Origin of the sequence: Flavobacterium enshiense, assembly GCF_022836875.1 — a bacterium.
Taxonomy (GTDB): domain Bacteria; phylum Bacteroidota; class Bacteroidia; order Flavobacteriales; family Flavobacteriaceae; genus Flavobacterium; species Flavobacterium enshiense_A.
The window spans coordinates 3,114,261-3,171,089 of sequence record NZ_CP090376.1 but is presented as its reverse complement, the minus strand read 5'-3'; the positions used below and the strand labels follow the sequence as shown (position 1 = coordinate 3,171,089).

At 37.7% G+C, this 56,829-nt stretch carries 59 protein-coding genes (2 of these 59 running past the window's edge); 30 read left to right on the top strand and 29 right to left on the bottom strand.

Features of this window, described 5'->3' with window-relative positions; all coding sequences use genetic code 11:
* Positions 1 to 83, bottom strand: the 5' portion of a protein-coding gene (locus LZF87_RS14400) for a hypothetical protein (protein ID WP_244340019.1). 208 nt of this gene lie to the left of the window's left edge; only the first 83 of its 291 coding nucleotides appear in the window; it begins with the start codon at positions 81 to 83; its stop codon lies beyond the left edge, outside the window.
* A gap of 201 nt (positions 84 to 284) precedes the next feature.
* Here LZF87_RS14400 and LZF87_RS14395 point away from each other — a divergent pair, with 201 nt between their 5' ends.
* Genes LZF87_RS14395 through LZF87_RS14385 form a run of 3 tightly spaced genes read left to right on the top strand, consistent with a single transcriptional unit; the run spans position 285 to position 5,228 of the window.
* Complete coding sequence (locus LZF87_RS14395; protein WP_244340017.1) at positions 285 to 2,006, top strand: M23 family metallopeptidase; 1,722 nt, start codon at positions 285 to 287, stop codon at positions 2,004 to 2,006.
* Complete coding sequence (locus LZF87_RS14390) at positions 1,990 to 4,458, top strand: TonB-dependent receptor (RefSeq protein WP_244340016.1); 2,469 nt, start codon at positions 1,990 to 1,992, stop codon at positions 4,456 to 4,458. Before LZF87_RS14395 ends, LZF87_RS14390 begins: the two co-directional genes overlap by 17 nt.
* A 47-nt stretch (positions 4,459 to 4,505) precedes the next feature.
* Positions 4,506 to 5,228, top strand: a complete 723-nt coding sequence (locus LZF87_RS14385) for a hypothetical protein (RefSeq protein WP_244340014.1) — start codon at positions 4,506 to 4,508, stop codon at positions 5,226 to 5,228.
* A gap of 8 nt (positions 5,229 to 5,236) precedes the next feature.
* Here LZF87_RS14385 and LZF87_RS14380 read toward each other — a convergent pair whose 3' ends face one another.
* From LZF87_RS14380 to LZF87_RS14360, 5 genes are read right to left on the bottom strand one after another with little or no spacing between them, the layout of a single operon-like run.
* On the bottom strand, positions 5,237 to 5,938 hold the full coding sequence (locus tag LZF87_RS14380; RefSeq protein WP_244340012.1) for a DUF2971 domain-containing protein: 702 nt from the start codon (positions 5,936 to 5,938) through the stop codon (positions 5,237 to 5,239).
* A gap of 52 nt (positions 5,939 to 5,990) precedes the next feature.
* Positions 5,991 to 7,820 (bottom strand): ABC transporter ATP-binding protein, encoded by a 1,830-nt coding sequence (locus tag LZF87_RS14375; RefSeq protein WP_244340010.1) that lies wholly within the window; start codon positions 7,818 to 7,820, stop codon positions 5,991 to 5,993.
* A complete protein-coding gene (locus LZF87_RS14370; protein WP_244340009.1) occupies positions 7,821 to 9,548 on the bottom strand; it encodes a phospho-sugar mutase in 1,728 nt (575 codons plus the stop codon). It abuts the gene before it with no gap.
* A 13-nt stretch (positions 9,549 to 9,561) separates the two neighbouring features.
* Entirely contained in the window at positions 9,562 to 10,518 is a 957-nt protein-coding gene (locus LZF87_RS14365; RefSeq protein ID WP_244340007.1) for a glycosyltransferase family 2 protein, read from the bottom strand.
* Between the two features lie 3 nt (positions 10,519 to 10,521).
* Positions 10,522 to 11,052: a DUF4199 domain-containing protein gene (locus LZF87_RS14360; protein WP_244340005.1), complete on the bottom strand. Its 531-nt coding sequence runs from the start codon at positions 11,050 to 11,052 to the stop codon at positions 10,522 to 10,524.
* Between the two features lie 229 nt (positions 11,053 to 11,281).
* Between LZF87_RS14360 and LZF87_RS14355 the strand changes: the two genes are divergently transcribed.
* The 3 genes from LZF87_RS14355 to aspA all read left to right on the top strand — a co-directional run bounded on the left by LZF87_RS14355 (position 11,282) and on the right by aspA (position 14,314).
* Complete coding sequence (locus LZF87_RS14355; protein WP_244340004.1) at positions 11,282 to 11,533, top strand: type B 50S ribosomal protein L31; 252 nt, start codon at positions 11,282 to 11,284, stop codon at positions 11,531 to 11,533.
* Between the two features lie 124 nt (positions 11,534 to 11,657).
* Positions 11,658 to 12,833 (top strand): GlmU family protein, encoded by a 1,176-nt coding sequence (locus LZF87_RS14350; RefSeq protein WP_244340003.1) that lies wholly within the window; start codon positions 11,658 to 11,660, stop codon positions 12,831 to 12,833.
* A gap of 86 nt (positions 12,834 to 12,919) precedes the next feature.
* Positions 12,920 to 14,314 carry an aspartate ammonia-lyase gene (aspA, locus tag LZF87_RS14345; protein WP_244340002.1) on the top strand — a complete coding sequence of 465 codons (1,395 nt, stop codon included), beginning with the start codon at positions 12,920 to 12,922 and terminating at the stop codon, positions 14,312 to 14,314.
* A gap of 107 nt (positions 14,315 to 14,421) precedes the next feature.
* Here aspA and LZF87_RS14340 read toward each other — a convergent pair whose 3' ends face one another.
* Positions 14,422 to 14,628 carry a hypothetical protein gene (locus tag LZF87_RS14340; RefSeq protein ID WP_244340001.1) on the bottom strand — a complete coding sequence of 69 codons (207 nt, stop codon included), beginning with the start codon at positions 14,626 to 14,628 and terminating at the stop codon, positions 14,422 to 14,424.
* Between the two features lie 183 nt (positions 14,629 to 14,811).
* On the opposite strand from LZF87_RS14340, the gene mtaB reads away from it, so the two are divergent.
* A complete protein-coding gene (mtaB, locus tag LZF87_RS14335; RefSeq protein ID WP_244340000.1) occupies positions 14,812 to 16,146 on the top strand; it encodes a tRNA (N(6)-L-threonylcarbamoyladenosine(37)-C(2))-methylthiotransferase MtaB in 1,335 nt (444 codons plus the stop codon).
* Between the two features lie 56 nt (positions 16,147 to 16,202).
* Here the strand turns inward: mtaB and LZF87_RS14330 are convergent, their stop codons facing one another.
* Both LZF87_RS14330 and LZF87_RS14325 read right to left on the bottom strand, forming a co-directional pair.
* Positions 16,203 to 16,544 (bottom strand): hypothetical protein, encoded by a 342-nt coding sequence (locus LZF87_RS14330; RefSeq protein WP_244339998.1) that lies wholly within the window; start codon positions 16,542 to 16,544, stop codon positions 16,203 to 16,205.
* Positions 16,545 to 16,614: 70 nt separating this feature from the next.
* The gene (locus tag LZF87_RS14325) at positions 16,615 to 16,899 is read right to left on the bottom strand and encodes a GNAT family N-acetyltransferase (RefSeq protein ID WP_023573719.1); all 285 of its coding nucleotides are present in this window, start codon (positions 16,897 to 16,899) and stop codon (positions 16,615 to 16,617) included.
* Between the two features lie 210 nt (positions 16,900 to 17,109).
* Between LZF87_RS14325 and LZF87_RS14320 the strand changes: the two genes are divergently transcribed.
* From LZF87_RS14320 to LZF87_RS14310, 3 genes are read left to right on the top strand one after another with little or no spacing between them, the layout of a single operon-like run.
* Positions 17,110 to 17,766, top strand: coding sequence for an alpha/beta hydrolase (locus LZF87_RS14320; RefSeq protein ID WP_244339996.1), 657 nt, complete (start codon positions 17,110 to 17,112; stop codon positions 17,764 to 17,766).
* Positions 17,767 to 17,775: 9 nt separating this feature from the next.
* Positions 17,776 to 18,669 carry a lytic transglycosylase domain-containing protein gene (locus LZF87_RS14315; RefSeq protein ID WP_244339994.1) on the top strand — a complete coding sequence of 298 codons (894 nt, stop codon included), beginning with the start codon at positions 17,776 to 17,778 and terminating at the stop codon, positions 18,667 to 18,669.
* Between the two features lie 11 nt (positions 18,670 to 18,680).
* On the top strand, positions 18,681 to 19,046 hold the full coding sequence (locus LZF87_RS14310) for a sulfite exporter TauE/SafE family protein (protein WP_244339992.1): 366 nt from the start codon (positions 18,681 to 18,683) through the stop codon (positions 19,044 to 19,046).
* On the opposite strand, the gene LZF87_RS14305 is transcribed toward LZF87_RS14310, so the two are convergent.
* Both LZF87_RS14305 and LZF87_RS14300 read right to left on the bottom strand, forming a co-directional pair.
* Positions 19,047 to 19,757 carry a TlpA family protein disulfide reductase gene (locus LZF87_RS14305; RefSeq protein WP_244339990.1) on the bottom strand — a complete coding sequence of 237 codons (711 nt, stop codon included), beginning with the start codon at positions 19,755 to 19,757 and terminating at the stop codon, positions 19,047 to 19,049.
* 144 nt (positions 19,758 to 19,901) lie between these two features.
* On the bottom strand, positions 19,902 to 20,417 hold the full coding sequence (locus LZF87_RS14300) for a DUF2892 domain-containing protein (protein WP_244339988.1): 516 nt from the start codon (positions 20,415 to 20,417) through the stop codon (positions 19,902 to 19,904).
* Between the two features lie 254 nt (positions 20,418 to 20,671).
* On the opposite strand from LZF87_RS14300, the gene rpmH reads away from it, so the two are divergent.
* Positions 20,672 to 20,833 (top strand): 50S ribosomal protein L34, encoded by a 162-nt coding sequence (gene rpmH, locus LZF87_RS14295; RefSeq protein WP_008464848.1) that lies wholly within the window; start codon positions 20,672 to 20,674, stop codon positions 20,831 to 20,833.
* Positions 20,834 to 20,946: 113 nt separating this feature from the next.
* Positions 20,947 to 23,799, top strand: coding sequence for a carbamoyl-phosphate synthase large subunit (gene carB / locus LZF87_RS14290; protein WP_244339987.1), 2,853 nt, complete (start codon positions 20,947 to 20,949; stop codon positions 23,797 to 23,799).
* Between the two features lie 65 nt (positions 23,800 to 23,864).
* Here the strand turns inward: carB and LZF87_RS14285 are convergent, their stop codons facing one another.
* Complete coding sequence (locus LZF87_RS14285) at positions 23,865 to 24,392, bottom strand: GyrI-like domain-containing protein (RefSeq protein ID WP_319800030.1); 528 nt, start codon at positions 24,390 to 24,392, stop codon at positions 23,865 to 23,867.
* A gap of 39 nt (positions 24,393 to 24,431) precedes the next feature.
* On the opposite strand from LZF87_RS14285, the gene LZF87_RS14280 reads away from it, so the two are divergent.
* A complete protein-coding gene (locus LZF87_RS14280) occupies positions 24,432 to 25,391 on the top strand; it encodes an ion channel (RefSeq protein ID WP_244339986.1) in 960 nt (319 codons plus the stop codon).
* A gap of 38 nt (positions 25,392 to 25,429) precedes the next feature.
* Here the strand turns inward: LZF87_RS14280 and LZF87_RS14275 are convergent, their stop codons facing one another.
* The 4 genes from LZF87_RS14275 to LZF87_RS14260 all read right to left on the bottom strand — a co-directional run bounded on the left by LZF87_RS14275 (position 25,430) and on the right by LZF87_RS14260 (position 30,513).
* Positions 25,430 to 27,577, bottom strand: coding sequence for a DUF3857 domain-containing protein (locus LZF87_RS14275; protein ID WP_244339985.1), 2,148 nt, complete (start codon positions 27,575 to 27,577; stop codon positions 25,430 to 25,432).
* 5 nt (positions 27,578 to 27,582) lie between these two features.
* The gene (locus tag LZF87_RS14270) at positions 27,583 to 29,505 is read right to left on the bottom strand and encodes a transglutaminase domain-containing protein (protein ID WP_244339983.1); all 1,923 of its coding nucleotides are present in this window, start codon (positions 29,503 to 29,505) and stop codon (positions 27,583 to 27,585) included.
* Between the two features lie 101 nt (positions 29,506 to 29,606).
* A complete protein-coding gene (locus tag LZF87_RS14265) occupies positions 29,607 to 30,149 on the bottom strand; it encodes a YceI family protein (RefSeq protein ID WP_244339982.1) in 543 nt (180 codons plus the stop codon).
* A 7-nt stretch (positions 30,150 to 30,156) separates the two neighbouring features.
* Entirely contained in the window at positions 30,157 to 30,513 is a 357-nt protein-coding gene (locus LZF87_RS14260) for a hypothetical protein (RefSeq protein ID WP_244339981.1), read from the bottom strand.
* A gap of 92 nt (positions 30,514 to 30,605) precedes the next feature.
* On the opposite strand from LZF87_RS14260, the gene LZF87_RS14255 reads away from it, so the two are divergent.
* From LZF87_RS14255 to LZF87_RS14240, 4 genes are read left to right on the top strand one after another with little or no spacing between them, the layout of a single operon-like run.
* Positions 30,606 to 31,001 carry an OB-fold putative lipoprotein gene (locus tag LZF87_RS14255; RefSeq protein ID WP_244339979.1) on the top strand — a complete coding sequence of 132 codons (396 nt, stop codon included), beginning with the start codon at positions 30,606 to 30,608 and terminating at the stop codon, positions 30,999 to 31,001.
* 1 nt (position 31,002) lies between these two features.
* The gene (locus LZF87_RS14250; protein WP_244339977.1) at positions 31,003 to 31,521 is read left to right on the top strand and encodes an ankyrin repeat domain-containing protein; all 519 of its coding nucleotides are present in this window, start codon (positions 31,003 to 31,005) and stop codon (positions 31,519 to 31,521) included.
* Between the two features lie 4 nt (positions 31,522 to 31,525).
* Complete coding sequence (locus LZF87_RS14245) at positions 31,526 to 32,296, top strand: T9SS type A sorting domain-containing protein (RefSeq protein ID WP_244339975.1); 771 nt, start codon at positions 31,526 to 31,528, stop codon at positions 32,294 to 32,296.
* Positions 32,297 to 32,299: 3 nt separating this feature from the next.
* Positions 32,300 to 33,178, top strand: coding sequence for a DUF5777 family beta-barrel protein (locus LZF87_RS14240; RefSeq protein WP_244339973.1), 879 nt, complete (start codon positions 32,300 to 32,302; stop codon positions 33,176 to 33,178).
* Between the two features lie 94 nt (positions 33,179 to 33,272).
* On the opposite strand, the gene LZF87_RS14235 is transcribed toward LZF87_RS14240, so the two are convergent.
* The 5 genes from LZF87_RS14235 to LZF87_RS14215 form a co-directional block, all read right to left on the bottom strand.
* Complete coding sequence (locus tag LZF87_RS14235; RefSeq protein WP_244339972.1) at positions 33,273 to 33,824, bottom strand: acyl-CoA thioesterase; 552 nt, start codon at positions 33,822 to 33,824, stop codon at positions 33,273 to 33,275.
* A gap of 4 nt (positions 33,825 to 33,828) precedes the next feature.
* Complete coding sequence (locus LZF87_RS14230) at positions 33,829 to 34,194, bottom strand: 6-phosphogluconate dehydrogenase (protein ID WP_244339970.1); 366 nt, start codon at positions 34,192 to 34,194, stop codon at positions 33,829 to 33,831.
* Positions 34,195 to 34,200: 6 nt separating this feature from the next.
* Positions 34,201 to 35,571 carry a DNA recombination protein RmuC gene (gene rmuC / locus LZF87_RS14225; RefSeq protein ID WP_244339968.1) on the bottom strand — a complete coding sequence of 457 codons (1,371 nt, stop codon included), beginning with the start codon at positions 35,569 to 35,571 and terminating at the stop codon, positions 34,201 to 34,203.
* A 173-nt stretch (positions 35,572 to 35,744) separates the two neighbouring features.
* The gene (locus LZF87_RS14220) at positions 35,745 to 36,233 is read right to left on the bottom strand and encodes a hypothetical protein (RefSeq protein ID WP_244339966.1); all 489 of its coding nucleotides are present in this window, start codon (positions 36,231 to 36,233) and stop codon (positions 35,745 to 35,747) included.
* Positions 36,234 to 36,253: 20 nt separating this feature from the next.
* Positions 36,254 to 37,618 carry a T9SS type A sorting domain-containing protein gene (locus LZF87_RS14215; RefSeq protein WP_244339964.1) on the bottom strand — a complete coding sequence of 455 codons (1,365 nt, stop codon included), beginning with the start codon at positions 37,616 to 37,618 and terminating at the stop codon, positions 36,254 to 36,256.
* Between the two features lie 900 nt (positions 37,619 to 38,518).
* On the opposite strand from LZF87_RS14215, the gene LZF87_RS14210 reads away from it, so the two are divergent.
* The 5 genes from LZF87_RS14210 to LZF87_RS14190 all read left to right on the top strand — a co-directional run bounded on the left by LZF87_RS14210 (position 38,519) and on the right by LZF87_RS14190 (position 44,576).
* Complete coding sequence (locus tag LZF87_RS14210) at positions 38,519 to 39,079, top strand: helix-turn-helix domain-containing protein (protein WP_244339962.1); 561 nt, start codon at positions 38,519 to 38,521, stop codon at positions 39,077 to 39,079.
* Positions 39,080 to 39,160: 81 nt separating this feature from the next.
* Complete coding sequence (locus tag LZF87_RS14205) at positions 39,161 to 41,575, top strand: cation-translocating P-type ATPase (protein ID WP_244339961.1); 2,415 nt, start codon at positions 39,161 to 39,163, stop codon at positions 41,573 to 41,575.
* 95 nt (positions 41,576 to 41,670) lie between these two features.
* Positions 41,671 to 41,898, top strand: a complete 228-nt coding sequence (locus LZF87_RS14200; RefSeq protein ID WP_244339960.1) for a heavy-metal-associated domain-containing protein — start codon at positions 41,671 to 41,673, stop codon at positions 41,896 to 41,898.
* Positions 41,899 to 41,901: 3 nt separating this feature from the next.
* The gene (locus LZF87_RS14195; RefSeq protein WP_244339958.1) at positions 41,902 to 42,375 is read left to right on the top strand and encodes a DUF3347 domain-containing protein; all 474 of its coding nucleotides are present in this window, start codon (positions 41,902 to 41,904) and stop codon (positions 42,373 to 42,375) included.
* Positions 42,376 to 42,386: 11 nt separating this feature from the next.
* Positions 42,387 to 44,576, top strand: coding sequence for a multicopper oxidase domain-containing protein (locus LZF87_RS14190; protein WP_244339956.1), 2,190 nt, complete (start codon positions 42,387 to 42,389; stop codon positions 44,574 to 44,576).
* A gap of 27 nt (positions 44,577 to 44,603) precedes the next feature.
* On the opposite strand, the gene LZF87_RS14185 is transcribed toward LZF87_RS14190, so the two are convergent.
* The 4 genes from LZF87_RS14185 to LZF87_RS14170 form a co-directional block, all read right to left on the bottom strand.
* Complete coding sequence (locus LZF87_RS14185) at positions 44,604 to 45,728, bottom strand: sensor histidine kinase (RefSeq protein ID WP_244339954.1); 1,125 nt, start codon at positions 45,726 to 45,728, stop codon at positions 44,604 to 44,606.
* Between the two features lie 149 nt (positions 45,729 to 45,877).
* A complete protein-coding gene (locus tag LZF87_RS14180; RefSeq protein WP_244339952.1) occupies positions 45,878 to 46,717 on the bottom strand; it encodes a VOC family protein in 840 nt (279 codons plus the stop codon).
* A gap of 14 nt (positions 46,718 to 46,731) precedes the next feature.
* Entirely contained in the window at positions 46,732 to 47,139 is a 408-nt protein-coding gene (locus tag LZF87_RS14175) for a VOC family protein (RefSeq protein WP_244339950.1), read from the bottom strand.
* A complete protein-coding gene (locus LZF87_RS14170; RefSeq protein ID WP_244339948.1) occupies positions 47,136 to 47,576 on the bottom strand; it encodes an SRPBCC family protein in 441 nt (146 codons plus the stop codon). Before LZF87_RS14170 ends, LZF87_RS14175 begins: the two co-directional genes overlap by 4 nt.
* Before the next feature lie 105 nt (positions 47,577 to 47,681).
* On the opposite strand from LZF87_RS14170, the gene LZF87_RS14165 reads away from it, so the two are divergent.
* From LZF87_RS14165 to LZF87_RS14150, 4 genes are read left to right on the top strand one after another with little or no spacing between them, the layout of a single operon-like run.
* A complete protein-coding gene (locus LZF87_RS14165; protein ID WP_244339946.1) occupies positions 47,682 to 48,254 on the top strand; it encodes a pseudouridine synthase in 573 nt (190 codons plus the stop codon).
* Positions 48,255 to 48,266: 12 nt separating this feature from the next.
* Complete coding sequence (locus LZF87_RS14160) at positions 48,267 to 48,722, top strand: tRNA (cytidine(34)-2'-O)-methyltransferase (RefSeq protein WP_244339944.1); 456 nt, start codon at positions 48,267 to 48,269, stop codon at positions 48,720 to 48,722.
* 4 nt (positions 48,723 to 48,726) lie between these two features.
* On the top strand, positions 48,727 to 49,695 hold the full coding sequence (locus LZF87_RS14155; RefSeq protein WP_244339942.1) for an acyltransferase family protein: 969 nt from the start codon (positions 48,727 to 48,729) through the stop codon (positions 49,693 to 49,695).
* A gap of 44 nt (positions 49,696 to 49,739) precedes the next feature.
* Complete coding sequence (locus LZF87_RS14150; protein WP_244339940.1) at positions 49,740 to 50,165, top strand: VOC family protein; 426 nt, start codon at positions 49,740 to 49,742, stop codon at positions 50,163 to 50,165.
* A 750-nt stretch (positions 50,166 to 50,915) separates the two neighbouring features.
* Here the strand turns inward: LZF87_RS14150 and LZF87_RS14145 are convergent.
* Genes LZF87_RS14145 through LZF87_RS14130 form a run of 4 tightly spaced genes read right to left on the bottom strand, consistent with a single transcriptional unit; the run spans position 50,916 to position 54,712 of the window.
* On the bottom strand, positions 50,916 to 51,689 hold the full coding sequence (locus LZF87_RS14145; RefSeq protein ID WP_244339938.1) for a dienelactone hydrolase family protein: 774 nt from the start codon (positions 51,687 to 51,689) through the stop codon (positions 50,916 to 50,918).
* Between the two features lie 52 nt (positions 51,690 to 51,741).
* Entirely contained in the window at positions 51,742 to 52,521 is a 780-nt protein-coding gene (locus tag LZF87_RS14140; protein ID WP_244339937.1) for an ABC transporter ATP-binding protein, read from the bottom strand.
* A gap of 15 nt (positions 52,522 to 52,536) precedes the next feature.
* Positions 52,537 to 53,568, bottom strand: coding sequence for an iron ABC transporter permease (locus LZF87_RS14135; RefSeq protein WP_244339936.1), 1,032 nt, complete (start codon positions 53,566 to 53,568; stop codon positions 52,537 to 52,539).
* 1 nt (position 53,569) lies between these two features.
* Positions 53,570 to 54,712 (bottom strand): ABC transporter substrate-binding protein, encoded by a 1,143-nt coding sequence (locus LZF87_RS14130; protein WP_244339934.1) that lies wholly within the window; start codon positions 54,710 to 54,712, stop codon positions 53,570 to 53,572.
* Between the two features lie 97 nt (positions 54,713 to 54,809).
* Between LZF87_RS14130 and LZF87_RS14125 the strand changes: the two genes are divergently transcribed.
* The 4 genes in view from LZF87_RS14125 to LZF87_RS14110 are tightly spaced (at most 48 nt apart) and all read left to right on the top strand, a layout consistent with a single transcriptional unit that may run on beyond the window.
* Positions 54,810 to 55,190 carry a DUF5522 domain-containing protein gene (locus LZF87_RS14125; RefSeq protein WP_244339933.1) on the top strand — a complete coding sequence of 127 codons (381 nt, stop codon included), beginning with the start codon at positions 54,810 to 54,812 and terminating at the stop codon, positions 55,188 to 55,190.
* A 48-nt stretch (positions 55,191 to 55,238) separates the two neighbouring features.
* On the top strand, positions 55,239 to 55,949 hold the full coding sequence (locus LZF87_RS14120; RefSeq protein ID WP_244339931.1) for a hypothetical protein: 711 nt from the start codon (positions 55,239 to 55,241) through the stop codon (positions 55,947 to 55,949).
* Between the two features lie 35 nt (positions 55,950 to 55,984).
* Positions 55,985 to 56,497 (top strand): bifunctional adenosylcobinamide kinase/adenosylcobinamide-phosphate guanylyltransferase, encoded by a 513-nt coding sequence (gene cobU, locus LZF87_RS14115; protein ID WP_244339930.1) that lies wholly within the window; start codon positions 55,985 to 55,987, stop codon positions 56,495 to 56,497.
* Positions 56,497 to 56,829, top strand: partial view of a diphthine--ammonia ligase gene (locus LZF87_RS14110; RefSeq protein WP_244339929.1) — the 5' portion only. The gene runs 312 nt beyond the window's last position; 333 of the gene's 645 nt are visible here — the first part of the coding sequence; its start codon is at positions 56,497 to 56,499; the stop codon falls past the right edge of the window. The genes cobU and LZF87_RS14110 overlap by 1 nt, the downstream gene beginning before the upstream one ends.

Sequence of the window (56,829 nt, the reverse complement as noted above, 5' to 3'; positions counted from 1 at the left end):
GTTTTTTCTAAATTATCCAGCTTCTGGGCTAATTTAGAGAATTTAATTTCAAGAGAATCAATGATTTCAGTTAATTCACTCATTACAGACCTGTTTCATTACACGATTTTACAAAGTTAGTATTCCATTTGATAAATAACAATACTTTTGTTTAAATTTTAAAAAATGTTTCAACTCTTTTGGTAATAATTTGTGGTGTAGTCAGTTATATAAAATTTGTTGTGCTATTCTTTTAATGACAGTTTTTTTCTATCTTAGCTACCTATTAGCCAAAATTATTGTACATGAAAGTGCCATATTTGTTACTGTTTTTATCCGCCATTTGCCTTGGTCAGACCCAAGAGTACCCCAAAGATTATTTTCGTCCCCCTTTAGATATCCCATTGTATGCTTCTGGTTCTTTCGCGGAGCTACGTGGAAATCATTTTCATTCAGGTTTGGACTTTAAAACCCTGCAAAAAGAAGGGCTTCCGGTTTATGCAGCTGCTGATGGTTTCGTTTCGCGTATAAAAGTATCCGAAAAAGGATATGGTAAAGCCATTTACATAACACATCCCAACGGTTTTACTACAGTCTATGGTCACCTGAAAAAATACGAGGAACCTCTGGCTGATTTTATTAAAAAGCGACAATATGCTCAAAAATCATATGAAATTGAGATTTTTCCGGGGGTCGGTGAATTACCCGTAAAAAAAGGACAATTGATTGCTTTTTCCGGGAATACAGGAAGTTCAGGAGGTGCCCATCTGCATTTTGAAATACGTGATACCAAAACGGAAGAAACCATTAACCCGATGTTTTTCGGTTTTGATATTCTGATGCCGGACACGAAAGCGCCTGTTATTAATGATTTGGTAGTATACGCGGTAGGCGACAGCTCTGTTGTGAATAATTCGCAAAGGCCTATTCCGGTTAGTTTATCGCTTCAACCCGACGGAAGTTATCTGGCTTCTAAAGTTTTGGCGAAAGGTGCAATCGGTTTCGGAATTAATACTTACGATTTGTCCGATAAAAATTTCAACTGGAATGGGATTTACAAAGTGGAAACTTTTTTAAACGGGAGTAAGTTGTTTGCCTATGAGTTTGACCGATTCGCTTTTGACGAAACCCGCTACATCAATAATTTTATCGATTACTACCGTTACAAAACGCTGAATCAATCGGTGCAGAAATTGTTTTACAAGAAACCATATCCTTTTTCTCTGATAAGCAGAAATACTAAAAACGGACAGGTAGTCGTACTTCCTGATATGGTTTACAATTATCGGATTGAAATTTCTGATTTTCATAAGAACAAACGAATGATCAATATTCCAATCCAATATTCCAATGCCGAACCGACCATTGCAAAAGTGGAAAAGAGGACGCCTTATTTTGTGAAATCCAAAAATGATAGCAATTATACCAAGGATAATGTTTCTGTATTTATTCCGGAAGGTTCTTTTTATGAAGATTTTTATATGGATTTCGATGTGAAAGACAATGTGCTTTTTCTTCATAACGAAACGGTTCCGGTTCACAATAACCTGACGGTTACTTTCGATGTTGCAAATATCCCTGATATAAATCGTGAAAAAATTTTTATAGCGAGAATGAACGGTGGCGGAACTGAGTATTTTACTACTTATAAAAAGGGGGATTTGTTTTCCATCCGTACCAAAGATTTGGGAAAATATAAAATAATGACCGATACAGTCGCTCCTAAAATTTACCGTCCATCCTTTTCAGAGGGAAGCAATCTTGATAAATCGGATTCGATTAGTGTTCGTATCAATGATGATTTGTCCGGTATAAAGGAATACAATGGCTACTTAAACGGAAAGTGGATTTTAATGGATTACGATTTTAAAACCAAATCCCTGACGCATTATTTTAGTGACGCAGTTTACGATGAAGGCGAGAACGAATTAAAAGTAGTAGTTTCTGATAAAATGGGAAATTCCACTATCTTTGAAACTCATTTTTTTAAAACTAAAACCCAATTGCCAGTTGAAAAAACTAATTAATCTCTTAATTTTCTTTGTTTTTATTACGGGATTTGCTTCCCAAGCACAGACCGCTCGAGTAAAAGGTGTTTTATTGGACGAATCCAATAAACCTATTGAAGACGCTACTGTGAAAGTGGGAGACATTACAACTAAATCAAATGAGAACGGTTTCTTTCAGATAAAAATCCCAGCCAATGTTAAGGTTGCAATTGAAATTTCACACGTTTCCTATAAAAAATCAACCGTTACCGTTGAATTGAAAAACAACGAGGATTATGAGTTGAATGTTGTTTTGAATCAAAAATCGGAACAATTGGGAGAAGTTGTGATTTCCAGTGGCGGAAGAAAACGAGTGGAGGGTATAACTACTATAGAACCGCAGGTTATCAGGATGATTCCAGGTGCCAACGCAGGTGTTGAAAACATTTTGAAGACCTTGCCCGGTGTTTATTCGAATAACGAATTGAGCACGCAGTATGCAGTTCGTGGCGGTAATTATGATGAGAATTTAGTATATGTAAATGAAATCGAAGTATATCGTCCATTCCTGATTCGTTCAGGACAGCAGGAAGGTCTGAGTTTTACCAATACAGAAATGGTTTCCAACGTGGATTTCTCAGCAGGAGGTTTTCAGGCAAAATACGGAGATAAATTATCATCGGTGCTGGATATCACTTACAGAAGACCTACGAAGTTTCAGGCTGCTTTGGATGCGAGTTTATTGGGAGGTAGTGCTACAGTTGATTTAGTATCGAAAAATCAGAAATGGAGCAATATTACCGGAATCCGCTACCGAAACAACAGTCTGTTGGTTAACAGTCAGGAAACGGAAACGAATTACACACCAACATTTGCCGATATTCAGACTCAGATTAATTATGATGCTTCTGCAAAGTGGGAGTGGAGTTTTTTAGGAAATATTTCGCAAAACAAATACAACTACGAACCCTTAACGCGTCAGACAAATTTTGGAACGGTTGATGAACCAATAGCCTTACAGGTTCTTTATGAAGGTCAAGAAAAAGATCAATATTTGACGTATTTTGGGGCTGTAAAGTCGACGTATCAGGCTAATGAAGATTCGAAATACAAGTTTATCGGTTCGATTTACCATACTCAGGAACAGGAGTATTTTGATATTTTAGCGCAGTATCGTTTGGGAGAAATTGATTCCAATATCGGTTCTGATTCTTTTGGTGATGTCGTTTTTTCGCGAGGTGTGGGATCTCAATTAACCCATGCAAGAAATAACTTGGATGCTTTAATTGTAAATGCTGAAGTAAAAGGTTTTCATGATATAAAAAAGAAAAGCAGTCAGGTAGAATGGGGATTCAAATATACCAGAGAAGATATTCGCGACCGATTAGTAGAATGGGAAGTAGTGGATTCAGCCGGATTTTCATTGCCACAGCCTAAAATTGTTTTACCAAACGATCAGCCGTACACTCCTTATTATGGTCCGTTGGCTCCCTATCAGAATGTAAGGGCGACTAATTTTGTTCAGATTAATCGTTTTTCCGGTTATGGGCAATGGAACTACAGAGGAACTATCGGTTCCAGTCAGATTTGGATTAACGCAGGTGCTAGAGTACATGATTGGAAGGTTCAGGGCGATAACCTGAATGGAAAGAATCAGATAGTTTTTAGTCCGAGAGCCCAATTTACCATCAAACCGGAATGGGAAACTGACATGCTTTTCCGTTTGTCCGGAGGATTATATCAGCAACCGCCTTTTTACAGGGAGCTAAGAGACTACAGTGGAAAAGTTAATCCGAATGTAAAAGCTCAAAAGTCCTATCATATTGTCGTTGGTAACGATTACAGTTTTAAATTGTCGGGCCGACCGTTTAAGCTGGTTTCGGAAGCATATTATAAAATCTTGGACGACGTCAATACTTACACAATCGATAATGTACGTATACGTTATCGGGCTAATAATGATGCCGTGGCTTATGTGTATGGTGCCGATTTTCGTTTGAATGGGGAATTTGTTCCAGGGACAGAATCCTGGTTTAGTTTCGGATATCTTAAAACGGAGGAAAATCAGAATGATCGTGGTTATATCTCACGTCCGACAGACCAACGCTTGAAATTCGGATTATTGTTTCAGGATTATATGCCGGTTCTTCCCAATATGAAATTATACTTGAATTTAGTGTATAATACCGGATTACCGGGTGGTTCACCTTCCTATGCTGATCCGTACCAATATCAATTACGTCTTAAGGATTATCGTCGTGCCGATATTGGTTTTTCTTATGTGTTTAAAGATGCAGCCATTCAGTCAACTAAAAATTGGCTGAAAAAATTCAGGGAATTTAGCTTGGGATTTGAAATTTACAACATGTTTGATAATCAGAATGCCATTACCAATACATGGGTGCGTGATGTGTATACGAAGAGCCAGTATGCTATTCCCAATTATATGACTACGCGGACTTTCAACATAAAATTAAATGCCAGATGGTAAGTAGCTGATTTAATTGTTTTATATTTGATAGACAAAATTGTTTCGAAATGAAAAACTTCTCAAAATATTCGGTATTGGTTTTGTTTGCTCTTTTGGCAAGTTGCAAAGAGGAAGCTGAAAAACCGAAAGTAATTTATGAAGAGGCAAAAAATACACCGGAAAAAACGGTCGTTAAGGATTCTTCACAAATCAAAATTGCTGATTTACCTATTTTTATGGAAGGGACTAAATATCTGATTCATGCTATTGGAGATGTTCGCGTGTCTGCAGAACCGGGAAGTTATGGATCGAGTAAAACTAATTCAATGAGTTATGCTATTTCGAATTACAATCGTTTCGAACTTACCGGATATTTCGAGAATTTGAAATTCCAACATATTGATTCTACTGAATTACGCCCGCTAACTGATAAACATGTACAGATTCAGACAGCTACGTATCTAAATACGATATTTGAAAAGTCGAAAAAACAGATTTTGGTTTATTCTTTAGTAGATTCCGATACGAACAAGGATGGCAAGTTGGATGCTAATGATATTAAGGCACTTTATATTAGTATGATGAGTGGTCAGAAGTTTACCAAATTGTCCAGTGAATTACAAGAATTATTAGATTGGAACGTGGTGGAAGTGCAAAACAGATTGTATTTTAGAACGATTGAGGATATCAATAAAAATGGTGCTTTTGATAAGAATGATAAAGTCAACTATCATTTCGTGAATCTGCTGTCGAAAGATTGGGTAGTGGAAACTTATGAACCTATAAAATAAATCTTCCGTTAAATTAAAATATCGCTTTCCAAATCCGATTTTTCTATTTCGAAGCCGAAGCCAAGTTTGGACACGAGTTCGATGACCAGTTTTTTATACCAATTTTCACTTTTGGGATGGATGTAGATTTTTTCGATCATTTTGTTGATGTCAACATCTATTTTCAATCCATCATTTATGGTTAGTTTTTGAGATGTAACATCAGAGATGATTCGGACTTCATTCTCATATTGAAAACTTTTTCGTTTAAAAAGAAATGGGAAAAAAGCATCGTCAAAAGGAATCAGCTCTTTCTTGTAATCGATGTAGTTTACTTCGCCGATATATTGTTCCGTGTACCTTTCCTTTTGTAAAGCTTCTTTTAGTCTTCCCAGAGTTGATTGTATAGCTAATCCTTCATTGTTTTTGGTGAAAATCTGCCACATGGCAAAACTTTCATATTCGTTGGTATGCCAACTGCTGATAACCACATTTTCTCTATGTGATTTGTAATAGTTTAAAAACTTCGGGTTGTTCTCAGAGATTTTTTTGATTTCTTCAAATGTGGGTTCGCTGAAGGTGCCTTCGTACTGATCCTCAAATTTGTCGGAACGCGACATAAACATTTTACCCGAAATCAACAGATCTAAAAATTTAGACATATCCATGTATTTCCAGATTATGGTATCCGGATTTTCAGGGATTTTGATATTCGGGTTGTTTACGTACATTTTAGCAGGTATTAAATTCTAAAAATCAAACAATCCAACAGTTTCCAATAATCTACTCAAACGACTGCATCATCACCAATTTGGAATAAGCGCCGTTTTGAGCTAATAATTCATCATGTCTTCCTTGTTCGACAATTTTTCCTTTTTTCATAACGACAATCATATCGGCTTTTTGAATCGTCGAAAGTCGGTGGGCAATTACTATGGAAGTTCGGTTTTGCATCATGTTTTCCAGTGCCACCTGAACTAATTTTTCACTTTCAGTATCTAATGCAGAAGTAGCTTCATCGAGAATCATGATAGGTGGATTTTTCAAAACAGCTCTTGCAATGGACAATCGTTGCTTTTGCCCTCCGGAAAGTTTATTACCGGCATCACCAATATTGGTTTCAATTCCGTCTGGCAGGTCTTTCACGAATTCATAAGCGTTCGCTATTTTTAAAGCTTCTATGATTTCTTCGTCTGTGGCGTTTTGTTTACCTAAAAGGATGTTGTTTTTTATCGTGTCATTAAATAAAATGCTGTCCTGAGTCACCAATCCGATTAAGCTTCTTAGTGAATGCATTTTCATCTCTTTGATGTCAGTATTGTCAACTTTAATGTTTCCTTCCTGAACATCATAAAAACGGGTTAATAAGTTGGCAATCGTACTTTTACCGCTTCCGGATTGTCCTACCAAAGCAACTGTCTTTCCTTTTGGTACTTCAAGTGAAAAGTCTTTCAGGACATTCTCCTTCGTGTAGCGGAAATTGATATTTTCGATAGATATCTTGTCCTCAAATGTAGTTTTTTCAACCGCATTAGTTTTGTCGGTGATTTCGTTTTCAACTTCCAATACGGCAAAAACACGCTCTGCGGCCGCAATACCATTCTTAACGGCATAAGATGCTTTGGATATTGCTTTGGCCGGAGTAAGGATGTTATAAGCTAATCCCATGTATGCCAAGAAATCTGCTCCGTCTAACGTTTTGTCAATAAGAACCAGGCTTCCACCGTACCAAAGCAATACTGCTATCGTGATGATTCCCATGAATTCACTCAAAGGAGAGGCTAAATTGTTTTTCTTGCCGATTTTATTGGACAGGTATAAAAGGCGGTTGATGGAATTGTTAAAATGTCCTTTAAAATGTCCTTCCGCATTGTAACTTTTAACGATTTTTAATCCCGATAAACTTTCTTCAACGATGGAAATTAAATGCCCGCTTTCGTTTTGAGCTTGCAATGATCTTGCTTTTAGGTTTTTTCCGATTTTAGAGATTATTAGGCCGGAAATAGGAATGAAAATAAAAACGAAAAGCGTTAGTTTAAAACTAAGGGTGAACATCATGGCTATGGAAAAAATGATGGTCATCGGTTCCTTAACGATAAGTTCCAGAATCGAGAAAAAGGAATTTTGCACTTCATTTACATCACCAAGCATTCTGGCCATCACATCACCTTTTCTTTTTTCGGAATAGTATGAGATGGGCAACTCAATTATTTTGTCGTACATGGTTTTACGTAAATCGCGCAATACTCCGTTTTTAAGGTGCATCATGTGAAAGGATGCCAAATAACTGAACAGATTCTTGAAAAGGAACGTAGAGATTACCAGGGAAACTACTAAAAAAAGAGCCTTTTGTGGACCGTCGTTTTGGGTTAGTTGTGTAATGTTGTAGTACAGTAAATCCTGTGCATATCCCATAATATGGAAAATGTCATCCCAAACTGGGGGAGTTTCCACTTTCTTGGTTTTGTCGAACAATACGTTCATCATCGGGATGAGCGTAATGAACGAAAGCGTACTGAATAAAGCATATAAAATATTATAAATCACATTCCAAACTACGTGTGATTTATAAGGTTTTACAAAAGGAAATATTTTTGATATAATTTTATTCATTTAGTTCAATTGCATTTCAGCAATAATATTTTTGATTTTAGTATTCAAATAGGCCTCCGCTTCAGGAACATCGGCTATAGTTTCAATGGCACAGTTGACACTGAAATAGAATTTTATTTTAGGTTCCGTTCCGCTCGGACGTGCACAGATTTTACTTCCGTCTTCAAGGTAGTAAATAAGTACATCGGATTTCGGAATGGAAAGCGGTTCTGTTTCATTGGTAAATAAATTTCGTACCGTCGAATTCTGATAATCTTCGATGCACACAACTCGTTCCCCGTTGATTTCATGTACCGGATTTTCACGAAGGTCTACCATCATTTTTTTAATTTCGTTAGCGCCTTCGATTCCTTTCTTGGTAATGGAAATCAAGTGTTCTTTATAAAAACCGAAATCAGTATATAACTTGAGTAGTTCCTGATAAATCGAACTACCTTTTTCCTTGGCCTGAGCCGCTATTTCGCATATTAAAAGGGTAGAAGCTACGGCATCTTTATCCCTAACTGCATCACCAACCATAAATCCGAAACTTTCTTCTCCGCCTCCGATGAATTTCTGATTAGGGAAATCCTTAATCATTTTGGCAATCCACTTAAAACCGGTCAAACCTACTTTGCATTCAACATCGTATGCTGAAGCTAACTCCTGCATCATCGGCGTTGAAACGATGGTGGAGCCAACAAATTCCATTCCAGTTAGTTTTCCTTGCTTTTTCCATTCCTGAAGCAGAAAATGTGTCATGACAACCATGGTTTGGTTGCCGTTTAACAATGTCATCTTTCCACTATCATCCCGCACAGCAACTCCTAATCTGTCTGAATCTGGGTCGGTTCCAACCACAATGTCAGCATTGGTTTGTTCTGCCAGTTCCATTGCCATTGCCAAAGCTTCTGGTTCTTCAGGGTTTGGTGATTTTACTGTTGGGAAATTTCCGTCTGGTTCAGCCTGCTCTTTTACGATTTCAACATTCGGATAGCCTGCCTTCGCTAAAACATCGGGAACTAGTTTTATGGAAGTTCCGTGAAGCGAAGTGAACACGATTTTAAGGTCTTCTTTGGCTGCAGATGAAGTATTAAATGTTGCATTTTCAATGGACGAATCGATAAAGGCTTCGTCTATTTCTGTGTCGATGTATTCTATTAGGTCGTTGTTGGCTTCAAATTTGATTTCGCTGTAATCCAAAGCTTCGATCATTTCAATGATTTCATGATCCTGAGGTGGTACCAATTGGCCTCCGTCCTGCCAATATACTTTGTATCCGTTGTATTCCGGCGGATTGTGTGAAGCAGTTAGCACGATTCCTGCATGGCATTCCAAATATTTTACTGCAAATGATAATTCGGGAGTCGGACGCAAATCGGAAAAAAGAAAAACCTTAATTCCGTTTGCCGAAAACACATCGGCTACCACTTTTGCTAACGTGTCGCTGTTGTGGCGGCAATCGTAAGCAATGGCTACTTTTAATTGTTGGTTCGGGAATGTTTTCTTCATGTAATTGGACAGTCCCTGCGTATTTTTGCCTAAGGTGTATTTGTTGATTCGGTTGGTGCCCACACCCATAATTCCGCGCATACCGCCTGTTCCGAATTCCAGGTTTTTATAAAAGCTGTCTTCCAGTTCTTTTGGTGAGGTAGTCATTATTTCACGAATCGCTTCGTGGGTATCGTTGTCAAATGTAGGTGTTAGCCAGATGTTTACTTTGTCTAAAATTGCTTTTTCAATGTGCATTTTCAATTCTGATTTACAGATTTAACTCTTTTGAAATTTTATAGCGTTCTTCATTGTTTTTGGTTCGTAGGATAATTTCACCCAAGAAACCGGCAAGAAAGAGTTGTGTGCCTATAATCATGGTAGTCAGAGCGATATAAAACCATGGGTTGTTGGTTACTAAAATTGCAGTCTCATGAGTGTATATTTTGTATAATTTCATGATACCGATGTAGCCGGCAGATAAAAATCCGATCAGGAACATTACTACTCCCAATGCGCCAAAGAGGTGCATAGGACGTTTTCCGAATTTTGAGATGAACCAAATCGTGATTAAATCCAAAAAGCCATTGATAAATCGTTCCATTCCGAATTTAGTAGAGCCGTATTTTCGTGCCTGATGAATCACTACTTTTTCACCGATCTTCCCAAATCCTGCGTTTTTGGCCAAAACAGGAATGTAACGGTGCATTTCACCGGAAACTTCAACATTTTTTACTACTATGTTTTTGTAGGCTTTAAGGCCACAGTTGAAATCGTTCAGTTTTACTCCCGATGTTTTTCGAGCCGCCCAGTTGAATAACTTTGAAGGCAGGTTTTTGGCTACTACCGAGTCATAGCGTTTCTTTTTCCAACCTGAAACCAAATCATAATTGTCGTTGGTAATCATGCCGAAAAGTCCTGGAATTTCGTCTGGACTGTCCTGTAAATCGGCGTCCATGGTGATAATTACATCACCTTGTGCTTTGGCAAAACCCGCATGAAGCGCCTGTGATTTTCCGTAATTGCGTAAAAAACGAATTCCTTTAACGTTAGGATTTTCAGCAGAAAGCTGTTCGATGGTTTTCCAGGAATTGTCAGTGCTGCCATCATCAATGAAAATAACTTCATAAGAGAAATTGTTTTCTTTCATGACTTTTACAATCCACGAATGCAATTCGGGCAACGATTCCTGCTCGTTAAGTAAAGGAATTATAATGGATATGTTCATTAATTATTCTAAGTTCGAAGTTTTGTTTCTGAAAATTAAGGCTAGAAGTGCCCCGAAAACGGATGAAAAAATCAAACTAAAAACCAGGCCTTTTAATTGGTTCATAAAAGAATAATTATCTGTTTCCTGCATTTTCTCAACAACCTCTTTTATTTTGTCGGTTGGTGCGCCTGTTTTTTTCATCATGTTTACAGTGTACTCAATTACTTCATTGTTAAGAGTTTCTTTTGCGGCAGGGTCAATAACATTAAATAATAAAATGTTGAATACAGCCGACATCGCTGCTGCTATAGCTGCTGCCAAAAAATAAACCGTAAATGCTTCTTTGAATGTAATCTGACCGTTTAATTGTTTTTTTGTCTTTGAAACCAAAATTACTCCAATGATGATATAAACCAATATCATGATTAGCCCTAGCCACATATTTGTGAATAATTTTAGGTCTATTGCGTAGAGTGAGGCCGTTAAAAGAATTGAGATAATACCAATGGTTATTCCGTAGTTAACCCCGTTTTTTTTAATTACTTCGTTCATAGTTTTCTTTTGGTTTAAATAATTTACAAATATATGAATTCTATACTATCGTAGAGTTAGTTTGATGAATTGAAAAAAAGTTACACAATAATTTGATTATTAAAAATTAGTTGTACATTTGCGCCTTGAATAAATAAAAAGATTATAAACAAAAAGTTACAGACGTTTATACCTTTTATATATAAAAGCATCAGAACGGTTTGTGACCAATTAATAAAAACGATTTACCATGAAAAAAGGAATTCACCCGGAAAATTACAGATTAGTAGCATTTAAAGATATGTCAAACGAGGATGTATTTATCACTAAATCTACAGTAGAAACTAAAGATACAATCACTGTTGATGGTGTTGAATACCCAGTATATAAAATGGAGATCTCTAGAACATCTCACCCTTTCTATACAGGTAAATCTAAACTTATCGATACTGCAGGGCGTATTGATAAATTCAAAAATAAATACGCTAAATTCAATAAATAATCGTTGTTTTTACAATATACGGAAGCCTCTCAGTTTTGAGAGGTTTTTTTGTTTTTATCTGATAGAAAACTTTGTAACTTTGGAATTCGGTTAACCAAATAACCGCATCAACAAATAAGAAAAAATGAACTACATACTATTTGACGGAACTGTTCGCAACGCGTTATTGCCTTTTACATTCACCAGGCCGGTTGCCGATATACGTATCGGGATTTTAACCATTCGTGAAAAATGGGAAAAATACCTTGGTTATACCACTACTACATTGACAGAGGAGTATTTGATGGAGAAATATCCAATGGTGGAAATGGAAGAGAATGTGATGATCAATGCTTCTTTTTTGCCAAATGAAATCCTGTCGGAAATGGTTCGTTCCCTGGAGGCTGATCAGGCTATTTTTTGCAATGATGAAGTGGTTGCTTTTTACAGCAGAGAAAATCAGGAAGAAGTTGATTTTGACACGTATGATATAATTGAGTATACCGAAGACTGCCTGAAAATAGAACATACGTGGGATATTTTTCAGAAAAACGATGCTGCATTACGCGAGGATTTTGATTTGATTACCGAAGGTCGTATTTCGCAACCGATTCCGAAAAGTGTCAATGTAATTGCTCCGGAAAATATTTTCATCGAAGAGGGAGCAAAGTTGGAGTTTGTAACACTAAACGCATCCACCGGCCCAATTTATATCGGGAAAAATGCCGAAATCATGGAAGGGTCTGTAATCCGTGGTCCTTTTGCTTTGTGTGAAGAAGCACAGGTGAAACTGGCAACGAAAGTGTATGGAGCCACCACGGTTGGACCACATAGTCGAATTGGCGGAGAGGTAAATAACTCGGTGCTTTTTGGGTATTCGAATAAAGGTCATGACGGTTTTTTAGGGAATTCTGTTTTAGGTGAATGGTGTAATATTGGAGCAGACAGTAATAATTCGAACCTAAAGAATAATTATGAAGAAGTAAAACTATGGAGTTATGAAACCGAAGGTTTTGCCAAAACAGGTCTTCAGTTCTGCGGTTTGATGATGGGTGATCACAGTAAATGTGGTATCAATACCATGTTTAATACTGGGACAGTTGTAGGGGTTAGTGCTAATATTTTTGGAAGCGGATTCCCTCGTAATTTTATACCGAGTTTCTCCTGGGGCGGTGCTTCAGGATTTACGACCTACATCACTAAAAAAGCTTTTGAAACAGCTAAAATTGTAATGTCCCGTCGTCATGTAGAATTCACGGAACAGGATGCAGCTATTTTGGAACACGTTTTTGAGGAAACTAAAAAATACAGAAAAGAATAGTCTGAATTTTTAGATAAATTATATAGCCGCGATTACGAGAGTAGTCGTGGTTTTTTTGTAAATTTATTCTCTAAACTTTGAAAGCTATGTACAGAATAGAGAACGATTTATTGGGAGATATGCAAGTTCCGGCGAATGCTTATTACGGAATTCAGACGCAAAGAGCTATTGATAATTTTCAGATATCGGGAGTGAAATTACATCAGTTTCCCGAATTTATTAAAGGACTGGCTTATGTAAAATGGGCTGCTGCCGAAACTAATTTCCAACTGGGGTTGCTTGATGAAAAACTCAAAAACGCTATTGTGGATGCGGCTAAGGAAGTCATCACCGGAAAATTCGATAAGGAATTTCCGATCGATATGATTCAGGGAGGAGCAGGAACTTCGACCAATATGAATATTAACGAAGTTCTGGCAAACCGCGCTCTGGAATTGATGGGATATCAAAAAGGGGAATATCAGTATTGTTCGCCTAATGATCATGTGAATTTATCCCAATCCACTAATGACGCTTATCCGACCTCTATACGAATTGCCGGCGTTCATTCAACGAAACTGCTTATTGAGCATTTGAAAGACCTGATTAAATCGATTCGAAATAAGGGTGAAGAGTTTAAGCATGTATTGAAAATGGGGAGAACTCAGCTGCAGGATGCTGTTCCGATGACCCTTGGGCAGGAATTTGAAGCATTTGCGGTAACACTGGAAGAAGAAATCGAAAGACTGACGCAAAATTCCAATTTGTTTCTGGAAACCAATATGGGAGCAACGGCCATTGGAACCGGACTTAACGCTGCACCGGGTTATGCAAAATTATGCGCCGAGAACCTGGCTAAAGTTACCGGACTGGCAATAGTGTCGGCTCCTAATTTAATTGAGGCGACTCCAGATACTGGTGCTTATGTAATTTATTCGTCTGCTTTGAAGCGTATGGCGATTAAAATCTCAAAAATCTGTAATGATTTGCGTTTACTTTCTTCAGGTCCGCGTTGTGGTCTAAACGAAATCAATTTACCGCCTATGCAGCCTGGCTCTTCTATCATGCCCGGAAAAGTGAATCCTGTAATCCCTGAGGTGATGAACCAAGTCTGTTTCCGTGTGATTGGTAATGATTTGACGGTAACCATGGCAGCAGAAGCCGGACAATTACAATTAAATGTTATGGAACCGGTGTTGACTTATGCAATTATGGAATCGATGCAATTGCTGTCTAACGGAATGGATACATTACGACAAAAATGTATTGAAGGTATCACGGCGAACGAAGAGCATTGCCGTGAAATGGTACTTCACAGTATCGGAATTGTGACGGCTTTGAATCCGTACATTGGATATAAAAACAGTACCAAAATTGCAAAAGAGGCATTGGAAACCGGAAAAAGTGTTTACAATCTTGTTTTGGAACACAATATTTTGTCGAAGGAACAGATTGACGATATTCTGAATCCCGAAAATATGCTTGCCCCTAAAAAAGGGTAATCTCAAAAAGCCACGAATTATCATCGTGGCTTTTTTATAAAATTTGACTCTGTTTAATATTTTGACAGTCTTATAATATTTGTCTTTTCCTTTTGAGAAGTAGGAAGCTAATCTTCATACCCGCAAAGTCCTAAACCTTTATCCAAGGCTTCAGATTTTGAAACTTTCTTTATTTCATGTTTGCAATTGGATAATCCGCGGCAGTTTTCGTTGTAATGGTATTTTTTAGCATTCGGACTAGCACAGATGTAAACTTCCGACGATGAAAATGATGTCAGGACAGCAATCGCAAGTATGTAAGCTGCTTTCTTCATTTGATTTTTCCTTTTTTTCAAAGTTACTAAATTCAACAGTTTAATTTTTAATCGCTTATGATTTTAATTCTCGTGTTTCAAATAACTGAAATATGGCTGGTTGATAATTTTTGGAAACGGATTATTGTCCGTAAATTTGCCTACTCAATTTTTTGACAACGATTTCATTAATTGAGCTTACTTATGGAAAATAAAAAGAAAGTAGCGTTCTACACGCTGGGCTGTAAACTGAATTTTTCAGAAACGTCCACCATTGCCAGAAATTTTCAAGACGAGGGTTTTGAACGCGTTGATTTTGAAGAAGTGGCCGACATTTATGTGATTAACACATGTTCTGTTACCGACAATGCGGATAAACAATTCAAGCAGATTGTGAAAAAAGCAATGAAGCTTAATAACAAAGCATTCGTTGCGGCAGTAGGCTGTTATGCACAGTTAAAACCTGAAGAACTGGCAGATGTAGATGGTGTGGATCTTGTTCTAGGCGCTACAGAAAAATTTAAAATCACTGATTACATTAACGATTTGTCCAAAAACGATATGGGCGAAGTGCATTCCTGCGAAATAGAGGAAGCTGATTTCTATGTGGGAAGTTACTCGATAGGGGACAGAACCCGTGCCTTTTTAAAAGTTCAGGATGGATGTGATTATAAATGTACCTATTGTACCATTCCGTTAGCTCGTGGTATCTCTCGAAGCGACACCATGGAAAATGTGCTGAAAAACGCCAAAGAAATTTCAGGGCAGGGGATTAAAGAAATCGTTTTAACCGGTGTAAATATTGGTGATTACGGTAAAGGTGAATTCGGAAATAAGAAACACGAACATACGTTTTACGAATTGGTCCAGAATTTGGATAAAGTCGAAGGAATCGAGCGTTTGCGAATTTCATCCATCGAACCCAACTTGTTAAAGAATGAAACCATCGATTTCGTATCACAAAGTCGAACGTTTGTACCGCATTTTCATATTCCGCTGCAATCGGGAAGCAACGAGATTCTGAAAAAAATGAAGCGTCGTTATATGCGTGAATTGTATTTGGAACGTGTTGCTAAAATCAGGGAAGTGATGCCGCATGCATGCATTGGTGTGGATGTTATTGTCGGCTTTCCGGGTGAAACCGACGAACTGTTTTTGGAAACCTATCATTTCCTGAACGAGCTGGATATTTCCTATCTGCATGTTTTTACTTATTCAGAAAGAGATAATACCGAAGCGACTGAAATGGAAGGTGTAGTTCCGTCTAATGTCCGAGCAAAACGAAGTAAGATGTTACGCGGACTTTCAGTAAAGAAAAGAAGGGCGTTTTACGAGAGTCAGATCGGAACCAACAGAACGGTTCTGTTTGAAGGAGAAAATAAAGAAGGTTACATTCACGGTTTTACGGAAAATTACGTAAAAGTAAAAACACCTTGGAATCCGGAACTTGTAAATACGTTACATGAAATCAATCTAACCAGAATAGATGAAGACGGAAGTGTACGATTGGAATTTTTGAATGCTGAAGTGGGAAAATAGTAAGTAGAGAATTGGACATAGAAAAAAGAGTATAGGTGTTGTGTCTTTTCTCTTTTCTAATACTTATAGTGAAAGCGCAGTTTAGTAATGCGAAAAACATTATTTCCCAGTTGTTCGATAAATTCGAATTTATTTCTTCCTGGTTGGGTAAAAGAAACGATGGAACCGGCGTCTATTTCATAATACATGCCTTCGCCTTCCATCATAAAACGGTCGCCGTTTTTACGATAGGCAGAACGGATTAAATCGAACTCGAACAAATTCCACGTAGATGAATCGGCGTTAAAATCACCGGCAGAAGTACAGAGGCCTTCTGTGACTTCGGTTTTGCTGCCGTAGTACTTTTGTATGTTTTCAAAAAAATGGATGATATCAGTGTAGAATTCTTCTTGTGTCATGTGCTAAATGTACATTAATTTTTCAGAAATAAAAAAGTCGTTCTGCTTTTAGAACGACTTTTATTTTTAGTTAGATTTTTATTCCAGGCGGAAGTAATTCTTTGTAAACCGGGTTCTTTCTGAAAAAAGCGGCCACCTTCGGATGAATGGGGACTACTTTCCATTTTTTTTCTTCTGCGACCAATAGGATCTGTTTTAAAAAATCAGACATGGTTTCCGACCCGTCAAATTGCTCAGGGATATTCACCTTGGATAAAAAAATCTTTTTCTCCTGAAATGAATATTCAATCGTGAGTAACTGACCATCAACAGTCGTTTCAAACTGCCTCGAAAATTCATTGTTTTTAATAACCATTTGAGGGATTTTGTTGTTGAATAATTACTCTGCAAAGTTACTCATTTGATAATCAATATCAAACTGTTTGTGGAGGTATTAGGAAAGCAAATGGGTTTTATTGTTTTAGTTAAAAATTTAAGTTTTTTTGGTATCTAAAATAATTGAGAAAAAGTGCTATTTTTATGAAAATTTCAAGTTTGTTTTTAAGCTGAATTCAAATACCAGTCAATGAGTAGAATACCTGTTTATTTTATGCCGGGTTTGGCGGCCAGTCCGAAAATTTTCGAAAGAATAAAATTGCCTGAAGATCAATTTGAAGTTCATATGCTGGAATGGTTCTTGCCTGAGAAAAGCGAGACGTTGGCAGGCTATGCAAAAAGGATGGCTGAAAAAATCAAACACGATGATGCGGTTTTGATTGGTGTTTCCTTTGGCGGGATTTTGGTTGAAGAAATCGCTAAGATTAAGCCTGTCCGTAAAACCATTATTATCTCGAGTGTAAAGAGTAGGAAAGAGTTACCCCGAAGAATGCGTTTTTTTAGAAATACTAAAATGTACAAACTCATTCCTAAAGGCCTGTTTTCTAAAGTGGAGTATTTGCTTAAATACAGTAATAGCCCAAGAATGAAAGAACGTCTGGAATTGTATAGGAACTATCTTTCGGTAAACGATGTGAAATACCTGACCTGGGCTATTGAAAACGTATTGATATGGGGCAGGGCTGAAGTCGACGAGAAAGTAGTTCATATTCATGGGGATAAGGACGATGTGTTTCCGATTAAGAATATTAAAAATTGTATAGTGGTAAAAGGAGGGACTCATGCCATGATTTTGTTTAAGTACAAATGGATGAATGAAAATCTCCCAAGAATAATAACCGAATAATAAAGGATTATGAAGATGATCAAAAGAATCGCAGCGGTAGCGGCAATAGTAATTGTAAGCGGCGTTTTTATTTATGCAGCATCAACTACGCCAGCAACAGACAGAGGGTATGAATTTACACGGATTCCTGTGGATGTTGATTTTGCCGGAGAAAAGGTTCCGTTGAATATTTCGGATGTGAGTGAGCGTTTTGATCGCGAATTGACCGTAAACGTAAATCTTCACGCAACGACCGAATTGGTCATAAAAAGAGCTAATCGTGTTTTTCCGGTTATCGAATCCATTCTGAAGAAAAACGGTGTGCCTGACGATTTCAAATATTTAGCTGTAATTGAAAGTGGTCTGGTAAATGTGGTTTCTCCATCAAAAGCAACAGGGGTATGGCAATTTATGCCTGAAACGGCTAAACAAATGGGAATGGAAGTTAACGATATAGTGGATGAACGTTATCATTTGGAAAAATCGACTGAATTAGCATGCCAGTATTTGTTGAAAGCCAAAGCTAAATTTGGAAATTGGACTATGGCGGCAGCTTCTTATAACGGAGGAATGAATGGAATGGATCGTTTCATGATTGCACAAAAAGTGACCGATTATTATGATTTGCTGGTTAATGAAGAAACATCCCGTTATGTTTTCAGGATTTTAGCGTTGAAAGAAATCATGCAGAATCAGAAGAAATACGGCTACGAATTACCTGCAGAAATTCTGTACAAACAAATTCCGACGAAAAAGATTGAAGTTTCTGAGAATATTCCTGATTTGGCAACTTTTGCCATCGAGCAGGGTATTAATTACAAGATTTTAAAGATTCATAATCCTTGGTTGCGTGATAAGTCCCTGGTGGTGCAACCTGGAAAAGTTTATATTATCGAAATTCCGTTGGAAGGATATACCAGGTAAAAATGAAATCCATGACATTAGCGACATTTTTTGCTTTGATGGCTATTGGTCTTTTGGCTGGTATGTTAAGCGGTTTAGTAGGGGTTGGAGGCGGAATTGTAATGGTTCCTCTTCTGCTGCTTTTAGGGTTTTCCCAGTATCAGGCACAAGGGACCAGTTTGGCGGTTTTGGTAGCTCCGGTGACAGCTGTTGCGGTTTATAATTATTATAAGGAAGGATATATCGATTGGCGGTTTGCGGCTGTTATTGCAGTTTTTTTTGTGGTAGGCGGTTACTTTGGAAGTAAACTGGCTGTTTCCATCGATGCAAAAATGCTTAAAAAAATTTTCGGAGTAGTCTTGCTGATTGTTGCTGGTAAAATGATTTTAGGAAAATAGTTATTTTGAAATTCCGTTTTCGTTCCTGTCTTTAATATTGGCTTCGTTCGTGAGTAAGGGGCTGATGCCATCATGAAATCTATTGTAGTTTAAGTCGAAGGACTCTTCATATGGCATTTTGATTCCTAAATTAATGCCGCCCCTGCGAATGTCAATTAGATTCATCCCTTCGTCAATTAAAAAAGTGGTTGGGATGCCTAAGGTGTGTTTTAAGGTGGAAACCAAAAAATCGTCTTTGTTGTAGGATTCATGTGCGTAACAAACTTCGATGGAGTTGTCAAACTTAGATGCTATTTTTTTTATGTCTTCTCTTCTGTTCCAAAAAACGACTACAATCTGGATGTTTTTTTTGTATTTTTTTGCCAGCTTGTTTAGTGCTTGGATTTCTCCGTTTGCGGTAAGGCACCAGGTAGAATAGGTGAGGAGGTAAACAGGTTTTTTTACTTTGTCGATAAAAAGTCTTTTTTTATTGATGCGCTGAAAGCTGAAATTGTCAAAGGTTGTTCCGATGAGGTAATTCTGAACCAACGAATCGAGAAGTGTTTTTCCAAGTTCGTTATCACCTTTTTCGAATGCTGTGTTAGCTTCTTTGATGTAAGGTTTTATGTTTTTGTGAATGTTGTAGGATAGCAATTCATGAGCGCTGTCTTGTGCGGTAACAGTATAAGACAGAAAATAAAAAGCTATAATTTTTAAGTAAAATTTCAGCATCTTTATCGTTTTGAATCGATAAAATTACGCTTAATATCGCTGAATCACTTGCTTTACCGATGAGCAACATAAATAGTCGTCAGGATACATTTTGAAATAAAAAAAAGCGCTAAAAAAGCGCTTTAAATACTGATATTCAAATAGTTATATTTTCTTCATCTGCTCTTTCATCATTTTGATCTGATCTTTAAGCATGTTTTGTTTGTCAAGTTTTTTTGCCTCATTTAATAAGTTGGTGGCTTCCACTTTTCTTCGGCGGGTCATGGCGATTCCGGCTAATTGTAATTTAGCCAAAGCCAAATCCTGATCCATGTTCAAGCCTAATTCGATAGCTTTTTTGAAATATTTTTCGGCAGCCGACAAATTGGTTTGCGATACCATGATTCCGTTAAGATAGTTAAAGTAGCCTTGTTGTTTTCTAACCAGAGCCGTTTCCGGGTTTTTAATGTAAGCAAGCCATTTACCAGCGCCTTCTAGGTCTTGTTTTCTCAATTGAAGGAATGCTAACAGGATAAATTCGTTTTTAAAATAAAGGACAATAGGGATTACTGATAATAAAATAAGAAAAATCCCAGTGCCAATATAGTCTTCGGTCATTTGCCAAATTCCTAATGCGATAATCAATCCGGCTAAAATCAATTTAATATTTCTGTGAAACATAGCGGTTTTATTTTTAAGTTTGCAAATGTAATAAATAGAAAGGGCAACTGAAAAAAAGTTTTTTTCAAAGTAATGAAAATCCTTAAATTTGCATTTCTAAATGATTAGAAAACAATAAGCTGACAGGGAATGAAAAAAAATATTTCAAACCACTTGTTAGAAATAAAAGTCTTTGTATATTTGCACTCGGTTTTGAAGCGAGGTTAATTTCAAAGCTGAACATATTTTAAAACACGATTTAAAGATAAAAAGCAATGAGTAAGAGAACGTTCCAACCTTCAAAAAGAAAAAGAAGAAACAAACACGGTTTCATGGACAGAATGGCTTCTGCTAACGGAAGAAAAGTTTTAGCACGCAGAAGAGCTAAAGGAAGACATAAGTTAACGGTTTCATCTGAGCCAAGACACAAAAAATAATGATTTTTTAATCATGACATAGAGCGTTACTTTTTATCGGTAACGCTTTTTTTGTACCTTAGAGATAATAAAGACACATTTTTTGTGTCTCAATAACTACAACAAAACACACAATGCCTAAAGACACTTCAATCAAATCGGTTTTAATTATTGGTTCAGGACCTATCGTAATCGGACAAGCCTGTGAGTTTGACTACTCAGGATCGCAATCTGCACGTTCTTTAAGAGAAGAGGGAATCGAAGTAATTTTGATTAATTCGAATCCGGCAACGATCATGACCGACCCATCCATGGCCGATCATATCTATTTAAAACCGCTTACCACAAAATCAATCATCGAAATCTTAAAAGCGCATCCGCAAATTGATGCCGTTTTGCCAACAATGGGTGGGCAGACTGCTTTAAATTTATGTTTGGAGGCTGATGAAAAAGGTATCTGGACGGATTTCGGAGTGCGATTGATCGGAGTTGATGTAAATGCCATCAATATCACGGAAGACAGAGAGCAATTCAAACAATTGTTAGAAAAAATCGAGATCCCGGTTGCGCCTGCAAAAACGGCAAATTCATTCCTTAAAGGAAAAGAAATTGCTCAGGAGTTTGGTTTTCCTCTTGTAATTCGTCCTTCGTTTACGCTAGGAGGAACAGGGGCTGCTTTCGTACACAAAAAAGAAGATTTCGACGATTTGCTGACGCGTGGTTTGGAAGCTTCTCCAATCCATGAAGTATTGATTGATAAAGCGCTTTTAGGCTGGAAGGAATACGAATTAGAGTTATTACGCGATAAGAACGATAATGTTGTAATTATCTGTACTATCGAAAATATGGATCCTATGGGAATCCACACAGGAGACAGTATTACCGTAGCACCTGCGATGACGCTTTCGGACAGAACGTTCCAGAGAATGCGTGATATGGCAATTTTGATGATGAGAAGCATCGGAAACTTTGCCGGAGGTTGTAACGTACAGTTTGCTGTTTCACCGGATGAAAAAGAAGATATCGTTGCGATTGAAATCAATCCACGTGTATCGCGTTCGTCTGCATTGGCATCAAAAGCGACAGGATATCCAATCGCTAAAATCGCTACAAAATTAGCTTTAGGTTATTCGCTTGACGAATTACAAAACCAGATTACAAAATCAACTTCAGCATTATTCGAACCAACTTTGGATTATGTTATCGTAAAAATCCCGCGTTGGAACTTCGATAAATTTGAAGGAGCCGACAGAACATTAGGTCTTCAAATGAAATCAGTTGGTGAAGTAATGGGAATCGGACGTTCATTCCAGGAAGCTTTGCATAAAGCAACCCAGTCGTTGGAAATCAAACGTAACGGTTTGGGAGCTGACGGGAAAGGTTATACGAATTTCGACCAAATCATTGACAAATTAACGCATGCCAGCTGGGATCGTGTATTTGTGATTTATGATGCGATTGCGATGGGAATTCCGTTAAGCAGAATTCACGAAATCACTAAAATCGACATGTGGTTCCTGAAACAATATGAAGAATTGTACATATTGGAGAAGGAAGTTTCAAAATACAAAATAGATACGTTACCAAAAGAATTACTTTTGGAAGCGAAACAAAAAGGGTTTGCTGACCGTCAGATTGCTCATATGATGAACTGTCTGGAAAGCCAGGTGTACAACCTGCGCGAGCAAATGGGTGTGAACCGTGTTTATAAATTGGTTGATACTTGTGCCGCTGAGTTTAAAGCACTGACACCTTATTACTACTCGACGTTTGAAGCGGAAATTGAAAAAGCCGACGGAACACGTTATGTAGACAATGAAAGTATAGTTACAGACAAGAAAAAAGTAATTGTTTTAGGTTCCGGTCCAAACCGAATCGGACAGGGAATCGAGTTTGATTACTCCTGTGTTCACGGAGTTTTGGCTGCGGCTGAATGCGGTTATGAAACGATCATGATCAACTGTAACCCTGAAACAGTTTCAACAGATTTCGATACAGCTGATAAATTGTATTTCGAACCTGTTTTCTGGGAGCACATCTACGACATCATCCGTCACGAGAAACCGGAAGGAGTGATTGTTCAGTTAGGAGGTCAGACAGCGCTTAAATTAGCTGAAAAACTTTCTAAATATGGAGTTAAGATTTTAGGAACAAGCTACGATGCGTTGGATTTAGCAGAAGACAGAGGGCGTTTCTCTGATTTGTTGACTGACCTGCACATTCCGTTCCCGAAATACGGAATCGCGGAAAGTGCTGAAGAAGCGTCAATTTTAGCAGATAAGTTAGACTTCCCGTTATTGGTTCGTCCTTCATATGTATTGGGTGGACAGGGAATGAAAATCGTAATCAACAAACAGGAACTTGAAGAACATGTAATCGATTTGTTGAAATCGATTCCAGGTAATAAATTATTGTTAGACCATTATTTGGACGGTGCAATTGAAGCTGAGGCAGATGCAATCTGTGATGGTGAAAATGTATACATCATCGGAATCATGGAGCATATCGAGCCTTGTGGGGTTCACTCTGGAGACAGTAACGCGACTTTACCACCATTCAACATTGGTGAGTTTGTGATGCAGCAGATTAAAGATCATACTAAAAAGATTGCCTTGGCACTGAAAACAGTTGGTCTGATCAATATTCAGTTTGCGATTAAAGATGATATCGTTTACATCATCGAAGCGAATCCAAGAGCATCCCGTACAGTTCCTTTCATCGCGAAAGCTTACGGTGAGCCTTATGTAAATTATGCGACTAAAGTAATGTTGGGCCACAACAAAGTGACTGACTTCAATTTTAATCCGCAATTAAAAGGATTTGCTATCAAGCAGCCGGTATTCTCTTTCAGTAAGTTCAAAAACGTGAACAAAGCTTTAGGTCCTGAAATGAAATCAACAGGAGAAAGTATCTTGTTTATTGATGACTTGAAAGACGATCAGTTCTATGAATTGTATTCCAGAAGAAAAATGTATTTGAGTAAATAAAATTCAGATTCAGATAAAAGAAAATCCCTCGAAAGAGGGATTTTTTATTTTACAGCAAAGTTAAATTATTCCTTTGCCTTGATGGGGATCCAGATTTCTTCTTCTGAATTCGGATCGGCATTTTTATATTTTTCTCCCAGAATTTCAAAATGCGGACGGTTGTCTAAAACATATTCCGAATTAGGCAACCACTTGATGAAAATATATTCGAAGATTCCGTTATCAGTACTTAAGCCCTTGTATGTAAAAACAGCGTAGTATCCACCAGATAATTCAAAAGTGTCCATTTCATCAGGAATAGTTTCAAAATCACTTACTTCTACGGTTGCCCATTTTTCAAATTCGGTATTCGGACTGAAATTTTCAAAGTAGTTTTTGGGATATACCTGAACCGAATAAAGATCGGTGCCAATTGTGTTCTCAATTTCCTTTCGTACAATCATGAAACTTCTCCATAATTCGAAAGTTGTATTGTTTGCAAACGACATGCTTTTTCGTTTTCCGATCAGTTTTTTTGCGGATAATAGTTCTATTCTTGGCTCCATTGGTTTCGGTTTATTAATCAAAAATACCAAATAAAAGATGTAAATCATCTGTTGTAAATTTAATAGCTTTACTAAAAAGATATTGTTATGGCCTTTTTGAAACGAATAAACGCAAGAGCGAAAACCGATGCCAATACCGGATTTGGAACGAATTCATCTAATTATGGAGGTCGTTTTATTACGAAAGATGGAGATGCGAACGTTAAAAAAGAAGGTATTGGATTGGTGGAAAGTATTAGCTGGTATCATACAATGCTTGTGCTTCCCCGTTGGAAATTTATGATGGTTATCTTCATTTTTTATTTATTGGTAAACCTTTTTTTTGCCTGCGTTTATTGCATTATTGGCGTTGGGCATCTCAACGGAATCACGGCGGATAATCCAGTTGATAAATTTGGTCAGGCATTTTTCTTTAGTGCACAAACGTTTACTACCGTGGGGTATGGGCATATCAGTCCGAGTGGTTTTTGGGCCAGTTTTGTAGCTTCGGTGGAAGCGCTTTTTGGATTGTTAAGCTTTGCCATTGCCACAGGTTTGTTTTACGGACGATTCAGTAAACCGAAAGCATTTATTCGTTTTTCGGATAATGCGCTCATTGCACCTTATAAAGATATTAATGCATTGATGTTGCGAATGACTCCGTTTAAAAACACGAATCTTACCGAAGCGCAAGCACAAATGACTTTAGGGATGATTTTGGAAGAAGACGGGAAAACGGTCAACAGGTTTTATTCATTGGATCTGGAACTGCAGCGAATCAATGCTTTGACATTGAGTTGGACTTTGGTGCATCCCATTACGGAAGTAAGTCCGTTTTACAATCTTACGAAAGAAGACTTTGAAAAAATCAGGGGGGAAGTAGTTGTTTATGTGAGGGTTTTTGATGATATGTTTAGTACTTCTGTGGTTAAACGTACCTCTTATACTTTTTCTGAGATTGTTCACGGTGCTAAATTTGTGCCGATGTATTCCAGAAGTGATGATGACAGCCACACTCGTCTGTTTATTGATAAATTAAATATGTTTGAGATAACGCCTTTAAATTAAAAAGCCTTCCGGATATTTTCCGAAAGGCTTCTTTGTTTTTAGTTTTTCTTCAATAATATTTTTTCTTGATTAAACTGGTAAGCGGCATCAAGGAAGTCTACCATTTTTGCCCAATTTTTGTTAGGCTCAAAATAATTAGTATAGTACTTAAAGGTCTTTATTTTTAATTTGTTGCCTTCAATTATGGCTGTACTTGTAAATCCTCCAGTTTCGTTTTCCACAGTTTTGTTCAGTTTTTCAATTCCTGTTGCTGTGTAGCCTTCCGGAATCTCAAAAATAATTTCATCATCGAAGGAACGCGGGAAAGCAAAGTAAATATTGTTGGTTCTGTTTTTCTCTTTCTTGCTCACTTCAAATTGGGATCCGATTAATTTTCCGATTTCAAAAATGTAATTGTCACCGGCTTTTTTAATCAGATTGTTCTTAATAGCAAAATTCTCTTTGTAAATAAATGGAGTTGTTTTTCCGAAACGTCCCGTGTTGATGATTTCAAGAGAATGATCCTCAATTTCTACACCATATTCTTTTCCGGTTTCTTTTGTTAATTCTTCTTTTCTTTTGTCTTTTAGCTTGTTTATAAGGGCTTCAAATTCTTTGGTGTACTTTTCTTTGTCCTTCTTGTTCTTTACACGGTCTAAAAGTGACTTGGTTTCGTATTTAGTATAATCTTCATTAACATAGTCAAAGAAATACAGTTTTTCCGATTGTTCTTCGTCTTTGTTGTGGCCGTTTAAAGCTGTTTCACGATTTAACTGAATTGCGTTAAAATCAGCATTGATTTTTACATTAGTAACTTGTTTTGATGTGTTGTCCTTGTATGTTGATGACGGAAGTTTGACATTTTCTACATCAACCACTTTTTTCAATTTTGTTACTTTTAGTGCGTATGCATCGGTGTTTTCCAATTGAGCCGAAAACTTGTCCAGATCGGAGAATGGAGAGAAATAATCAATATAAATAGGGTTTTCGGTATTTACTCTTAAAATTGCTGTTGCATTTTCCTGAATCAGTAAGTCTTTTATAGGTCCGTTATGACGGTTGGTCCCGACAATAATATCGTATTCAATTTTATTGTCCTTAAGAAACGCCATGAAGTGGTCTATGAACGCAATATCCGATCGGAAGAAAATTGGATTGGTTCCGTATAAATAAAAAGGATACATTATATTCGCCTCTTTGGCCACAAAAGCTTCTAAATACATTGTGTAGTAGTAATGTCTTGTGAAGTAATATACTGCTCTTACTTTTTCTTCGTTGGTAGCAAAGGTTTTGCCTTTCAAAAATCTTTCAATGTCTCCCAAATTACCAAACGGTTTGAATTTGTTCATGTAATAGTTCAGGACATCTTCTTTTGAAACCGTTTTTTTTACGATATCCTCTTTTTCAGGAAGGAAAGCATCGGCCATTTTCTCAAATTTACCTGAGCGTGCAAAAAACACCTGAAATTTATAACAAGGCAATTCAACCAATGGGTAGAACCATACCGGGAAATCGTTTTTTTCAATGTCGGATGCTGTTAGCTCATATTTTCTTTCCCCTCTTTTTTCCAATGGAATTTCTTTGAGTTCCGGGCCACCGTTGTAAGTGTTGAAGTTCACAAAGAAATCATTCTCGGTTTGAAAAGTTAATTTGTAGCTCATGATAGGATGTTTTCCTCCCAATGTTTTTTCTACTTCATCAAATCCGTAGTCGTAAGCTGACTGAAAAGATTCAGTACTATATTCATAAGTATCAATGATATCACCAATTTCCAGATTTGGAATAGCGATTTTTTTGTGATCATCCACAGTAACGGCTTCTTTGTCAACATTGATTTCAATTTCTTTTCCGTCCGGTTTTAAAACCTTGATACCGATCACTGTTTTAACTACGGTACCGTATCTGGGATTTGATTTTTCACTATAAGTGAATTCAGAGAATTCTGTAACCGCTGCCTGGTCCTGCAGTTTTACTCTTTCTCTGATGGCAGATCGGTAGGTAACGCTTTTTCCGAATTTGTGAAAATCATAATCTTCGTTTTTATAGATTACTACTGCTGATTCATTTTTCCATTTTTCAGGAATGTCGATGGTTTTCTTATAAGTGTCGTTATTACCCCAGAAAAAATCTTTAATTTCTGCTTTATCCTGAGCAAAAACTGTTCCTGTAAAAAGCAATAATGCAACTTTCAGAATTGTTGGTTTCATGTTGATTATGATTTTGTTAAAGTGATTTGTTCGTTGTAAATTTTGTTCATTTTCTCGATAAACAGATTCCATTCGTTAAAATCAGATGCTTTTACCATGCCGTTTTTAAATTCGAAATTCTTTTTATATCGGATTTCATTTCCAACCTGTTCATAGGTTATGCTGATGCTGTAATCCGGTTTTTGGATGGATACGGATTCCGGTAATTTAGTGACTTTGTACCCCGCCGGAATTTCAAGGGTAAGTAGTGATTCGTAATTTTCCTTATGTGAAAATTCAAAATCGTTTTTGCGCTCTTTGAAAAGCAAATGATTAAACTCTTTTTTGAAATCCAGATCGATATAAATATCGTTGTCAAAACGGGAAACTTTATTGTCAATCTTTATATCATATTCTATGGATAGCTTTTTATCTCTGTTGGTTAAATCGGAAGTTGTTACAGATGAGATAGTGAGGTTTTTGTCGTTATCCGTCAGATAATTGTTAAGCGCTTCTTCCTTGTTGTTGTTTTTGATGTTGTTGTAACTGTATAAAAAGCCCGATCTGCTTTCTCCCGAGAATGAATTTGAGGTTTTACCAGTTATGGATTCATTTTCGATGCGCAGTTTTGCGGTAAAAGTTTCAGTATTGGCGTGTGCGCTGGAAGTTGGGATTTTTTCTATGATGAAATTATCCCCGTCTTCAATTAAAGCTTCTTTGCCTTGAATGCGTTCGGCATATTCTCCAAAAGAGTTGAATTTCTCGGTGCCATCCAGGAAATATTTTTTTCCATTATGCAAAAGGGTGCAGATCATGTGATTGTCCACAGAAAGCGATGGAACCGTGTAATCATAAGCGATTCTTTTTGTTCCGATCCAGGTAAGTCGGGCATCGAAACCGGCTTGTTTCAGCATTTGTTTCGTTAAATTGGCCATTCCTTTGCAATCGCCATAACGTTTTCGGAAAACGTTTTGAGATTCGTCTGGTTTGAATCCGGCAATTCCATCTTCAAAAGCGATGTATCTGATGTTGTCCTGAACCCAATAGTAAATATTTTTTATTTTTTCCTCGTCTGTTTTTGCCTTTTCAGTCAGCTCTTTCACCTTGTCTTTCAATACTTCAGGGTCTTCTTTCATCATGTTTACCAAGGATTTGTACCATTTGTACAGATCGGCTGTAGAACTGAAAAGGGTTGTTTTTACATCTTTTTTGGTATAGGACTTCGCAATTAAAAGTATATGCGGATAAATGTAACTAGGTCCTGGAGACAATTGCTCATTGGCGCCCGGATTTACATTTTCCACAGTAAAAGTGTAAATAGTTTCCTCTGATTTTGAATCTTTTTTTATTTCTTTTTTGACTTGAAAACCAGCAAAGTTAAATTCTTTGATCTCCAGTTCAAGCCATTTTGGAACAGTAATAGTTACTTCTTTTTTCAGAATCGGGTATTCGTCATTAAAATAGATTGTAGTAAAATATTTTACGTCTTTGTATTTTTTGGTGAGTTCATAAAAATAGGAATACCCTTGAACCGGAAAGTCTATACTCATGTATTTTACGCGTGCATCATTGTAGAACAAATCATCACTTTTGTAAAATTCATCATTAACCGTGAAAAGAGCTTTTTTATCATTTCTGAATTTCATTTGGAAGCCTTCGATTTCGCTTTCACTATCATAAAACTCAAATTTCTGAATATCGGCACGGTGCGTAATATTCATTAAGTTTTCTTTGATTTTTTGTTTAACAATGACCTTTTCTTCTTTGGCATTAAGGTCAAATGTGATGTTTTCTGAACTTGATAAAATCGCTATATCCGATTTCTTGTATTTGTCACGTAAATTTTTTGCCAATGCAATATCGTCCGTCGTCGGATCTATGTTTTTTTGTGAAAATGAATACTGGAAAAGAAAAAAAGTAAGTGAAGCAAAAAGTAACTTTTTTGTCATATTAATATAATTTTAACGCGAATATAATGTAATAATTGTTATAAAAAAACGCCCTATGTTTTTCATAGAGCGTTTTTTTATAACTAACTAATTGATTGTTTTTATTTGAGAACGCAGTCGACGTCGATGTTTACTTTTTTGGAAACTTTTTTGCTTACTATGGCAGGTATTTCAATAGCGAAATCGTCCGAGTTTACTGAGAAGGCCGAAGTCAGGTAGATTGAGTCGCCCGATTTTTTGATTTTTGCCGGAGCCGATATTTTTTTTGATTTTCCGTGTAGTTCCAACGTGCCTTTAATGGTAAACTCTTTTTCCTCTTCGGATAATTTAGACATGTCGAAATTGTCGATTTTGCCTTTAAATGTCGCTTTTGGATATTTGTTGCTTTCAATGTAGTTTTCATTGAAATGTTCTTCCATTAATGCGACTTTAAACCTGAATCCCTTCATTAGGGCCAGGGCCGCGATTTCGCCGTTATCGGTGTTTAATACAACGGTTGTTGTTGTATTTTGAGCTTTTACCTCTTCGAAAGAAGGTACGGAGGCTTCAAATTTCACATCTCCGGTTTTTGTCATTTTTTTGGATTGGGAGAACCCTAAAAATGAAACTGAGAGAAGGATTGCTAAAAATAATTTCGTGTTCATGGTGTTCTTATTCAGGGAAATTTGCGTCTTTCCAGGCTATTATCTGATTAATTTGCGACTGTGGTAGTCGTTGTCCATCGCGTGGCATCCAAAATGCCGGGTCGTTACTCGATATTCGGGCAATTAATCCACGGGTTAAAACGGCATTCTTTACGTCATCATAAGTGATTAGTGACATTGGTGCATCGTTTTGAGGAGGCTGCGAATGACAATTGATACAGTTCTGTGTGATTATTGACTTTACGGTGCCGTTATATGTTACCTCGCCGGTATTATTGTCAATCAAATCGGACTCTGAGTCGTTTGTACAACTTAATGATGCTGCTGCAAAAATACCCAATACAATACTTTTTGATATATTCATTTTTATGTGTTGAATTTTATTTTTAAAGTTATGATTTTTATTGTTAAAGTAGAAAATATTTTAGTTAAATTTGTAAGAAACTGTCAGGTAATATGAAAAAAAATAGAATTATAATATTTTTGATCTTAGTCTTAGTTGCAGGTTATTTGGTTTATTCTTATGTGTATAAATCCCACCGCGATATCGCCTCTGAAAAAGGTAGCTTTACGGTTACTGCCGATGAAATTTACAACGAATTTAAAGCTGATCAGACAAAGGCAAGTGCAAAATACGACGATAAGACTATTGATGTAACCGGAACTATTTCCAGTATGGATGTCGAAGGAAACTCATTGGTTATTGATGAAAAAATGTTTGCTGTTTTTAAAGATAAATTGCCTCAAGAAATTAAACTGCAGTCTAAGGTAAAAATCAAAGGCCGTTTTATGGGGTATGACGATTTGCTCGATGAAATGAAAATGGATCAGTGTGTTTTTGTAACCGAATAGTATGGGGAAAGTTGTAGCGAACTGTATTTTTTTTCTTTTCTGTCAACTAGGTTTTTCCCAGGCAGACATTTTCGATGTTGCCCGTAAAGGAACTGTTGCAGAAATGAAAAGTCTAATTGAGAAAACCCCGGCTGATATTAACTCGGTTAACAACCACGGCTATAGTCTTTTGGTCTTGGCAACATACAGAGGTAATAATGAAGTGGCAAGGTTTCTGATTGAAAACGGGGCGGATATAAACGGTACAAGTAATTACGGATCGCCCTTAATGTCGGCAGTTGTTAAAGGGAATCTAGAAATCGTGAAAGTTCTTTTGGAACACAAAGTTGATACAAATATTGCAGATCAAAGCGGTAATACGGCACTTATCTATGCAGTAATCTTTAAAAATTATGATATAGCCGCTATGCTCGTTAAGGCAAAAGCTGATATAGCTATAAAAGACATACGTGGAAAATCGGCAATGGATTATGCTAAAATGAACAATGACGAAAAAATGATGAATCTCTTAAAAGAATAGAATTATGGGAAAAATTACATTTTCAGTTTTTGGGCTATTGTTTGCAGTTACAGGATTATGGGCTCAAACAACTTATTCTACGGGTATCGTCACATTTTTTGGAGGAGGCCCAAGTTTGGCTTATTCGGGGAAGGTGGATGTTACAAGCACAACGGTGACTGTAACGTTGATTGGTCCTTCAAACAGATGGTTAGGTATTGCTTTTAATGTCACCGGTCCTAATCAAATGAATAATTTAGGTAGTGATGTGCTTATTTTTAACGGAACAAATATGACGGACCGAAGTTTTAATGGTCAAGCAGAGCCACCTCTTGATACTCAAAACTGGACTGTAACTTCGAATACGGTGAGTTCCGGCGTTAGAACCGTGTCGGCCACCAGGAGTAGAGTAGCGGCTGAATCAACGGATTACACCTTTCCATTGGCAGCACAACCTTTAGATTTGACTTATGCACGCGGAGAGGATTTAATGATTGTATTTCATGGCTTTGGAAATTGTGGGAGTACCGTTTCAAATCTGGCTATAGATGGCTTTGATTTAGAGCGTTTTAAAGTTTATCCAAACCCTGCCCATGATTTTGTGAAAATTGAATTGCAGGATGCGGTTTTTGAAGCAGATATTTTGATTTATGACGTCCAGGGAAGAAAAGTAAAAGAGGTGAAAGTAACTTTGGAAAACAATAAAGTAGATGTTACCGGACTGAACTGCGGTTCCTATCTGATGAAAATAAAAACAGAAAAAGGGGAAGGAACAAAAACGTTGGTAATTTATTAATATATGAAAAAACTTTTACTGCTTCTTTTAGTATTTCCATTAAGTGTGTTTTCTCAGGATGATCTTCTTTCCGAGATAGATACCGCAAAAGTCGATACCCAAGTCGAATCTGCCTTTAAAGGACTCAAAATTGTCAATCTTGAATCTACAAAATTGGCTGCAAGAGGCGATTTGTATTTTATCGTCGCGCACCGATTCGATTATATGAAGAACGGTTTCGATGATTTCTTTGGATTGGATAATGCTAATACACAACTTAAATTCGTATACGGACTGGCCTCATGGATGACGATTCACGTTGCGAGGAGTGGTTTTCAGGAGACAATTGATTTAGGGGCTAAGTATAAAATAAAAGATCAGGAAAAAGATGGGTTCCCGGTTGCTTTGGCTGGATTCAACAGTATTGCAATCAATGCGGAAATGAAGGAAGAAGACTATCCGGAAATGGAATTTGCCAATCGATTGAGTTATGTTACCCAATTATTGGTTTCGCGCAAATTCAATGATCAATTGTCTTTGGAATTGGTGCCTACCTATTTTCATGAAAATACTATTCGCGATATTTTAGATGAAAACGGAGAACCTATTTTGCCTAATCCTCAGAACAACAGCCAATTTGCAATAGGTATGGGAGGGAGGTATAAATTAACCAAACGCTGGTCTGTAAACATTGATTATGCCGCTCATTTGAACCGTGCGTCCGAATCAATATACAGAAATCCGCTTGCCATAGGTGTGGATTTGGAAACCGGCGGACATGTTTTTCAAATGCATTTTACAAACTCAAGAGCGATGCATGAAACCGGTTTCTTAGGTCAGACATCGGGTGATTGGTCAAAAGGCGAAATATGCTTTGGATTTAATTTACTGCGTGTATTTTAGATGTTTTTCATGTAAGATATAAAAAAGTCCCTGTTCATTAGGGACTTTTTTATTGGTTAGTTTTTTATGTGTAAGTGTTATTTTTTAACTTGTTTTATTGTGGATTTATTTTTAATACAACATTAAAGTTCTGTAGGTTTTTTAACGCCTCTTTTGAGGAGAAATCGAAAGTTCCATCTTTAATCTGATGTTCTTTTTTACTGTTTATTCGTCTTACGGCGTCATAAAAACGCCTTACTTCTTCAAGGTTTGATAAAATCAATCCTGGCACAGGTGTTGAGTTACCGTTTTCATCTTTGGCCACCATGGTGAAATAGGATGAGTTACAATGCTTTACTTTTCCGGTCAGGATATTTTGTGAAGTTATCCGAATACCGACAACCATTGAGGTTCTTCCTACATAATTTACAGACGATTTAAGTGTAACAAGTTCGCCCACTTCAATTGGATTTAAAAAGTCTACCGTATCAACCGAAGCGGTGACACAGTATTTTTCGGAATATTTTGAAGCACATGCAAAAGCTATCTGGTCCATTAGTGATAAAATGTAGCCGCCATGTATTTTCCCGCTGAAGTTGGAGTGGGAGGGCAGCATCAGTTGGGACAGAGTAATTTTAGAATCGCTTACCTTTTTGAAGTTTTCCATTCGATTAGTTCCTGAAATGCGGAGTAGCCTCCTGTTTTACATCGGTAACAAAATATTTTGTATCACCCCACCATGGGAACGTTTTATAGCGTTCCACATAGGTTATCTTTACATATTTGCCTTGGTAGGTTTGTAAATCCTCAATTACTTTCGCGTCTTTGTCTAAAACTGAAAAAGCGAATATTTGTGCCCCGGAAATACCTTGGCTGATTTCGCCTTCCCACGTTTTCATGATGACACCTTTTCTGCTAATTTTAATAAGCTCGCCGGCTCTTACACCTTCACTGAAAGGTATGTAATAGATAAAAGCGAAATAACCCGATAAAATCACTAGGAAAGCAGCGATTGCGTACAAAATGTATTTTCTCATGACAGCTTAATTTTCGATGTTTTGTTCTTTTTCAAAAGCACGAATCAGTAGACTTTCCGGTAATGCTTTTTTGGCCTTGGCTCCCATTTTTTTGAGTTTTTCCACGCTGGTAACAAGATTGCCTTTTCCATCGACAAGTTTGTTCATTGCGTTACCGTATTCGCTCTTGGCTTCGTCCATTTTCTTTCCGATTTTAATCAAATCAGATATAAAGCCTTCAAATTTATCATATAAAGCACCTGCCTGGCGCGCAATTTCATAAGCATTCTCCTGTTGTTTCTGGTTCGTCCACATACTGTCAATAGTTCTGAGGGTAGCCAGAAGCGTCGACGGAGTTACAATTACGATATTCTTCTCAAACGCTTTGGTATAAATTGAACTGTCTTCGTTTAAGGCTAAAGCAAAAGCTGGTTCCATCGGAATGAATAGCAATACGAAATCCGGACTTTCTATCTGATATAAATCCTGATAATTCTTTCCACTTAATTGCTCTACATGGCGCTTGATGGAATTAACGTGTTCTTTCAAAAAAGATGCTTTTGTTTCTTCATCTTCCTCATTAATGTATCGTTCGTAAGCCGTTAATGATACTTTGGAATCCACGATCATTTTTTTACCGTCTGGTAGATTAATCACCACATCGGGCTGAACACGTGAACCATCTTCGGTTACAAAGCTTTGCTGTACTTCATATTCCCTGCCTTTTTCCAAACCTGACTTTTCAAGTACGCGCTCTAAAATTAATTCGCCCCAGTTACCCTGCATTTTACTGTCTCCTTTCAAAGCTTTTGTAAGATTTAGGGTTTCTTTGCTCATTTGTTCGTTCATTTCGCGCAGCCCCAAAATTTGCTGGCGTAATGCGGCATGATAGTCAATGCTTTCTTTGTGGGTGTCTTCTACTTTCTTTTCAAATAACTGAATTTTGTCCTGAAGCGGGGAAAGAATGTTTTTAAGGTTCTCCTTGTTTTGCTCGGTAAACTTATTTGTCTTTTCTTCCAATATTTTATTGGCCAGGTTTTCAAATTCTTTAGTGAATTTTTCCTGTAAGCGATTTACTTCTTCTTTCTGTTCTTTATTGCGTTCCCATAGGTTTTCGAAATCGACTTCCTTTTTGGATAGTTGAATGGCAATGGCTTCTTTTTCGCAACGGATGTTTTCTTTTTCGGTATTTAACTGCTGAAGTTGTTTTTCGAAACTGTTGCGTTCGTTCTGGAATTGGTCTTTTGCCTGTTCAATCTGGCTCATCAGGCCATTGATACGTTCCTCCAACCCTGATTTTTCCGATTGTGATTTGGCTGAAAACAAGAGTTTTCCAATGAAAATACCTATTCCTAAGGCAATACAAAATGCGGCTGTTACTAAAAGGGTTTCTGACATGGTTTTATGATTTGTTTATTACTGTAAAAGTAGAAAAAAATAGAATGTGTTTTTTTACGAAATGAGTGAGTAAATAACTTTCGGTTAAATATTTCAGAATTTTTTTGTTGAGGTTTTTAATTATAGAACTAATCGTACTTATTCTGAAAACTATATTAGACGATGTTTCGGTTTCATATTTTATTCTTTGTTTTTTTCCTGGTAAGAGCAATAAGAAGCGAAGCAAAGGCTATATATACAAAAAACAATCTTATTGAACTGAAAATTAGCCAAATATGACCTCTTTTACGCCATTCTTTTGGAGATATAGTGTTTGAAAGATGACTTTGGGAAAATTCAATTACTTCAGGATAGAAGTAGGTTGCGGTTACTACCATGGACAAAACATAAATATGAATTGTTATCAGGAAGTATTTGCGTCTTTCAGTTATTTTCCAATTCATTATAAATGCAGCTGCAGTAGATATAATTATCAACGGATGAACGATTAACCAGAATTTATCTTCTTCCAACCCGTATTTGTCGTTAATCAGAAATGTTGATTCTGGTAAATGTGAAAGATAATTAGGATAATAAACAATATGAGAGTAGGTTAGTCCGCCTAAAATTACAGCCCAACAAATGATCGCAATAAATAAAGAAATTTGTCTTGCCTGTTGCATCGGATTTTTTAAATAGGGAGTTATTTTTTTATGATTTTTTTCATTTGGTTTAGACCGTTGATCGTAATCTGAAGGAAATACATTCCGCTTTCTAATTCCTGCATGTCAATTTCCGAAATTTTTACCTCCAGTTCCCTGATTTTTTTTCCCGTTACATCAAGTAAAGACATCTTGTCAATTATGCGGTTTTCGGTATTAACAATGAATAATTTGTCTGATACCGGGTTGGGGTATAAAAAAAACGGATCAGTTTTGTCGAAATTTTCATTGTTTAAAATAAGACAATTGACATCCTTTGGAATATTTACATGCTGGTTTGTACCAATGCCTAATCGTCCGTCTGTGTTATACCCACAAGAACGCATATTGCCATTGGTGTTTATAAGGATACTGTGTTGGAATGAGAGCGCTATGTCACGCCAATTGGTTCCGCTTCCGACCTGGATAGGGAACTTGACACCGGTATTGGTACCGTTACCCAATTGTCCAAAACTATTATATCCCCAAGCCCATAGGGTTCCGTCCGTTTTTATAGCCAAGGAATGATACCCTCCGGCGTTAATGTTTGACCAGTTCGTATCTATGCCTAATTGTATGGGGGAAAATTTGTCGGTATTGGTATTATCCCCTAATTGTCCGTAGGCATTCCAGCCCCAAACCCATAGTGTGCCGTCTTGTTTGATTGCTATAGTATGTCCGAATCCGTCGCTTATTTTTGCCCAATTGGAGTCGGTGCCAATTTGAGTGGGGACTGCTCTGTTAGTGGCAGTTCCATCGCCTAGTTTGCCGTGCGAATTATCACCCCAAGCCCAAAGAGTTCCGTCTGTTTTTATTGCAAACGAATTGTTATGGCCGGCGCAGATATATAACCAATCATTATTTGTGCCGATTTGTGTCGGATATAATTTATCAGCGGTAGTTCCATCTCCCAAATTACCATAGACATTGCCTCCCCAAGCCCATAATGTTCCGTCATTTTTTAAAGCTAAATTATGGCTTCCACCTCCGGAAACCGTTTTCCAGTTAGTTTCTGAACTTATTTGTATTGGAACAGAGCTTGACGTATTGGTACCATTACCTAACTGGCCGGATTGATTCCATCCCCAAGCCCATAATGTGTTATTGCTTTTTAATGCGACCATATGATTATAGCCGGAAGAGATCATTTTCCAATCAGCTGGTCCGGATACCAAAACGGGAATGTTTTTGTTTACAGATGTTCCGTCTCCTAATTGTCCTTGGCCATTAAATCCCCATGTCCATAATGTGCCATCGTTTTTTATCCCTGCGGATTGTCCGTTTTTGGCTGATATGGAAGTCCAGCATTGGGCAATAACTGCAATAGGTGATAATAAGGATAAAACTAAAAGTAATATATTTTTCATAGGCTTAATTTATTTAGTTTAACTTCCTTGTATTCTACTCTGTAAAACGCATCTTGATAAAAAAAATAGATTTCGTAAAACTCTTAAATAGGTTTAAATGATGATTTTGCTTGTTAATTTACATACGATAGATTTAAAAAGTAAATTAGTTTGATGTTTTACTGTTATATTCGATAAAATACATTTTTTCTGTTTTTTGACCAAGTAGTCAGCTATCAGTTGTTGATAACTTTTGGTGTTAATGTTTTGTGTTACAGTGTTTTGTTTTGTGTAAAGTTGTAAATTTGATATACGGTTTTTGATTTGTTGTTCGAATTTGTTTATCCGTGAAAAGAGGGCATTTTCGGTTCGTTGATGTGAAAAACCATCCTCGGGAGTCATAGAGACTTTAATAGCTGAATGGTATTTACACTAGTGATAGTGAGAAGTCGTTGGGGCTATAGTTAATAAGGTAATAGTAAATCAAATACTGTAAGAGAGGCTTGTAAAAGGGCCTCTTTTTTTTGAAAATAATGTAAAGTTTAGATGATTTTAAATTTTTAAAAATGAATTTATGCTTTTCATTATTTGCTTTCTGATGGATACCGACAGTGATTTAAAAAAGTTAATAACTTTTATATGTTAATGTTTTGTTTTTTAGTTATTTAAATTGATAAAAGCTGTAAATTTGATATACGATATTTGATTTGTTATTCAAAGAAGTTCATCCGTGAAAAGAGGACAGATTTGCGTGATCGTTTATACTTGTATAGTTAGAGGGTAATAGTAAATCAAACATTGTAAGGAGGTCTGTAAAAGGACCTCTTTTTTTGTTTCTATTTCTGAGATAATTATTGGCAGCATTGATTCGGTTTTTATTTTTTATAAAAGAATTCGTAATTTTAACGTAATCGAATCAGTATGAAAGTCTACGTTAAAAATATGGTTTGCCACCGTTGTGTATTGGCAGTGGAAACAATTCTCAACAATCTTAATTTGAATTACAAAAGCGTCACTTTAGGCGAAATTGAATTTCAGGATTCTTTAGACAGTGGTAATAAGGATAAATTATCACAAGAACTTCAGTCGATTGGTTTTGAACTCATTGATGATAAAAAAAATCAGTTAATCGAACGGATTAAGAGCACCATCATTACACATATCCATCATGATAAAGAACTTATCAAAATAAATTTATCCGATTTTCTGGCTTCGGAATTGGGTTATGAATACAATTACCTGAGCAATTTATTTTCGGAAGTAGAAGGGACCACCATTGAGAAATATGTCATCCTTCAAAAAATAGAAAAAGTAAAGGAACTCATCGTTTATGATGAACTTTCATTAAAAGAAATAGCAAACCAATTAGGCTACAGTAGTGTGGCTTACCTCAGTAATCAGTTTAAAAAAGTAACCGGATTAACACCTTCGCATTTTAAATCCATCGGGCAGCAAAAACGGGTTCCACTTGATCATCTGTAAAAGTTACAATTCGTTATAAGAATCCTGTAATACTTTATCTTATTATCCGACGGAACTTTGTATCATCAAATAATAAGAATTATGGAAACGAATAATAAAATAACGATAATTCCACTGGAGGATGTTCATAGCGAGCATTGCGCCCTTATTGTTGATGATGCTTTGGCTAAAACCCAAGGTGTTTTGTCCCATAAAGTCGAACTCAACAATCATCAGGCAAAAATTGAAACAGATCCTAAGTTTTTTAAACTGGGACAACTCGTGCAGAACATTCGGGATTTAGGTTACAACGTTACAACGGTCAAAAAGAGTTTTCCGGTTGAAGGGATGACCTGTGCTTCGTGTGCTGTGAGTGTGGAAAGCATTCTTTCTTTTGAAGAAGGAGTTATCGCTTCATCGGTTAATTACGCCAATGCAACGGCTACGGTGGAATACGTTCCGGGAATAGCGAGATTGGAAAATTTCAAAAAAGCTATTCAAAGTATCGGTTACGATTTGATTATTGACGAATCGGAAAATCAGGAAGCAGAAATTGAAGAACGTCAAAATGAGCAATTTTTGATTTTAAAAAAACGAACCATAGCGGCAGCACTTTTTACGTTGCCGGTTTTTGTGATCGGAATGTTTTTTATGGATTGGCCTTTTGCCAATATGATAATGTGGATGTTGTCCACTCCTGTTTTGTTTTGGTTCGGAAAAAGTTTTTTCATTAATGCCTGGAAACAAGCCAAGCATCGTAAAGCCAATATGGATACATTGGTAGCGCTAAGTACGGGTATCTCTTATCTTTTCAGTGTGTTTAATACATTGAACCCCGAATTCTGGTACAGCCGTGGTTTGCATGCACACGTTTATTTTGAGGCAGCAACGGTAGTCATCACATTTATTCTTTTGGGGAAAGTATTGGAAGAAAGAGCCAAGGGGAATACCGCTTCGGCCATAAAAAAACTAATGGGACTGCAGCCAAAAACCGTTACCAGATTAACTGAAAACGGTCAGCAGGAAGAGGTAAAAATCAGCGATGTTATTCCGGGTGATTTGCTTTTGGTAAAACCGGGGGAAAAAATTGCTGTAGACGGAAAAGTACTGTCCGGAACTTCATTCGTCGACGAAAGTATGATTTCCGGAGAGCCTGTTTCGGTGGCCAAAAATGCAGGCGATACTGTTTTTGCCGGAACCATCAATCAGAAAGGAAGTTTTCAGTACACGGCAGAAAAAATAGGTTCGGAAACGCTCCTGGCGCATATTATTCAGATGGTGCAAAATGCGCAGGGAAGTAAAGCTCCTGTCCAAAAACTGGTCGATAAAATTGCGGGAATTTTTGTTCCTATTGTGCTTGTTATTTCCTTGATAGCGTTGATTTCCTGGGTTGTATTAGGTGGCGAAAACGGTTTTACACAAGGGCTTTTAGCTATGGTGACGGTACTGGTAATTGCCTGTCCGTGTGCCTTAGGATTGGCCACCCCAACGGCGATTATGGTTGGAGTAGGGAAAGGTGCCGAAAAAGGAATCCTGATTAAAGACGCGGAAAGTCTGGAACTCGCGCAAAAGATTGACACTGTCATTTTTGACAAAACCGGTACACTTACCGAAGGCAAACCGTCTGTTGTGGCTGCTTTATGGAAAGAAGAGAATCATAATTTGCAGGGCATTTTATTTTCGATCGAATCCAAATCAGAGCATCCATTGGCTGAGGCTGTCGCAAAATATTATTCAGGGATGCATTCCAAATCAGCAACTGAATTCGAGAGTATTACTGGGTTCGGAGTGAAAGCGAGAGTTGAGAGTCAAACCTATTATGTCGGAAACCAGCGTTTGGCAACGGAAAACAATATTCCGATTGATAGCAATTTTTCGGAATTTATTAAGGAACATTCCGCATTGGCTCACACGCTGTTGTATTTTTTCAATGAAGAGAAACTCTTAGCGGTCATTGCCGTTGCCGATAAAATTAAAAACACTTCTGCTACGGCAGTAAACCAACTTCAAAATCAGGGAATTGAAGTAATTATGCTTACAGGTGATAATGACAAAACAGCAGCATCTGTTGCCAAAACAATCGGTCTAAACCGATACAAAGCCAATGTTTTGCCCGAGGATAAGCTTTCGTTCATAAAAAGTTTACAGGAGGAAGGAAAAGTGGTTGCCATGGTGGGAGATGGTATCAATGACAGTGCTGCTTTGGCTCAGGCCAATGTGAGCATCGCCATGGGTAAAGGCTCGGATATCGCGATGGATGTGGCTCATATGACCATTATTTCTTCGGATTTGTTGAAAGTTCCGGAAGCGATCAAGCTTTCACGACAAACAGTTGTTACGATTAAACAGAATCTTTTTTGGGCGTTCATTTATAACGTAATCGGGATTCCGATAGCTGCAGGGCTTTTATATCCGATTAATGGTTTCTTATTGAATCCAATGATTGCGGGTGCTGCTATGGCTTTAAGTTCCGTAAGTGTGGTAAGTAACAGTCTTCGGTTAAAGTTGAGAAAATAACTGTAAATGTTGTAAATCCGGAGTGAAATTATATAATAATTTGTACAATTCAATATCTGAAATTTGTAGTATAAATAATCACTAAATTAGATGTTATGAAAACAAAAACGAAACAATTCAAAACCAATATTAATTGCTCCGGCTGTGTGGCCAAAGTGTCTCCGATTCTAAATCCGTTGCTAGGTGAAGATCGATGGGAAGTGGATACCACAAATAAAGACAAAATTTTAACCGTCAGTATTGATAATCTGGATGAAGAAATGCTTGTGAAACAAGTTACTAATGCTGGATTTAAAATCGAATCATTAACTCAAAACCAATAAAAAATGAAGACCTTATTTATTATCCTGATGAGTTGGGCAGGAATTATGACAACTCAGGCCCAAGACAAAGAGTGGAATCGACTGCTAAAAGATTACCTGGCTGTGGAAGATGCTTTGGTTGCCTCAAATGTTGGTAATGCAAAAGACGCTTTAAAACAAATGCAAACCGATGTTCAGGACTTGCAACCTGTTACCGCAGGTAAAGCATCTCAACAAAAAGAACTGAAATTTTTGGCGGCCTATTTAGATATTTATGCGAAATCGGATTCGCTGGAGGAAATAAGAACCGGATTCGGTAAAATCTCAGGTTCGATGATTGCATTGGCGGAGCAAAAAGTATTTGCCGGTCAAGAGCTGTATATTATTAATTGCCCCATGAAGAAAGTCAACTGGCTTGATGATTCCAATACCGTAAAGAATCCATATTACGGGAAAGCGATGCTAACATGCGGCAGCGTAAAGAAAACTATTAATTAAGAAGTGTGATTATGAAAAGGCTGTTCCTTTTATGGTTCCTGACATTGGTCTCTTTTGTGGCAATCGGACAAAAAGTAAAACGTTACGATTTGCATGTAAAGGATACGCTGGTGAATTACACGGGAAAAACAAAACCAGGAATAGCCATTAATGGTCAGATTCCAGCGCCTACCTTAGAATTTACTGAAGGAGATATTGCAGAAATCCATGTTCATAATCACATGCATCACGAAACGTCTTTGCATTGGCACGGACTTATTTTGCCCAACGAAATGGATGGGGTTCCTTATTTGACCACAGCTCCTGTCAAGCCCCATTCCGAAGCGGTGTATCGTTTTCCGATAGTCCAAAACGGAACGTATTGGTATCATTCACACACCATGTTGCAGGAGCAGAGCGGTATGTATGGTGCATTTATCATCCATAAAAAAGAACCTTCTCAGGTAAGAGAGAAAGTCGTTTTGTTGAGCGATTGGAGTGATGAAAATCCGCATCAAATTGAGCGCTCATTGCATCAGGCAACCGATTGGTATGCGATAAAAAAAGGGGCAACGCAAAATTATGCTCAGGCGATTAAAGAAGGTCATTTTTCCACCAAATTGGAAAATGAATGGAAACGCATGATGGCTATGGATGTGAGCGACGTTTATTATGAAAGATTCCTTATCAATGGTAATCTGTCCGAATCGGTTTCCGATGCAAAACCAGGTGAAGAAATACGACTTCGGGTCATAAACGGAAGTGCTTCAACCTATTTCTGGCTTCAGTTTTCAGGCGGAAAAATGAAAGTAGTTGCCAGTGATGGTGTCGATGTTGTACCGGTTGCTGTTGACCGATTGATTGTTGGGGTTTCCGAATCGTATGATATTATAGTCACCATCCCTGAAATAGGGAGTTATGAATTTTCAGCTACTTCGGAAGACCGGACGGGATCGGTATCGCTTTGGATAGGGGAAGGTTCCAAAAAGCCAATAAAACCGATGGAGCGCCTAAAGTATTTTGAAGGGATGAAAATGATGAATGAGATGATGACAGTGGGCGGAAAAATGAACGACATGGGCATGAATATGAGTCTGCAGCAAATGGATATGAACGCTGTAATGTATCCTGAAATCACAGGAAGTTATTCGGAGGAAAAGGATAAAAAGACGGATGGAATTCATCACAATCATGCCGAAACTCCAGAGGTAGATAAGGTGACCTTAAATTACAATATGCTGCAATCGGTTACAAAATCGAAGCTGCCGGATGTTCCTTTTCGGGAATTTACGTTTGAATTAACCGGGAACATGAATCGGTATGTCTGGACAATGGACAATAAAACGATATCCGAAACCGATAAGATCCTGATAAAGAAAGGAGAAAATGTCCGCATCATTCTGAAAAACAATTCGATGATGCGCCATCCGATGCATCTTCACGGTCACTTCTTCCGAATCGTCAATGAAAAAGGCGATTATTCTCCACTAAAAAATGTTATGGATATCATGCCGATGGAAACCAACGTGATTGAGTTCCATGCTTCAGAAAATTACGGTGATTGGTATTTTCACTGTCATATTCTGTATCACATGATGTCGGGGATGGGGAAAATTTTCAGCTACGAAAACTCGCCTGTTAATCCGGAATTAGGAGACCCGAAAAAAGCGCTGCGTAAAGTCTATGCGGACGACCGTCGTTTTTACCTGGGTGCTGAAATCGGTTTGGAAAGCAACAGTAGCGATGGGGAAATTCGGTATTCAAATACACGCTGGATGCTGCAAACCGAATGGCATGTTGGTTTTAAAAAAGAATATGGATATGAAAATGAACTTCGATTTGGAAGGCTTTTAGGTAAAAACCAGTTTTTGATGCCTTATGTGGGATGGGATTTTCGTTATCGCCCGGGAGGAGAAGACGAAACGAATATATTCAATCAGACGAATACTAAAGATCAGCGAAGTGTTTTTTCAATGGGAGTGCAATACACCATGCCATGGTTTATTGTCGCCGATGCCCGAATTGATTCTGACGCAAAAATAAGATTCAGTTTTTCCCGAGATGATATTCCCGTGACGGAAAGACTGCGTTTGCGCGGTATGTGGAACACGGATAAAGAATGGACGATAGGCGCGAAATATATAATGACAAAATATTGGTCCTTGTCAACGCACTACGACAGTGATATGGACTGGGGTGCAGGAATTACGTTCCAGTATTAAAAAAAACACGAATTTTTTAGCAGAAAACTAGACTTGGTTTATTTCTAATTTGGGAAGGGCTACCGTAAAGGTAGTACCAATATTTTTTTCTGAATGTACCGCAATGTTTCCGTTAAGGCATTCGGCAGCTTCTTTGGCGATAAATAGTCCGAGGCCGGACCCCATTTTTTCATTAGTGACAAAAAACATGTCAAAAATTTTATCCTGATTTTCCCGGTTGATTCCTATGCCGTTGTCTTCAATTTCAATCACATAAAAAGAGCGATTTTCATAAGTTTTGATTGTAATCACTTTGTTGTGTTTATTGTCATCAGAATATTTGATGGCATTTGAGAGAAGGTTATTAAGTATGATTCGCACTCTTAAACTATCGATAATAATTTTGTCGGCCGAGATGTCTTTTTTAAAGGTAATGGAATTTGCTTTTTTCATGTACAGATGCTGGGAAATTATCTCGTCTGTCAATTTGTCCAGACTGACTAATTCTATACATTGATGTTTTCGCTTGTTCCTGGAATAATCAATAATGTCACTGATAAAATGATCTTGCTGCGTAAGACTTTCATGCATTAAATTTAAATAGTCTTTTATTTTGTGGACATTTTCTTCCTCTTGAGCAATTTCGATCAGACCTTTTACCGAGTTGATTGGGGATCGTAAATCATGAGAAGCGCTGTATACGAAACGATACAATTCTTTATTGGCGACTGTTAAATCGTTATTTTGTTCTTCAGTTTCTTTTTTGGAACGGATAAGATTTTTTAACGTTGACCTGTAATACAAAACCATTGGGCATATTACCAATAGGAGGAAAATGACGTTGCCCCAAATGAAGTACTTTTTATTGTTTAAGTTGACTTCACTTGGGGCAACGGTATAATTTTTTCCTGTTTCAGATGGTATGGCCATCAAAAGATGTGTACTTGAAACCAATCTTCTTCGAAAGCCCGAACCTAAATCGGATGTGTTTACTATTTGTATTGGCCTCTTTTTAAAATTTGATTCCGACGAAACGAATACCAGTTCTTTAGTGGATCTTTTTGATGAACGATGACTGAAATGTTTAAACGAGGAGCATGTTAAAAATAGTATCAGTAAAACGATGAACCTCGATGGTCGTCTTAAATTCTCTAAAAAGGTCTGCTTATTCATACGGATTCCTATTTAGTTAACATGTTAAATGTGTAACTAAAGTAATATATTTTTTCGTAAGAAAGAAAAAATAAAGTAGGAATTTTATTTATTTTTATAAGAGACGCAATAAATACATATGATTGTGATAATTTTTTCCTGAAAGCAAGTTATACGCTTAGTAATGTTTGAATATCAAACTTTCTCATTTTCATAAAGGCTTCCACAACTTTTTGTGATTTTTCAGGATTACTCATCAATTCTCCCAGAATAGCAGGGACGATTTGCCACCAAACCCCATACTTGTCTTTCAGCCAACCACACATACTTTCTTCTCCGCCTTCGGTTAGTTTTTCCCAGAAATAATCAATTTCTTCCTGATCTTCGCATTCCACAACAAAAGAAATAGTTTCATTAAATCCGAAGCCTTTTGCCAAACCACTGTCCATTGTCATGAAAACATTATTGTTCAGTTTGAATTGGGCATGTTTAATGGTTCCGGTAATATCATGATCATCTTCGGCATAACGTAATATCCCAACTACGTCCGAGTTTTTAAATACCGATGTGTAGAAATTGATGGCTTCTTCTGCCTTGCCGTGCATGCTTTCGGTAAACATTAGCGTTGGGGTGAATTTCTGCCCTACATCTGCCAATTTGCCAAAAGACAATTGCCAGTTAACGCCGAATTTATCCTGAACCCAACCGTATTTTTCGCTCCATTCGTATTTGTCCAACGCCATAAGTGCAGAACCTCCATCAATCAGAATGTTCCATGCTTTCATAAGTTCTTCTTCCGATTCGCATACCACAAAAAATGAGATGGAAGGATTCATATTAAATTGCGGATTTCCGTTAAGGCACATGAATTTTTGCCCGGCAGATTCAAACATTACCACGATTGGGTTTTCGTCGGTAATTTTTGTTTCTTTGAAAACGTTACAGTAAAAATCGGCAGCTTCTTTGGCATTTCCCTCAAACCAAAGACAAGGATATATTGGATTTTTCATGCTTTTATAAGTTTTTATTTTTGAGGGATTTTGCTGGTGTCCATATAAAAAACTTCCCAACAGTGACCGTCAGGATCTTCAAAACTGCGCAACTGCATAAAACCATAATCTTTAGCCTCATTGTATTCCACAGCGCCTGCTTTTACAGCCTTATCTGCCATTTCATTCATTTTGGCAACACTTTCCAGGGATAAAGAATTGATAACCCCGGTAGTTTTTGAAGTGTCTGATATCTCTTTTACGATAAAGTCTTTAAATCGGTTGTGTGTCACAAGCATTACAAAAATTTCTTCACTAAAAACCATGCAGGCAGCGGTGTCGTCTGTAAACTGCGGGTTGTTGGTGAATCCGATTTTAGTATAAAAGTCCATTGCTTTTCCAAGATCTTTTACCGGAAGGTTGATAAAAATTTGTGATTTCATAGTATGTCTTGATTAGTGGATTCAGTATGTTTTTTAAAATTGTCAAGTATGGCTTGCCAACCGCTTTGCTGCATCTCTAAAGAATTGACCTCTTCAGGCTCGAAGGTTTCAGTGACAGTCGTCAAATTACCATCGGCTTCAAACGTAATGCGTACTTTTCTTCCGTCGCTGAGAGCATACTCAATTAATTCGTTGATTTTGATGTTGCTGTAAGTTCCCCGAAAGTCAAAACCAAAAGTGCCATCTTTGGCTTCCATTCTGTATATAAATTTTCCTTTTGGCCTCAAATCATTAGTCGCCTGTGGGGTGTGCCAATCGTCGGAAGCATTGTTCCATTGGCTGATATGTTCCGGTCGTGTCCAGATTTTCCATACTTTATCCACAGTAGCATTAACTGTTGCGGTAACTGTAATTGTTGTTCTTTCGCTTGTTGCCATTGAATCTTTTTTTAGTGGACGAAGGTTGAAATGAATAGTCATAAAATTACGACACTTTAACCAAGCGATAAAACATAAAATGTATTTTTGTAAAAAAAAAAGTCTATGCATCAACACTTTCTGCTTCATAAGCCGCATGGCTATTTAAGTCAGTTTATCTATGAGAAGAAGCGTGCTAAGAAAAAGCTGGGGGAGTTGTTTGATTTTCCCGAAGGAACTATGGCTATCGGTCGCTTAGATGAAGATTCCGAGGGATTGCTGCTGCTGACTACCGACGGAATGATGAGTGAACTTGTAAGGAGTAAGACTGTCGAAAAAGAATATTTTGCGCAAGTGGATGGCATCGTAACCGAAGAAGCCATAATGCGACTAAAAAGAGGTGTTGAAATCGGTTTTAAAGGCATCCGATATGTGACCAAAGAATGTGAAGCAAGAATCATTACCGATTTGCCGGACTGCATAGGCGAGGGCAGACGTATTCGTGATGAACGGCACGGACCAACCAGCTGGCTTTCGATTACATTGACCGAAGGAAAGTTTCGTCAGGTGCGTAAGATGACGGCTGCAGTGGGGTTACCAACGTTGCGGTTGATTCGCATGCGTGTGGGAACAATTGATTTACACGGATTAAAAGCTGGAGAAGTTTTAGAAGTGCCCGACTTTCAACTATCCAAATAACCAAAAGAAAATATGTTAAATGTAGTTTTAGTGGAACCGGAAATCCCGAATAATACCGGGAATATAGGTCGTTTATGTGTGGGAACCGGATGCAGGCTGCATCTGATTCATCCGTTTGGATTTGAGATAACCGATAAAAACTTAAAGCGTTCCGGCCTGGATTACTGGGTACATCTGGATTGGTATGAATATCAGAATGTAGCCGAATGGAAAGCACAGATTCCGGACTTGTCACGCGTTTTTCTGATGAGTTCCCATGCCGAAAAATCGTATCTTGAAACGGATTTTCAGGATGGCGATTGGTTGGTATTCGGGAAAGAAAGTGTCGGGTTAAGCCAGGAGGTGTTAAGCCAGTTTGAAAACCATCTGACCATTCCGATGTCGGATAAAATCAGAAGCTATAATATTGCCAATTCCGTTGCTTTTGTGGTAGGGGAAGCCAAAAGGCAGATTGGCCTGAAAAAGTAATTCTATGGCAAGCCGCAATCCCTCAATCGATATTTTAAAGTTAGGTCTTTCTTTTCTGATTGTGGCTTTGCATATTTTCCCGGTTTCCGGATTAAAAGGAATTCAGGGAATACTCTCTTATGAAATAGTAAACGGCATTACCCGAATCGGCGTTCCCACCTTCTTTATCATTTCCGGTTATTTACTTCGGAACAAATTAAACGATAAAGCCTACCTGATTAAATACGCAAAACGTATACTGATTCTCTTTTTGGTCTGGCAGCTTATTTATCTCCCTGATCTGATTCGGTTTTACAAATTGGGACGGTTTTCGACCTTTGATCTGGTTTTAAAATTGGTTTACGGATATTGGCATTTATGGTACCTCCAGGCAACAGTGTGTGCCGTTTTCATGCTGTATTTCCTGAGAATGCAGTCCGTATCGAAAAAAATAATAATGGCCCTGCTGTTGTTTTTTGCCGGGTATGTCTTTCAGTTGGCTTATAAAATCAATCTACTTAATGATGTCCCGGCTTTGAAATTATTATATGAGGTAACAGGGACGTCCCGTAATTTTATTTTTATGGGTTATCCTTTTTTGGTCTTGGGTACGTTATACGAGTCTTGGCGGAAAGCCGTTGCCAAAATCAACTTTCTGTTTATGCCTTTTTGGATACTCTTGTTTGCCGAAGTGTATCTGTATTATACCCTTAAAATTGGTGCCTTGGATTTTAGTATAGCAATACTGCCTTTGAGCGTGCTTTTGTTTTCAATAGTGGTAGAAAAGCAATGTTCTTCTAATTTGAAAATTAACCCATCCATTTCTTTAGGCATTTATTTATGTCATCCTTATGCGGTCCGATTAGTGTATGAATTTTTACCTCAAAGGACTTTCGGTTACATTGTATTGAAATATTTCATGATTTGTCTGCTGGCAATTATTTTTTGGTATGCTGTGGATAGAATTAACCGAAAGTTTTCTTACTTCTTTTAGTTTATTTTTTAAATTTGATTCTAATCAAAAAACTTATAAAAAATATGGCAGTAGTTAATCCGTACATTACCTTTAACGGTACATGCGAAGAAGCATTTAATTTTTACAAATCAGTTTTTGGAGGCGATTTTTCTTATTCAGGGAAATATAAAGACATGCCGTCTGAATATCCGATTAAAGAAGAAGACAAAGAAAAAATAATGCACATTTCATTGCCTATCGGGAACACCGTTTTAATGGGGAGTGATGCGGCTGCAGGTTTTGGTGATAATTTTAAAGAAGGGAACAATATTACCATTTCCATCAATGCAGACAGTGAAGAAGAGGCTGACAGAATTTTTGGAGGAATTTCAGGGGGCGGAATTATAACTATGCCGTTGAACAAAACATTTTGGGGTGCTTTATTCGGAATGTGCACGGATAAATTCGGAATCAACTGGATGGTTAACTACGATTACGAGCAAAAATAATCTCAGGAATCATAAAAATTAAAGGCCCGCTATAGGGCCTTTTTTGTTTAAAATGGTTGATGGTTTTTATCATCCAAACCATACGGTGGCTGAGGTTCTCGAAGTCCTGTCTTTATTTCCTTTCTGTCATCCCGACAATAGGAGGGATCTCATCAAACCATACGGTGGCTGAGGCTCTCGAAGCCCCGTCTTTATTTCCGTTCTGTCATCCCGACGATAGCAGGGATCTCATCAAACCATACGGTGGCTTAGGTTCTCGAAGTCCTGTCTTTATTTTCCGTTCTGTCATCTCGACGATAGCAGGGATCTCATCAAACCATACGGTGGCTGAGGCTATCGAAGCCCCGACTTATTTCCGTTCTGTCATCCCGATGATAGGAGGGATCTCATCATTATTAAATATTTCTTGGTTCAAATAGATATTCTACCGGTTTAGACAATGATCTGGAAATTGTTTTATGAGACCTGGTTTGATATTTATTATCGGTTCGGATTGTAAATCCGTGCTAACGGTTTTCATTATGAATTGTTTAGTGATATAGTATGGATATAGCACTGATATAGTACTGATATAGCACTGCTATGTCATTATTAAACTATCCTTTAGTTATATAAACGTCGATTAAAAATAGGGGAGAAATCCAAGTAACGCCGATTGTGCGAAAATAAAAAGCTACAACAAAAACGTTGCAGCTTTCCTGTTATCTAAATACGTTGATAGCCTAAGATCTCATAGTGTAGTTCTTATTATTATTTAAAAATTTCATCGAAGAAGTCCAACATGGCTTTCCAGGAGCGCTTGTCTGCTTTTTCGTTGTAAGCAACACCTTTACTCTTGTCGTTCCCTGCATCTTTATGTGTAAATGCGTGAACCGCATCGGCATAATACACCATTTGCCAATCTGCTTTCGAGGTGCGCATTTCGTCCTGAAACGCTTTGATTTCGGTTTCGGAAACATAGAAATCATCGGCGCCGTGCAAGACAAGAACTTTTGGTTTAATAGGTTCAATTGACCTTGCGGCGTCACGTCCTAAACCGCCATGAAAGGAAATCACTCCTTTTACGTTCATATTGGCCCTTGCCGCCTCCAAAGCCCCGGAACCTCCGAAGCAATAACCGATTACAGCAATGTCATTGGGATTTGCACCTGATTTAATTAATTGTTCCAAAGCCAAATGAATACGTTTCTGATACTCTTTGTAATTGGTTTTGAAATGACCGGCTTTTTTTCCGGCTTCCTGTGCGCTGGTTGGTTTGTTGCCTACACCATAAATATCAGCTACAAAAGTATAATACCCTAATTTTGATAATGCTTCGGCACTTTCTTTCGAATGCGCGTCGATTCCCATCCAGGCAGGTAAAATTAAAACGCCTGCTTTTTTTGGGTTGCTTTTTTTCGGACTACCGGAAAAACCTTCTAATTTTTGATTACCATCAGCATAAGAAACAGCTTTCAGTTGTCCCTGGACCAGTACTGTTGAAGAAATAGTCAGTACCAAAGCAAGTAATGTTTTTGTTTTCATACGTCATGAATTTTGAAGTATAAAGTTACAAAAACCTTCAGGGATTTCTAGTTTATTGAATGATGAATTTGCCTCTACCTGCGTCAAAAAAGATATTTTCGTCTTTAAAGATGGTGTTAAAGGTTCCGTCCGAAATTAAATTGCAGGGTTCGTTCTGAACTACTTTTTCGGGCGTCATGACAATCATTTCGTCGCTCAGCTGAATGGCCAGATCAACATCATGTGTTGAAAATAAAATACATTTTTCAGTTTCGTGGGTGAGTTTCTTCAGTAATTTGAAAAGCGATACTTTGTGAACCAAATCCAAGTGGGTAGTCGGTTCATCGAGAATAATCAGGTTGGTGTCTTGTGCCAATGCCCGTGCGACCAGTACTTTCTGTAATTGCCCGTCACTGATTTCATAGTGTTTTTTGGCTGAGAGATGACTGATTTGCGTGAGTTCCATGGCTTCGTGTACCTTACGTATATCTTCTTCGGTTAAGGTTCCAATCCAATTAGTGTACGGCTGACGTCCCAAAGCAACCAATTCGAAAACAGTCAGATTGCTCGGTGGTAATTTTTCAGTTAATACAACGCTGAGGTTTTGTGCCAGCTCCAGCGGTTCGTAATCGGTTACCTTTTTATCGTTGAGATAAACACTGCCCGCCAGAGGTTTTTGGATTCCAGTAATAGTTCTTAATAAAGTTGACTTCCCGATTCCGTTCGCCCCGATTAAAGTGGTCAGCTTACTTGAGCTTAATTTTAGGTTCAGATTTTCAGCAATGACAGTTTCCCCCGATTTAGACTTGTAGCCGGTGGTGAGATTATCGGTATGTAGGATCGTTTTTGTCATCGGATAGTATTACCGTTAATTCATCATCTTTCTTTTCTTAACTAATAGCCAAATCACCACAGGAGCACCAATCAGAGAAGTTATGGCGTTAATCGGTAAGGTTACTTCCATTCCCGGCAGCTGCGAAGCGACATCGCAGATCAGCAATGTGGCCGCTCCCAAAAGCAATGTACTCCAATAGAGAACGAAATGATTACTCGTTTGAAACAGCAGTTTGGCAATATGAGGTACCGCAAGGCCAATGAAGGCAATCGGACCTGCAAAAGCGGTAATGCTTCCGGTTAAAATACTGGTGGCAAATAAAATAAGTAATCGGGTTCTTTTGAAATTTAATCCTAAACTTCTGGCGTAATTTTCGCCTAAAAGAAGTGCATTCAAAGGTTTTACGCTGATGAGTCCCATGGCTAACCCAAATGCCACAGTGATAGATAACAGTAGGATGGAAGTCCACGACAAATTGCCGAGATTCCCCATCGACCAGAAAGTGAATTTCTGCAATTGTTCCGCCGAACTGAAATACGTCAGTATGCTTACGAACGAATTAGTGAAACTGCTAAACATCAGTCCCATGACCAAAATCGCCATGGTGTCGCGTAAACGTTGTGACACTAAAAGTATGGCTATCAAAACAACAAAACTTCCGAATGTTGAAGCTAAAACCAAACCATAGGAAGAAAGTAAAACGTTACTTAAAAAGGAAGGCATTAAAGCGGCGCCCAATATTACAAATGCCACACTCAGACTGGCGCCGGAACTTAATCCCAAAACATCGGGTCCGGCAAGCGGGTTTCGAAAAAGGGTCTGCATCAGCAATCCGCTTATGGAAAGTCCCATTCCCGCAAGTACCGCCGTAATGGCTTTTGGTAAACGATAATTGATAATGATATACTCCCAAGCTGATTTGGCTGCCTCACCTCCGGTCAGACTGTTGAAAACTTCTTTGAACGGAATGGTTACGGAACCAAAACTGATGTTAATAAGAAACAGTGCAATCAGTCCCAAACCAAGGAGAATAAATAAAATCGTATTTCGTTTTTTGTTTGCCAACTTAATTCAGCTTTTGTGCAAAGGTAAAGGTATAATCGGGAACTAACTCTGGATGGAAGATCTTTACGAAATCTTTCAAAACCAGATCCGGTCGGCTGGGTGCCAATTCGTAATAAACCGTTCCGCCTGTAGCGCCCACTTTTGCTTCAAAAGTATAAACGTTTTTCTTTTTGAAAGCGTCAAACTGACTGTAATGCGGATTGCTTTCCTCGAGTTCCGATAAGGTTTTATAAGGCCCTGCGGCAATCCAGCATCCGGCATTTTTGGCTTTGTCCAGAATGTTTTCGAAGGATAATCCCAAACTTCCGGTTCCTTCAACATCCTTCCAAAGATAATCTGCTTTGGCATCCCTTAAAAACTGAGCTACCCAGCTGTTTCCTTTGGCAACATACCACTGGTCCTGATACATTGACCCGTAAAGAACCGTGGTTTCGGCTTTGCTATTTTTAACTGATTCCAAGGCTTGGTTGTAGTCTTTTACTATGCTGTTGAATAATTTTTCGGCTTCTTTCTGTTTACCGAATAAGGCAGCGTATAATTTTATCCATTCGGCTTTTCCAAGCGGAGACTGTTCCATCCAATCACCCTGAATCATCACTTTCAATCCGCTTTTTTCCAGATTCTGCAGCATTGGATTGTTGTTGTCTACGCCGAAGGTTACAATCAGTTCGGGAGCCAGATCGATAAGCTGCTCCATGTTGAGTTTTTCATTCTGACCAACATTTTTTACCAAGCCTTTATCAATCAGGGCACGTGTTTTTTCAGATGAAATATAATCGGTATGCGGAAATCCAACCAGTTTGTTTTCAACTCCCAGCATTTCCAAAAAAGGAACATTGGTGGTTGAGGTAACAACGATTGACTGTAAAGGTACCTGAATTGAAATATGATTTTGTAAACTATCTGGAACTACAGCGTTTTTTTCCTTCAGTACATAAGTGAAGTCTTTGCTCGCATCTGGCCACGGATTGGTCACTTTAACCACGGAATAGCCATCGTATTCGTAAATCGCAAGTCCGCTGGCATATTTGATTGTATTTTCGGTATTTACGTTTTTTTCTGTTGTTATTTTTTCATTTTTCTTGCATCCGACGAAGGTCAGAAGAAAGAAAATAAACATCATTTTATAAAAATAAATCTTCATTATGTTGTATTTCGATGTCCGCAAAGGTATAAGAATTTGCAAAAAAATCCTGCTTATTTTTGACTCATCAGAAAGGAACAAATAATATCTTTACCCCATGAATGTCATAAAAGTAAAAAAATGTTCCAATTGCGGAACCGCTTTTAATTGTGGGGACACACCTGAAGGAAAAAAATGCTGGTGCAATGATTTTCCGCCAATTTTCGCTCCGATAGATGTTATCGATTGCCTTTGTCCGGGTTGTTTTAAAAATGCCTGTGCCGTAAAAATCGAGGACTATGTTGCGACTGTTTCGGCGGAATCTGCAATTGAAAATCGGGCGAAAGATCTTCCGAAAACCACCCGTCTTATTGAAGGAATCGATTATTATATCGAGAACGGAAACTATGTTTTTAAAGAATGGTTCCATTTAAAAAGAGGTCATTGTTGCGAAAACGGATGCCGACACTGTCCCTATGGCTTTGAAAAGGAACGATAAAATGATGTCGGAAAAATAGCTTACATTTACTATAAAAACATAGGAATCATGATAGTCAATTTACCACTCTACATTTCAATTGTTTTTGCGCTAACTACTGTGGCAACTTTAATCTTTTTTCATCAGATAGTCAAGAATTCCAATGATGAAGGAGTAAGGCAAAAAGCAAACGGTATTGTTTATGGCATGATTGCCTGGCTGGCTTTACAGGGTGTTCTATCGCTTAATAATCTTTATAATTCCAGTCCGGATGCGTTTCCTCCTAAGATTGCGATGTTCGGAGTTTGGCCTGTACTAATTTTGATGATTTATTTGTTTGTTTCCGAAAAAGGGCGGCGTTTCATAGATTCTTTACCGTTATTGCAGATTACTTATTTAAACACCGTACGAGTTGCGGTTGAAATTGTTCTGTATTGGTTGTTCCTGCATAAAACCATTCCGGAATTAATGACTTTTGCAGGCCGTAATTTTGATATCTTTGCCGGACTTTCAGCTCCTTTTATTGCTTATTTCGGATTCAGAAAAGCATTATTGAGCAGAAAAGTTATTTTGGTGTGGAATTTTATTTGTCTCGGACTTTTAATCAATATTGTTGTAAATGCAGTATTATCGATGCCGTTACCCCTACAGCAATTTGCGTTTGATCAACCGAATGTGGCGCTCTTGAATTTTCCGTTTATCTGGTTGCCTGTTTTTATAGTTCCGATTGTTTTGTTCGGACATTTGGTTTCTATCAGACAGCTTTTGAGGAGAAAATAGAGAGGAGAAAATAGAAAATAGAAGAAATAGAATAGATGATTTATTTGATAACAGGAGGAGAACGCTCCGGTAAGAGTTCATATGCTGAAAATCTGGCAAAAGATTTAGCAACTAATCCTATGTATGTTGCAACGGCTCGAAAATGGGACGATGATTTCCAAAAACGTATTGACCGCCATCAGCAAGATCGTGATGAAAGATGGATTAATGTTGAAAACGAAAAGCACTTGAGCGAAATCGATTTCTCCGGAAAAGTAGCTGTGGTCGATTGCGTAACGCTTTGGCTAACTAATTTTTTCGTTGATACCAAAAACGATGTGCAGGCAAGTCTTGAACAGGCTAAGGCAGAATTCGATAAAATTGCGAATCAGCAGGATGCAAAGATCATAATTATCACCAATGAAATTGGAATGGGCGTGCATGCGGATACTCATATCGGTAGAAAATTTACCGAGTTGCAGGGCTGGATGAACCAATACCTGGCTAAAAATGCCGATGAGGTTGTGCTGATGGTATCCGGAATTCCAGTGAAAATAAAAGGACAGTAATGAACTTTGTAAGTTCCTGGAGTGGTGGAAAAGACAGTTGCTATGCCATGATGAAAGCGGTTGCTGCCGGTTTTGTCCCAAAGGTGTTGCTGAATATGATGAACGAAAACGGAAAAATTTCCCGCTCTCACGGATTGGCTTTGGAAATTCTTAAGCAGCAGGCTCAGAAAATGCAATTACCACTTGAAGCGGTTCCGGCGACTTGGGGCGATTACGAAGAGAAATTTATCGGAATACTCCAGCACTTGAATAATACGTATGATTTGAAAGCAGCCGTCTTTGGCGATATTGATATTCAATCACATAAAGACTGGGAAGATAAAGTTTGTGAA

Coding starts and splice junctions, on each gene's coding strand:
- LZF87_RS14175 (WP_244339950.1), bottom strand. CDS start 47,139: ATGAAATCACAAATTTTTATCAACCTTCCGGTAAAAGATCTTGGAAAA.
- rmuC (WP_244339968.1), bottom strand. CDS start 35,571: ATGTCAGAAACCCTTTTAGTAACAGCCGCATTTTGTATTGCCTTAGGA.
- LZF87_RS14130 (WP_244339934.1), bottom strand. CDS start 54,712: ATGAAGATTTATTTTTATAAAATGATGTTTATTTTCTTTCTTCTGACC.
- LZF87_RS14375 (WP_244340010.1), bottom strand. CDS start 7,820: ATGAATAAAATTATATCAAAAATATTTCCTTTTGTAAAACCTTATAAA.
- mtaB (WP_244340000.1), top strand. CDS start 14,812: ATGGAAAATAAAAAGAAAGTAGCGTTCTACACGCTGGGCTGTAAACTG.
- LZF87_RS14275 (WP_244339985.1), bottom strand. CDS start 27,577: ATGAAACCAACAATTCTGAAAGTTGCATTATTGCTTTTTACAGGAACA.
- LZF87_RS14145 (WP_244339938.1), bottom strand. CDS start 51,689: ATGAAAACAAAAACATTACTTGCTTTGGTACTGACTATTTCTTCAACA.
- LZF87_RS14260 (WP_244339981.1), bottom strand. CDS start 30,513: ATGAATATATCAAAAAGTATTGTATTGGGTATTTTTGCAGCAGCATCA.
- LZF87_RS14355 (WP_244340004.1), top strand. CDS start 11,282: ATGAAAAAAGGAATTCACCCGGAAAATTACAGATTAGTAGCATTTAAA.
- LZF87_RS14250 (WP_244339977.1), top strand. CDS start 31,003: ATGGGGAAAGTTGTAGCGAACTGTATTTTTTTTCTTTTCTGTCAACTA.
- LZF87_RS14205 (WP_244339961.1), top strand. CDS start 39,161: ATGGAAACGAATAATAAAATAACGATAATTCCACTGGAGGATGTTCAT.
- LZF87_RS14305 (WP_244339990.1), bottom strand. CDS start 19,757: ATGCTGAAATTTTACTTAAAAATTATAGCTTTTTATTTTCTGTCTTAT.
- LZF87_RS14310 (WP_244339992.1), top strand. CDS start 18,681: ATGACATTAGCGACATTTTTTGCTTTGATGGCTATTGGTCTTTTGGCT.
- LZF87_RS14280 (WP_244339986.1), top strand. CDS start 24,432: ATGGCCTTTTTGAAACGAATAAACGCAAGAGCGAAAACCGATGCCAAT.
- LZF87_RS14165 (WP_244339946.1), top strand. CDS start 47,682: ATGCATCAACACTTTCTGCTTCATAAGCCGCATGGCTATTTAAGTCAG.
- aspA (WP_244340002.1), top strand. CDS start 12,920: ATGTACAGAATAGAGAACGATTTATTGGGAGATATGCAAGTTCCGGCG.
- LZF87_RS14320 (WP_244339996.1), top strand. CDS start 17,110: ATGAGTAGAATACCTGTTTATTTTATGCCGGGTTTGGCGGCCAGTCCG.
- LZF87_RS14170 (WP_244339948.1), bottom strand. CDS start 47,576: ATGGCAACAAGCGAAAGAACAACAATTACAGTTACCGCAACAGTTAAT.
- carB (WP_244339987.1), top strand. CDS start 20,947: ATGCCTAAAGACACTTCAATCAAATCGGTTTTAATTATTGGTTCAGGA.
- LZF87_RS14380 (WP_244340012.1), bottom strand. CDS start 5,938: ATGTACGTAAACAACCCGAATATCAAAATCCCTGAAAATCCGGATACC.
- LZF87_RS14285 (WP_319800030.1), bottom strand. CDS start 24,392: ATGATTTACATCTTTTATTTGGTATTTTTGATTAATAAACCGAAACCA.
- LZF87_RS14245 (WP_244339975.1), top strand. CDS start 31,526: ATGGGAAAAATTACATTTTCAGTTTTTGGGCTATTGTTTGCAGTTACA.
- LZF87_RS14160 (WP_244339944.1), top strand. CDS start 48,267: ATGTTAAATGTAGTTTTAGTGGAACCGGAAATCCCGAATAATACCGGG.
- LZF87_RS14265 (WP_244339982.1), bottom strand. CDS start 30,149: ATGAACACGAAATTATTTTTAGCAATCCTTCTCTCAGTTTCATTTTTA.
- rpmH (WP_008464848.1), top strand. CDS start 20,672: ATGAGTAAGAGAACGTTCCAACCTTCAAAAAGAAAAAGAAGAAACAAA.
- LZF87_RS14235 (WP_244339972.1), bottom strand. CDS start 33,824: ATGGAAAACTTCAAAAAGGTAAGCGATTCTAAAATTACTCTGTCCCAA.
- LZF87_RS14195 (WP_244339958.1), top strand. CDS start 41,902: ATGAAGACCTTATTTATTATCCTGATGAGTTGGGCAGGAATTATGACA.
- LZF87_RS14350 (WP_244340003.1), top strand. CDS start 11,658: ATGAACTACATACTATTTGACGGAACTGTTCGCAACGCGTTATTGCCT.
- LZF87_RS14255 (WP_244339979.1), top strand. CDS start 30,606: ATGAAAAAAAATAGAATTATAATATTTTTGATCTTAGTCTTAGTTGCA.
- LZF87_RS14230 (WP_244339970.1), bottom strand. CDS start 34,194: ATGAGAAAATACATTTTGTACGCAATCGCTGCTTTCCTAGTGATTTTA.
- LZF87_RS14125 (WP_244339933.1), top strand. CDS start 54,810: ATGAATGTCATAAAAGTAAAAAAATGTTCCAATTGCGGAACCGCTTTT.
- LZF87_RS14155 (WP_244339942.1), top strand. CDS start 48,727: ATGGCAAGCCGCAATCCCTCAATCGATATTTTAAAGTTAGGTCTTTCT.
- LZF87_RS14300 (WP_244339988.1), bottom strand. CDS start 20,417: ATGTTTCACAGAAATATTAAATTGATTTTAGCCGGATTGATTATCGCA.
- LZF87_RS14365 (WP_244340007.1), bottom strand. CDS start 10,518: ATGAACATATCCATTATAATTCCTTTACTTAACGAGCAGGAATCGTTG.
- cobU (WP_244339930.1), top strand. CDS start 55,985: ATGATTTATTTGATAACAGGAGGAGAACGCTCCGGTAAGAGTTCATAT.
- LZF87_RS14220 (WP_244339966.1), bottom strand. CDS start 36,233: ATGCAACAGGCAAGACAAATTTCTTTATTTATTGCGATCATTTGTTGG.
- LZF87_RS14120 (WP_244339931.1), top strand. CDS start 55,239: ATGATAGTCAATTTACCACTCTACATTTCAATTGTTTTTGCGCTAACT.
- LZF87_RS14370 (WP_244340009.1), bottom strand. CDS start 9,548: ATGCACATTGAAAAAGCAATTTTAGACAAAGTAAACATCTGGCTAACA.
- LZF87_RS14340 (WP_244340001.1), bottom strand. CDS start 14,628: ATGAAGAAAGCAGCTTACATACTTGCGATTGCTGTCCTGACATCATTT.
- LZF87_RS14325 (WP_023573719.1), bottom strand. CDS start 16,899: ATGGTTATTAAAAACAATGAATTTTCGAGGCAGTTTGAAACGACTGTT.
- LZF87_RS14215 (WP_244339964.1), bottom strand. CDS start 37,618: ATGAAAAATATATTACTTTTAGTTTTATCCTTATTATCACCTATTGCA.
- LZF87_RS14330 (WP_244339998.1), bottom strand. CDS start 16,544: ATGACACAAGAAGAATTCTACACTGATATCATCCATTTTTTTGAAAAC.
- LZF87_RS14140 (WP_244339937.1), bottom strand. CDS start 52,521: ATGACAAAAACGATCCTACATACCGATAATCTCACCACCGGCTACAAG.
- LZF87_RS14190 (WP_244339956.1), top strand. CDS start 42,387: ATGAAAAGGCTGTTCCTTTTATGGTTCCTGACATTGGTCTCTTTTGTG.
- LZF87_RS14210 (WP_244339962.1), top strand. CDS start 38,519: ATGAAAGTCTACGTTAAAAATATGGTTTGCCACCGTTGTGTATTGGCA.
- LZF87_RS14385 (WP_244340014.1), top strand. CDS start 4,506: ATGAAAAACTTCTCAAAATATTCGGTATTGGTTTTGTTTGCTCTTTTG.
- LZF87_RS14395 (WP_244340017.1), top strand. CDS start 285: ATGAAAGTGCCATATTTGTTACTGTTTTTATCCGCCATTTGCCTTGGT.
- LZF87_RS14240 (WP_244339973.1), top strand. CDS start 32,300: ATGAAAAAACTTTTACTGCTTCTTTTAGTATTTCCATTAAGTGTGTTT.
- LZF87_RS14180 (WP_244339952.1), bottom strand. CDS start 46,717: ATGAAAAATCCAATATATCCTTGTCTTTGGTTTGAGGGAAATGCCAAA.
- LZF87_RS14270 (WP_244339983.1), bottom strand. CDS start 29,505: ATGACAAAAAAGTTACTTTTTGCTTCACTTACTTTTTTTCTTTTCCAG.
- LZF87_RS14150 (WP_244339940.1), top strand. CDS start 49,740: ATGGCAGTAGTTAATCCGTACATTACCTTTAACGGTACATGCGAAGAA.
- LZF87_RS14315 (WP_244339994.1), top strand. CDS start 17,776: ATGAAGATGATCAAAAGAATCGCAGCGGTAGCGGCAATAGTAATTGTA.
- LZF87_RS14185 (WP_244339954.1), bottom strand. CDS start 45,728: ATGAATAAGCAGACCTTTTTAGAGAATTTAAGACGACCATCGAGGTTC.
- LZF87_RS14200 (WP_244339960.1), top strand. CDS start 41,671: ATGAAAACAAAAACGAAACAATTCAAAACCAATATTAATTGCTCCGGC.
- LZF87_RS14360 (WP_244340005.1), bottom strand. CDS start 11,052: ATGAACGAAGTAATTAAAAAAAACGGGGTTAACTACGGAATAACCATT.